Raw genomic sequence first — 57,671 nt, forward strand, 5'->3', positions numbered from 1 at the left:
GAGCGGCGGTCCCCGCAGTGACGCAGGCCATCGTCTGCGTCCGCGATCTCTGGGAAGGTCTCGGATACGGTGACGAGCGCTTCGGGCCCAAGGCCCCCGGCACATCGCCGCCGCCCATATGACCACCGGATGCCGGCACCGGCGTCCCGTGCGACATCGCCCGTCCTGAGGCCGCCCGGCCCGCGACACGACTGGGGAGTTTGATGTTCGGCAAGGTATTGGTCGCCAACCGCGGCGAGATCGCGATCCGCGCGTTCCGCGCAGCGTTCGAGCTCGGAATCTCCACAGTGGCGGTGTTCCCCTACGAGGACCGCAACTCCCTTCACCGGGCCAAGGCCGACGAGGCGTACCAGATCGGTGAGGTAGGCCACCCCGTGCGGGCCTACCTCTCCGTGGACGAGGTGATCAAGGCGGCCCGAAAGGCGGGGGCCGACGCCATCTACCCGGGCTACGGCTTCCTGTCGGAGAACCCGGACCTCGCCGCCGCGTGCGCCGAGGCCGGTATCGCCTTCGTCGGGCCGCCGGCGTCGGTACTGCACCTGACCGGGAACAAGTCCCGGGCGGTCGCGGCCGCGCGGGAGGCGGGCGTACCGGTACTGAAGTCCTCAGAACCGTCCGAGGACGTCGACGTGCTCGTCGCCGCCTCCGAGGACATCGGCTTCCCCGTGTTCGTGAAGGCCGTCGCGGGCGGCGGCGGACGCGGTATGCGCCGGGTCGCGGAGCCCGGGGAGCTGCGTGAGGCGATCGACGCGGCCATGCGAGAGGCACGCTCCGCGTTCGGTGACGCGACGGTCTTCCTGGAGCAGGCGGTGGTCAACCCCCGCCACATCGAGGTGCAGATCCTCGCCGACGCCGAGGGCAATGTCGTACACCTCTACGAGCGGGACTGCTCGGTGCAGCGCCGCCACCAGAAGGTCGTCGAGATCGCGCCCGCCCCGAACCTCGACCCGGAACTGCGGGCACGGATCTGCGCCGACGCCGTCGCCTTCGCCCGCCACATCGGCTACGTCAACGCGGGCACCGTCGAATTCCTCGTCGACGAGCGCGGCAACCACGTCTTCATCGAGATGAACCCGCGCATCCAGGTCGAGCACACCGTCACCGAACAGGTCACCGGACGCGACCTCGTCATCGGACAGCTGCGCATCGCCGCCGGCATGACACTGCCCGAACTGCGCCTCACCCAGGACGACATCGTCCTCAACGGCTCCGCGCTGCAGTGCCGCATCACCACCGAGGACCCGGCCAACGGCTTCCGGCCGGACACCGGCACCATCTCCGCCTACCGCTCCCCCGGCGGGCCCGGCGTCCGGCTCGACGGCGGCACCGTCCACACCGGCGCCGAGGTCTCCGCCCACTTCGACTCGATGCTCGTCAAGCTCACCTGCCACGGGCACGACTTCGCCAACGCGGCCCGCCGCGCGCGCCGGGCCATCGCCGAGTTCCGCATCCGGGGCGTGGCCACCAACCTGCCCTTCCTGGGCGCCGTGCTCGACCACCCCGCGTTCCGGGACGGACGCATCACCACCAGCTTCATCGACGAACACCCGGAGCTGATGCGGGCCCGTCCGTCGGCCGACCGCGGCAGCCGCATGCTCAGCTACCTCGCGGAGATCACCGTCAACCAGCCGTACGGTCCGCGCCCCGACGTCATCGACCCGGCGGACAAGCTGCCCGCCGTCCCGCTCGGAGAGCCGCCCGCCGGGTCGCGGCAGCGCCTCGCCGCCCTCGGGCCGGAGGCGTTCGCCGCCGAGCTGCGCGCCCAGTCGGCCGTCGCCGTCACCGACACGACGTTCCGCGACGCCCACCAGTCCCTGCTGGCGACCCGGGTCCGGACCCGCGACCTGCTGGCCGTCGCTCCGCACGTCGCCCACAGCGCCCCGCAGCTGCTGAGCCTCGAATGCTGGGGAGGCGCCACCTACGACGTGGCGCTGCGCTTCCTCGCCGAGGACCCGTGGGAGCGGCTGGCCAAGATCCGGGAGGCCGTGCCCAACATCTGCACCCAGATGCTGCTGCGCGGCCGCAACACCGTCGGCTACACGCCCTACCCCACCGAGGTCACCGAGGCGTTCGTCGCCGAGGCCGCGAAGACCGGGATGGACATCTTCCGGATCTTCGACGCCCTCAACGACGTGTCCCAGATGCGTCCGGCCATCGACGCGGTACGCGCCACCGGCACCTCGGTCGCCGAGGTCGCCCTCTGCTACACCGCCGACCTCTCCGATCCCCGCGAGACCCTGTACACGCTGGACTACTACCTGCGTCTCGCCGAGCAGATCGTGGAGGCGGGCGCCCATGTCCTCGCCATCAAGGACATGGCCGGGCTGCTGCGTCCGCCCGCCGCCCGCACCCTCGTCACCGCGCTGCGCGAGCGGTTCGACCTGCCCGTCCACCTGCACACCCACGACACCGCGGGCGGACAGCTCGGCACCCTGATCGCCGCCATCGACGCGGGAGTCGACGCCGTCGACGCGGCGGTCGCCTCCATGGCCGGCACCACCAGCCAGCCTCCGCTCTCCGCGCTGGTCGCGGCCACCGACCACACGGAGCGCGCGACCGGCCTGTCCCTCCAGGCCGTCGGCGACCTGGAGCCCTACTGGGAGGCGACCCGCAAGGTGTACGCCCCCTTCGAGTCCGGTCTCGCCTCGCCCACCGGACGGATCTACCACCACGAGATCCCCGGCGGGCAGCTGTCCAACCTGCGTCAGCAGGCCATCGCCCTGGGCCTCGGCGACCGCTTCGAACTCATCGAGGACTGCTACGCCGCGGCCGACCGCATGCTCGGCCGGCTGGTGAAGGTGACGCCGTCGTCGAAGGTCGTCGGCGACCTGGCGCTGCACCTGGTGGGCGCCGGGGTCTCGGCGTCGGACTTCGAGTCCGACCCGGGCAAGTTCGACGTACCGGACTCGGTGATCGGCTTCCTGCGCGGTGAGCTGGGCGACCCGCCCGGCGGCTGGCCGGAGCCGTTCCGCACCCGCGCGCTCCAGGGCCGCCCGGCGAAGGCCGAGGCGCCGCAGCTGTCGGACGAGGACCGCGAGGGCCTGGCGCAGTCGCCGCGCGCGACCTTGAACCGGCTGCTCTTCCCCGGCCCCACCAAGGAGTTCAACGCCCACCGCGAGGCGTACGGCGACACCTCCGTCCTGCCGACGCGGGACTTCCTGTACGGACTGGAGACGGAGACCGAGCACACCGTCACGCTCGAGCCGGGCGTCACGCTGCTGATCGAGCTGGAAGCCGTCTCCGACGCCGACGAGCGCGGCTACCGCAGCGTACTGGCCACGCTCAACGGCCAGTTGCGGCCGGTTTCCGTACGCGACAAGTCCGTCGCCACCGAGGTCAAGGCGGCGGAGAAGGCGGACCGCGGCAACGAGGGTCACGTCGCGGCACCGTTCGCCGGAGTGGTCACGCTCCAGGTGGAGGAGGGCGCGTCGGTGTCGGCCGGCCAGACCGTCGCCACCATCGAGGCGATGAAGATGGAGGCGTCGATCACCGCCCAGACCTCGGGCACGGTGCGCCGCCTCGCGATCGGCAGGATCCAGCAGGTCGAGGCGGGCGATCTGCTCATCGAAATCGGCTGACCCACCCGTCCGTCACAGCACGAAGGGGCCGGGCCCGGCGCTTCGGCGCCGGGCCCGGCCCCTTCCGCTCGAGGGCACCGCCGCACGTCGCCTGGCCCGCCGGGACGGCGCTCCGGCGTCAGGCGACCCCGTAGGCCCGGGCGAGTGCGCCCACCGTGGTGGCCATCGCCTCGCGGAGTTCGGCCGGCGCGACGACCTCGACGTCGGTGCCGAGACGTAGCAGCTCACCGCACGCGTGCTCGGTGCTCTCGGTCGGGACGACCGCCTCGATCCATCCGTCGTCGTCCGCGGCGGTGGCGGTGGAGTCGACCGCCTGCACCACCTCCGGCGGGACGTTGTCGGGCAGGCGCCGGCGTCCCCGCGGGGACAGACGGATGGTGGCCGTGCCGGTGTAGCGGCGGGCCTCGAAGTCGGCGAGGTAAGCGGCCCAGTACGTGCCCAGGTCGAAGCCCTCCGGCCGGTCGAACCGCTCGTCGCTCAGCGCCGCGTCGAGCACCTGGGTGACCCGGTAGGTCGCGATCCGGCTCCGCCCGGCGGCCACCAGGTACCAGACGCCGGACTTGAGCACCAAGCCGTAGGGGCGCAGGCGGCGATCCACCTCCTGCGGCGCGCGCCAGCGCCGGTAGCGCACGTCCACCGCACGCCGGGTGAGCACCGCGTCGACGAACAAGGGAAGATGCGGCGTCCGTTCAGGCTCCCGGTACCAGCCGGGAGCGTCGAGGTGGAACACCGCCGCGGTCCGCGACGCCTCCTCGCGCAGCCCCGCCGGAAGCGCGGCCAGCAGCTTCAGCCGAGCTGTCGTCATCTCTGTCGCGAGCCCCAGGTCGGCGGCGGGGCCGGGCAGTCCGGCGAAGAACAGCGCGCGTGCCTCGCCCTCGCTCATCCCGGTGAGGCGGGTGCGATAACCGTCCAGCAGTTGATAGCCGCCCCCGGGGCCCGGCTCCGCGTAGACCGGGACCCCGGCGGCCTGGAGTCGCGCCAGGTCGCGGTAGGCGGTCCGTACCGACACCCCCAGTTCGCCGGCGATCCCGCGCGCGGACATGCGCCCACGGGATTGCAGCAACAGCAGTACCGACAGCAGTCGTCCGGCAGACATGGAGGCATTCTCCTCGGAAACACTGACAGCCCCTGGCACACGGCGTGCCTACCGTCGGTCCGTGCCCGGCTCCGACCTGCCGCGACCGGGTACCCGGAGATCGAACCGAACAGGAGTTCCGCCGTGCTTGCCACTGACCCCATCGACCCCACTGATCCCACCGATCCCAGCGACACCGTCGGCCGCCTCGACGTGATCGAGCTTCGCCGGTACACACTGCGCCCCGGTCGACGCGACGAACTCATCGAGCTGTTCGACCGGGAGTTCGTCGAGACCCAGGAGGAGACCGGGATGGCCGTGCTCGGTCAGTTCCGGGATCTCGACGATCCGGATCGCTTCGTCTGGCTGCGGGGGTTCCGGGACATGGCGGCACGCCACCGCGCGCTGACGGCCTTCTACGGCGGTCCCGTCTGGGCCGAGCACGGTCCCCGGGCGAACGCCACGATGGTCGACTCGGACGATGTCCACCTGCTGCGTCCTCTGTCGGCCGGAACCGGCTTCACCGTCGCGCCGTCCCGGCGGCCCCCGGCCGGCGCTCCTGCACCGGAAGGATTCGTGACAGCCACCGTGTGGTCCTTCCCTCCGGGACGAGAGGACGGCATCGCACTCGTCCGAGACGGTCTCCTCCCCGTGCTCCACGAGACGGGACCCGCGCCGCTCGCCGTCCTGACCACGGAGACGGCGCACAACACGTTCACCGCGCTGCCCGTCCACACCGGGAAGAACGTCGCCGCGGTCTTCTCCTCGTACCCCGACGAGAGTGCTCATCGCCGGCACCTCGCCGCCGTACGGTCCCTCCCCCTGGCACGGGACGAGATCCTGCCGGGCATCGAGCGGGAACAGACCGCGGCTTGCTGGACGCTGCGGCTGACACCCACCGGCCGCTCGCTCATCTGCTGACCTGCACCGACGCGTCGGGAGTGACGACTGCGCACCGGACGGCCCCGTACGACGGCGACCCGACCCCACGGCGGAGACCGGTGATTTGCACGATGCCGGGGCGTGCGGACTCCAGTGAGACTGCCTGAGCAGTTTCCGCCCCCTTCCGTACGGAGGTGCACGATGTCCGCTCTGCTCTCGAAGTGCCTGGCGAAAAGTCGCCGGCGATTACCAGGTACGCGAAGGATCGGGTCGCTGTACGGCGCTCTCGCGCTGTCGATCGTCGCGACGGCCTTCGTGCCCGCCGACGCCACGGCGGCCGAAGGACCGACCGTCACCACCCGGTACGGGCAGGTGCAAGGAAAGGCAGGGCAGACGGCGAACTCCTACCTCGGCATCCCGTACGCCGCGCCGCCGGTCGGGTCGCAGCGGTGGAAGCCGCCGTCACCGCCCGAGCGCCGGCAGGGCGTGCGGGACGCCACCACGCCGGGCAACCCCTGTATGCAGGCGGTCCGGTCGAGCCCCTGGGGAAACCTCGCGGGACCCGGCACGCCCAGCGAGGACTGCCTGTACCTGAACGTCCACACGCCCGCGCAACGGTCGCTCCAGAAGCGGCCGGTGATGGTGTGGATCCACGGCGGAGGCTTCACGGTCGGCTCCGGGACGTTCTACGACGGCAGCAACCTGGCGGCCAAGGCCGGCGTGGTCAACGTGACCTTCAACTACCGTCTCGGCGCGTTCGGTTACCTGGCCCATCCCGGCCTGGCCGAGGAGTCGCCGCAGGGGATGTCCGGCAACTACGGTCTGCTCGACCAGCAGGCCGCCCTGCGCTGGGTGCGGGACAACATCGCGGCGTTCGGTGGCGACCCCGACAACGTGACGGTCTTCGGTGAGTCGGCGGGCGGCGGCAGCGTCTGCCAGAACCTGGTCTCGCCCCGCGCGATCGGCCTGTTCGACCGGGCCGTCGCCCAGTCCGGCTGCGGGTTCCCGCTGCCCACCCAGGAGTCGCAGCAGGACAGGGGCGCGACCTGGGCGAACGCCTTGGGGTGCGCCGACGTGGCCTGCCTGCGCACCCGGCCCGCCGACCAGGTGCTCGGCGCCTCGCTGACCCCCACCGCCCGCTGGACCCCCAACGTCGACGGCAAGGTCCTGCCGCTCCAGGTGACGGACGCACTGGAGCGCGGCCGGTTCCACCGGGTCCCCGTCCTCCAGGGCACCACCGCCGACGAGGGCCGGCTCACCGTGGCGACCACCTACGACCTGGCCGGCAGGCAACTCACCGCGGCGGGCTACCCGGTCGCGGTCCGGGAGTTCTACGGCGAGCGGGCCGACGAGATCCTGGCCCGCTACCCGCTGTCGGACCACGGCACGCCCGCGGAGGCCCTGGGTGCCGTCCTCACGGACTCCCAGTTCGCTTGCCCCCAGTCGCGGACGGCGGGCCTGATGGCCGCGCACACCCGGTCCTACCAGTACGAGTTCGCCGACCGTCACGCCATGGACCACCTGAACCTGCCGATCAGCTTCCCGATCGGCGCCCCGCACGGTTCGGAGATCAGGTACGTCTTCGGCGGCGTCTCGGGTACTCCCGCCCAGAACACCCTGTCGGACAGGATGGTCGGCTACTGGACCAACTTCGCGAAGACCGGCGTCCCGTACGCCGCCGGCGCCCCGCGATGGAACGTCTTCCCGAAGGTCCAGACCCTGGCCCCCGAGGCGATCACAGCGGGGACGACCTTCCCCCAGGACCACAAGTGTGACCTGTGGAACCGGCCCGCCTCCTGAGGGCCCGGCGCTCTTGACGGCCCGGCGCCCGGACCCGCGCTGCCGCACGGCAACCATGTCCACGGGCGCCGGGACCCGTCACCGCTGCTCGAAGAACTTCAGGCTCCGCGCGGACACCGTCCGGGCGGTCGAGTGCCCTAGCGACGCAGTTGCGCCAGTTCGTGGTTCATGGCCTCGAGGAAGCGGACCACCACGAGCAGCTCTTCCTCGCTGAACTGCCGGCGCGCGGCATCGGTGCTCCGTGCCAGAGGCATGAAGTACGCCCTGGCCACGGCCTTGGACGCGGTCGCGTAGTGCAGGTGCACGACCCGCCGGTCGTCCGGCGCCCTGACACGCTGGACGTGGCCGGACCGCTCGAGGCGGTCCAGGCACGCGGTCACCGCTCCCGAGGTGAGGTTGAGCTGGTCCCAGAGCCGCCCCGGCGTCATCGGCGCGCCGTCCTCCCCCTCACCGGCGTCCATGATCGCGATGCCAGGCAGCGTTCCTGCCGCGGAGCGCCGAGTCCACAAGGCCCTGGAAGCCCAGAAGGCGTTCAACCGGTCGGAGACCGTGCCCGCGATCGTCGTGTGGACCGTGGCCGACGGCCGGGTCACCCCGCGGCAGCAGACGGAGGCCACGCGGCAGCTGGCGGCGCTCGGGGGAACCGAAGGCGTGGCGGCCGCCCCCTCCCCCGCCCTCCCCTCACAGGACGGCGAGGCACTCCAGGCTGTCGCCCCTGGAGCCGGACCTCGGCGAGGACCTGCCCACGGTCCTGCGGGACGTACGTGAGGCCGCGGAGCGGGTGCCGGGCACTGTGGTGCACATCGCCGGTCCCGCCGCGACCCAGGCAGACCTGTCGGACGCCTTCGCGGGCATCGACGGTCTGCTGCTGGGGGTGGCCCTCGGAGCGGTGCTGCTCATCCTCCTGCTCGTGTACCGCAGCGTGCTGCTGCCCTTTGTGATCATCATCAGTGCCGTTCTCGCCCTGGGACTCGCCTGTGCCGTCGTCTACGCGCTGGCCGATCAAGGTGTCGTCCGGGTCGACGGGCAGGTCCAGGGGATCCTCTCCATCCTGGTGATCGGCGCGGCGACCGATTACGCCCTGCTGCTGGCCGCCCGCTTCCGCGAGGAGGTCGCCGCGCGTGCCGACAGGACCGAGGCGGCGAAGGCCGCGGTGCGCCGGTCCTTCGGGGCGATCACCGCGAGCGCCGCGACGGTCGCCCTCGGACTGCTGGCCCTGCTCGTCAGCGACCTCACCAACAACCGCGCCCTGGGACCGGTCGGCGCGATCGGCATCGTCTGCGCGGTGCTGAGCACGCTGACGTTCCTGCCCGCCGTCCTTGTCCTGCTCGGCAAGGCCGCGTACTGGCCCGCGAAGCCGCGCCGGGTGGACAACGGGACGGAGGGCCACGGCATCTGGACCCGTGTCGCCTCGAAGGTCGACCGCGCGCCGCGACGCATCTGGGTGACCACCACGCTCGTACTCGCCGCCCTTGCCGCCTTCTCCCCCGCGCTGTCCTCCAAAGGCGTGCCGCTGGACGAGATCTTCGTCAACGACGCGCCGTCCGTCACCGCGCAGGAGACGCTGGGCAGGCACTTCCCCGCGGGTTCCGGCAACCCGGCCGTGATCATCGCCGACGCCGACCAGGCTGCCACGGTGACAGCCGCGGCCGAGAAGACCGACGGCGTCGCGTCCGCCGGCGCCGTCTCCCGGTCGGGCAGGCCCGGCGGGTGGGCGACCCGCTCGTCGTCGATGGCCGGGTGCGCATCGACGCCACGCTCGAGGACGCCGCCGACAGCGACGCCGCCAAGCAGACCGTTCAGCGGCTGCGGGACCGGCTCCACACCGTCCCGGGCGCCGAGGCGCTGGTGGGTGGTTACACGGCACAGCAGTACGACACCCAGGAGACCGCGGCCCGCGACCGGACACTGATCGTTCCCGTGGTCATCGCCGTCATCCTGCTCATCCTGGTGATGCTGCTGCGTTCGGTGCTCCTGCCCGTCCTGCTCGTGGCGACCGTCGCACTCAACTTCCTCGCCACGCTGGGCGTGTCGGCGCTCGTCTTTCAGCATGTGTTCGGCTTCAGCGGCACGGACGCGTCGGTACCGCTGTACGGCTTCGTGTTCCTCGTCGCCCTGGGCGTGGACTACAACATCTTCCTGATGTCCCGGGTCCGCGAGGAAGCCGTCGAGCACGGCACCCGGCAGGGCGTGCTGCGGGGCCTGACGACCACGGGCGGTGTGATCACATCGGCGGGCGTCGTCCTGGCCGCCACCTTCGCCGCACTGATCGTGATCCCGCTCGCCTTCCTGGCCCAGATCGCCTTCATCGTCGCCTTCGGCGTCCTGCTGGACACCCTGGTCGTCCGCTCGCTCCTCGTGCCCGCACTGGCTCTCGACATCGGCCCGCGTGCCTGGTGGCCGAGCGCGCTGTCCCGCGCCGACGGGCCCAAGGCCTGAGCCTCCGGTGCATCCGGCAGGGGCGGCGGCCACGAAGTGGATACGTCGTCCCTGCCGGTACCGTCCGGCTCCGGCCTGCGGCTTGTGGACGGCCCTGCGGCGGCGCCCGGCAGGGCCGCGACCTCGGCCGGATCCTCCCCGCGCGGGTGTGCCCCGGGCGGTGGCCGGCCGTGGACCGGCGGGCCCCGGCCCCGGTGCCTATGGTGAGAGAAGGGCTCTCCGGGCCACGCGGCGCGAACCGCCGCTCCGGTGGCACCTTCCCCACCGAGGAGGACCACGTGAGTGGCTCAGTACGTCCTCTGCAAGGCCGCACCGCCGTCGTGACCGGCGCCGCCCGGGGACTGGGCGCGGCGATGGCCAGGGAGCTCGCCCGGCGCGGAGCCACGGTCGCCCTCCTCGGCCGGGAGGAGTCGACCCTCGCCGATGTCCGGGGAACGATCCCCGGACCTGCCCGGTGCTGGGAGGTCGACGTCACCGACGACGACGCGATGCGACGGGTCGCCGCCGACGTACGGGACCGCCTGGGCCCCGCCTCCGTCGTCGTCGCGAACGCCGGAGTGGCCGAAGGCGGCCCCTTCGCGGAGTCCGACCCCGCGCTCTGGCGGCGGGTGATCGAGGTGAACCTCGTCGGGAGTGCCGGCACCGCCCGTGTGTTCCTTGCCGATCTCCGCGCCTGCCGCGGCTACTTCCTGCAGATCGCCTCACTCGCTTCGATCGGCGCGTCCCCCCTGATGAGCGCGTACTGCGCCTCCAAGGCCGGCGTCGAGTCGTTCGCCCACTCACTGCGGGCCGAGGTGGCGCACGAGGGCATCGACGTGGGCATCGCCTACCTGAACTGGACCGACACCGACATGATCCGCGACGCGGACGATCATCCGGTGCTGCGGGAGCTGCGGGCGCACATGCCGAGGCCCGCCAGAAAGGTCCATCCCGTCGAGACAGTGGCCGCCCGTTTGGTGCGGGCCGTCGAGCGGCGTAGCGCGGCCGTGTACGCCCCGTCCTGGCTCCGGGCCACGCAGGCCGTCCGCGCCGCGATGCCTCCGGTGGTCACCTTCGTGTCGAAGCGAGAGCTTCCGCGCTTGCAGCGGAAGACCGCCTTCGAGGCGACGGGGCTGCTGGGAGCCGGCGGACGAGCGGACACCGACGGAGGCCACCGGGCGTCCGCCGGAAGACCGGACCGCTGACCGCCGGCCATCGGGGCAGCGCCGGTGAGCGGCGCACCTTCCACGACCGGCGCTGTCCTACATTGGTTCACGACGCGACAGACTTCGGAGGAGCATGCGATCCCCCCGGTCGTCCGGAGCACCGGACGACGACGGCCCCGACGTGCTGTTCGGCCTCGACGAGATCCGGACGGGGCGGGAGGTCCGCGTACCTGGGCCCGGGCCGCTGTTCCGCGACTCCCCGCAGGCCCGGCGGATGCTCTCGGTGCGGGAGATCCACGCCGAGCCCGCGGCGGCGGCGTCACCGCGGGGCAGGCAGGTGCTGGCGAACTTCCCCGACGCCGAGGTGGTTCGCACCGACTCCCACTGGCGCATCCCCGAGCTGCACGGCAACAAGGGGAACGCCGAGCGCTGGGTGCGGATCAAGAGCACGGTTCTGGTCATCGGCGAGAAGAAGACACTCACCGTACGGCCCAACGGCCGATCAGCGGACTGGATCGCCCCCGGAGCCGCCAACGGGTGCGCCATGGCATGCGCCTACTGCTACGTCCCACGGCGTAAGGGGTACGCCAATCCGATCACCGTCTTCACCAACATCGACGGCATCATCGCCCGCATCAGGCACCACGTGATCGGTCAGGGCCCCAAGAAGGAGCCCAACCAGTGCGACCCGAGCGCATGGGTGTACGACGTCGGGGAGAACAACGACTGCTCGGTCGACGCGCTGATCAGCGACAACACCGCCGACCTGGTCCACGCCTTCGCACGGTGGCCCACGGCGAAGGCGTCGTTCGCGACCAAGTTCGTCAACCCCGACCTGCTGCTGCTCGAGCCTCGGGGACGGACCCGTGTCCGGTTCTCGGTGATGCCCCCGGAGGACTCAAGACTGCTCGACGTCCGCACCAGCCCCGTCGAGGACCGCATCGCCGCCGCGGCGGACTTCCTCGACGCGGGCTACGAGGTCCACTTCAACCTGTCCCCCGTCGTCATCAGGCCCGGCTGGGAGGAGGCTTGGGCGGAGCTGCTGCGCCACATGGACGACGTCCTGCCGACCCGGGTGAAGGAGCAGGCAGCGGCCGAGGTGATCATGCTGACGCACAACAAGGACCTGCACGAGGTGAACATGGCGTGGCACCCGCGCGCGGAGCAGGCTCTGTGGCGGCCGGATCTGCAGCAGCCCAAGCGTTCGGAGAACGGCAGTTGGAACGTGCGTTACCGCAACGGCGCCAAGGCCACTGCCGTGGAGACAGTCCGCGGCCTGGTCGCGACGCACGCACCGTGGCTGACGATCCGCTACGCCTTCTGACAGCCCGCCCGCTGCGGGACGCCGTACCCGTACGTGCCCCGGCCGGTGCGGTCCAGCCCAGCACGTCGCGCACATCACCTGGGCGTGAGGGGGGACGCCGGCAGCCGGCGGTGCTGACGGTGGGCCCGGGACGGAGGGCGCCGCTCGTGCCCGGAACGCTGCGCCCGCTCGGGCTCCGTGAGGCGGTGGACACGGTCGCCTCGGTGCTCGGCCGCTGACAAGACCCCTGTTCGGAGCAGTGTCCCCCGCCCCTGACGAGGCGGCGCCCCGCCTTCGGTGGTTGCCTGGCGAGAGGCAACCACCGAGCGAGGACCAGCCGTGACGCCCAAGGCACCTGACCGCACCGTTCCGGGAACGACGTCGCAGGACAACGGAACGGAAGGCCGCCGACCAGGCTCGCGGCCGTCCCTGGGAGGACGGCGGACAACTCGGCGCATCCAGTGACGTCTTCCGAGCGGAAGTGCCGGTGTTCGAGGCAGTCGCGACGCCCGGAAGGGGGCTGCATGCGCGGTATCCACGCCACCGAGGACGACATGGGCGCACCCGGCGGCGAAGGCCTGCCCCGCAGGGGCGTCTCCTCGGCGCGGCCCGGGCCTTCCGTGGTCGACGCCGTAGAGGCCGTTCTCCAAGATCACCTGGACGAGCGTCTGGAGGAAGCCCGGAAGACCGACGGGGTCTTCGCCGAGGAAGTCGCCGGGCGTGTGCGCGACATCGCCCTGCGCGGCGGGAAGCGCCTTCGGGCCCAGTTCCTCTGGTGGGGGTGGCGGGCCTGCGGCGGCCCGGCCGAGGGCGTGGAGACGGAGAACGTGCTGCGCGTCGCCGCGACGCTGGAGCTCATCCAGACGTGCGCCGTGATCCACGACGACGTCATGGACCGCTCACCGACGCGCCGCGGCGCCCGCGCCGTCCACGAGGACTTCGCACAGCAGCACTCCGCGGCAGGCATGTCCGGGTGCCCCGCGTCCTTCGGGACCGCGGGGGCCGTCCTCGCCGGGGATCTGGCCCTCGCCTGGGCCGACGATCTGCTGACCGCCACGGCGCTGGCCTCGAGGCAGGGCGCCCGCCTGCAGCGGGAATGGCGCGCCATGCGGTCGGAGATGGTCGCGGGCCAGTACCTCGACATACGCGCGGCGGCCACCGGCTCCACGGCGCTGGACCAGGCCGTCCGTATCGCCTGCCTCAAGAGCGCGCTCTACACCGTCGAGCGTCCCCTCGCACTCGGCGCCGCCCTCGCCGAAGCCACCGACCGTACGACGGACGTCCTGCGATCGGCCGGCCGCTCCGCGGGCCTCGCCTTCCAGCTCCGGGACGACCTCCTGGGTGTGTTCGGCGATCCAGGGCGTACGGGCAAGCCTGCCGACGACGACCTGCGGGACAAGAAGCTGACCTACCTGCGCGCCGTCGCCCTGCGGCTGGCGGACGAGTCCGGGGCCGCGGCGGCCGCCGCGGCCCTGAGAGCGCCCGGTCCGACGCTGACGGACGCTCAGGTACGTGTCGCACGGGCCGCCCTGGAAAGCACCGGTGCCCGGCGGGTCGTGGAAGCGAGGATCAGTCGGCTGGTCCACCTCAGTGAACGCCGTCTGGCCGCACTGCCCGGCGAGCCCGCCGCGATCGCGGCGCTCGGCAGTCTGATCCGCACAGCGGCGGGGCCGGCCTCGCCGCACGAGGAGGACGCTCCGTGAAAACCGTTCCCGGTCGCACCGACCACGTGGTCGTCGTCGGTGCCGGGCTGTCCGGCCTCGCCGCCGCGCTGCACCTGCTGGGCAGCGGCCGCCGGGTCACCGTGGTGGAACGGTCGGACCAGGCCGGCGGCCGGGCGGGGCGCGCGCGGCTGGGCGGCTATCTCCTGGACACGGGTCCGACGGTGCTCACGATGCCGCACCTCTTCGACGAAGCGTTCGCCGCGGTGGGCGACTCGCTCGCGGACCGGGTCGAGCTCATTGCCCTGCACCCCGCCTACCGGGCACAGTTCGCCGACGGTTCAGGCCTCGACGTGCACACGGACGGGGAGGCGATGGCCGAGGAGGTCCGCGCCTTCGCGGGTCCGGCCGAGGCCGCCGGTTACCTGAGGCTCCGGCACTGGCTGCGGTCGCTCTACGAAGCACAGATGCGACGGTTCATCGACACGAACTTCGACTCGCCCTTCCAGTTGCTGCACCCCGATCTGGCGCGGCTGGCCGCCCTGCGCGGCTTCGGCCGGCTGGACGCGCAGATCGGCCGGTACGTCAAGGACCCCAGGCTGCGCAGGGTTTTCTCGTTCCAGTCGCTCTACGCGGGCGTGCCGCCCGCCCGGGCGCTCGCCGCCTACGCCGTCATCGCCTACATGGACACGGTCGCCGGCGTGTACTTCCCCAAGGGAGGCATGCACGCGCTGCCCGTGGCGATGGCGGACGCCGCCCGCGACGCCGGAGCCGAGTTCCGCTACGGCACCGAGGTCACGAGACTCGCGATGTCCGCCGGACGCGTCACCTCCGTGCGCCTCGGCGACGGGGAGCGGCTGCCGTGCGACGCGGTGGTCCTCACACCCGATCTGCCCGTCGTCTACCGCCTGTTGGGACGCACACCGCGCCGGCCGGTACGGCTGACGCACTCCCCCTCCGCGGTGATCCTGCACGCGGGCACGCGCCGCAGCTGGCCGGGCCTCGCCCACCACACCATCTCGTTCGGACACGCCTGGGAGCGGACGTTCGACGAGATCACCCGGACGGGACAGCTCATGAGCGACCCGTCGCTGCTCATCACCCGGCCCACGGCCCACGAGCCGCGGCTGGCGCCCGAGGGCCGGCATCTGCATTACGTGCTCGCGCCCTGCCCCAACACAACCGTCGGCCCGTCGGCGGACGCATGGCGTTCCCTGGCCCCTCGATACCGCGACAGCATCGTCAGCGTGCTGGAGAAGCGCGGTCTGGACGGGTTCGGCGACGCGATCGAGGAGGAGCAGTTGATCACTCCGGCCGACTGGACGGCACAGGGTCACGCTGCGGGAACTCCGTTCTCCGCGGCCCACACCTTCGCGCAGACCGGCCCGTTCCGGCCACGCAACCTGGTCACCGGCGTCGAGAACGCCGTACTGGCCGGCTGCGGAACGACTCCGGGCGTAGGCGTACCCACCGTGCTCGTCAGCGGAAAGCTGGCGGCGTCCCGCATCAGCGGACAGTGAGAGGCGTTCATGACACGACGTGAACTGGACGCGGCGCGGATCTCGGACCCGGGGCTGCGAGCGGCGTACCAGCACTGCCGGCGGCTCAACGCCCGTCACGGCAAGACCTATTTCCTCGCGACCCGACTGCTGCCGGTCCACCGGCGCCCGGCCGTCCACGCGCTGTACGGTTTCGCACGCTGGGCCGACGACATCGTGGACGATCCGGCCTGCGTCCGCACTCCTGAGGCGCGGGACCGGCAGCTCGCGCGGCTGGAGAGCGAACTCGCTTCGGGGCTGCGGACCGGCCGGAGCAGCGAACCCGTCGTGCGGGCGGTGGCCGACACGGCCAGGGCCTACGCCATCCCCCACGAGCACTTCTCGGACTTCGTGGCCTCCATGCGCAAGGACCTCACGGTCACGGACTACGCCACCTACGAGGACCTCAGGTCGTACATGCACGGATCCGCCGCCGTCATCGGCCTGCAGATGCTGCCGGTACTCGGCACCGTCGTGCCGAAGGAGGTGGCGGCACCGCACGCGGCCGCGCTGGGGGTCGCGTTCCAGCTCACCAACTTCCTGCGGGACGTCGGCGAGGATCTCGACCGCGGGCGGGTCTATCTGCCCGCCGACCTGCTCGCCGCCCACGGTGCGGATCGCGCGCTGCTGGAGTGGAGCCGCGCCACCGGCAAGCCGGACCCCAGGATCCGCGCCGCGCTCGAAGCCGCCGCTGAGCTCACCCGGAGTGTGTACCGGGAGGCCCGGCCGGGCATCGACATGCTCGAGCCGCGCGCCCGGCCCTGCATCCGGACGGCGTACACGTTGTACGGCGGGATCCTCGACGCCATCGCCGACGACGGCTACGCCGTGGTGCAGCGGCGGTCGGTGGTGCCACGCAGGCGCCGCGCCGCCGTAGCGCTGGACGGACTCGTACGGATTCTGACGACGCGCCTGCGCCCACAGCCCCGGCGGTCGCCGGAGCACGCCCTCAAGGCACCACCGGCCGCACAGGCACACAGGTCGCCCGCCACGGGCCCCGGGAGGTACGGAGCATGACGGGGCCTCGGGGACCGCGGCGGTACACCCTGCCCGTGCGGTCGCGGCGCCGGACCCGCTGGGAACAGCAGACGCCGACATGGCGCGAGGCCAGGCCGTCGCTCATCGCGGACGCGCTGAAGCGCTCGGCGGCACGGCCGTCCGGCAACTGGTACGTCATCGGCGCCTCGCGGGACGTGGGCAGCGAGGGACGCCCGTTCGGGCGGACGATCGGCGGCGTGGAGGTCGTCGCCTGGCGCACCGCCTCGGGCGAGCTGAGGGCCGGGCCGGGCGCCTGCCCGCACCTCGGCGCCCCCCTGCGGGACAGCCGGATCGTGTGCGGCACCGTGGTCTGCCACTGGCACGGACTCTCCTTGGACGGGCGCCCGTTCGCCGGCTGGGAGCCGTATCCGGCCCACGACGACGGTGTGCTCGCCTGGGTGCGTCTCGACGACCTCGGCGGGGAGCCGCCGCTCGACCGGCCGGTGGTGCCGCCGCGTCCGAGCGGCGGCACCGTCGACGCCGTGTTCACCGCCGTGGGCCGCTGCGAGCCGGAGGACGTGGTGGCCAACCGCCTGGACCCGTGGCACGGGTCCTGGTTCCACCCGTACTCCTTCGCGGATCTGACCGTCCTGCGGGTCCCGCAGAGCGATGCGGACGAGGACGCGTTCACCGTCGACGTGTCGTTCAAGCTCGCCGGGCGGCTGGTCGTTCCCGTGCGGGCCGAGTTCACCGCGCCCGAGCCGCGCACGGTCGTCATGCGCATCACCGAGGGCGAGGGCGCGACGTCCGTCGTGGAGACGCACGCCACGCCGCTGGGCCCCGGCCCCGACGGCAGTCCGCGTACTGCCGTGATCGAAGCCGTCGTCGCCGTCTCCGACCGGCGCGGGTTCGCCGTGGCACGGGCGGTGGCCCCTGCTCTTCGGCCGCTGATCCGGTGGGCGGCGGGGCGCCTGTGGCGCGACGACCTCGCCTACGCGGAACGGCGCCGGCTGCTGCGCAGCACGGGCCGTTTCCCGGGCTGATCCGGTCTGTCCGGTCGCCCGGCCGGGGGCCGGTCCGGCAACCGGCCGGCTCCCCTCGGACCAGTGGCTCAGTCGATGTCCGCGAACCGGGCGGACATACCCCGAAGCAGTCGCGAACGTCCCCTGCGAGGCACCGTCCACAGCGGGTGACCGGCCGCACCCCAGCGGGACAGCAGCGAGTTGGCGGCGAGGAACCCGGTGGTGGCGGCACGCTCCATGAGAGCGACCGGGAGGTCGGTGCGGACCAGGTCGCCGGCCATCGTCAGAGCGGGGTGGGGAGTGCTCACCGTCGGGCGGGACGGGTAGCCCTTGACGGAGAACAGCGGGCAGTCCGCACGCCATTCGTGCCGGGCGTCGACGACCCGGGCCCCAGCGGTCTCCGGATAGACCTCGTGAAGTTGCCGCAGCAGTTTCCGTTCGACGGCGTGACGGTCGGCCGACTCGTCGACCGCGTAACCGTGCAGCTCCACGACAGCGCCGCCGGTGCGCCGCGCCCAGCGGCCCGCCTCCCCCTCCCAGCGGTCCAGCACGCTCACGTTGTCCAGGCCGTCGAAGCCGCTCGTGCCGAGGAAACCGGGCCGGGACCGGCCCACGGGACGGTCGAGCCACAGCCGGGACACCAGGAAGGGCGGCGCGGTCCGCTGGGCCGCGATCCCGGCCCGCCACGCCTCGTTCCCCAGTCCCGGCGACGCCTCGATGAGTCGCTTGAGGCCCGTCACGTCCAGAGCGAGCACCACGGCGTCGTACTCGGTGGAGGTGCCGTCGGCGTCGACGCTCAGCACCGTGCCGCCCGACGGACGGACGGAGTGGACGGGCGAGCCGGTCCGGATGTCCACACCCGAGCGTTCGAGGTAACGGCCCAGCGGCTCCCAGAGCGCTTGCGGGAACGGCTCGTCGGGCACGTCGAAGAGCAGTCCCTCCGAGGAGCCGAGGAAGTAGATGTGGAACATCAGCAGCAGTTCGGCCGCGGACAGTTCCCGTGGGTCGGAGAAGAAGCTGCGGGAGAACACCTCGAACGCGAGGTGGTGCGCCGCCGGGGGGAAGCCGACCGCTTGAAGGAAGTCCTGGGCACCGACGGTGTCGAACCGCTCGTACACCTCGGGCACGCGGACGTCGAAAAGCGGGAGGGCGGCCCTCGGCCGCATGGCGGCGAGGTCCCGCCACCCGAAGGTCGGGCTGAGTGCGGCGAACCCGACCGCGCTCCAGGGTGGTGTGCGGGGTACGTGGGCGAAGCTGTCGGTGAGCCCGGAGCGGTGGCGCAAGGGGTAGTCCGGCAGCGGGCGGAGGGCGGAGAGCGAGGGGTCCGCACGGCGGAGCAGGCCGCGCAGGTTGTAGTACTGGCGGAAGAAGGCGTGAAAGCCGCGGCTCATCGTCACCCGGCTGCCGTCGGCGAGCTCGGTCCGCCAGCCTGCGAGACGGCCGCCGAGGCCGGCTCCGCGCTCGTGGAGTGTGACCCTGACGCCTCTTTCGGCCAGCGCCGTCGCGGCTGCCAAACCGGCAATACCGGCTCCGACGACCGCTGCCCGCGGCGCCGGTCCGTGGACCCGGCGCAGGCCCGGCGCCGCCGCCAGTACCTGCGCCTTCCGGTCCCGCCCCCGGCGGGGAGCCGCCCCGCCGCGGCCGCCGAAGCGGGTCACCGGGCCCCTGCCTTCCGGCGCCCCGGGCCGCTTTCGGCGCGACGGCCCAGGAACGTGTGGACGATGCCGGTCTGCCATCCGGGGACCGGCAACACGCGGACGTCCTTGAATCCGGCGGCGTCGAGCCGGGCCGCGAAGGCGGGCACGGTGTCGAACTCCAGCACGCTGCGGTGGAGGTAGCGGTACAGGTCCCTGTCTCCGGTGACAGTGCCGGCCGGGATGATGACCGCCCGGCACACGGCCGACCAGAGAGCCCGGTGTCCGGCCGACCCGCTCAGGGAGTATTCGTGCACCGCGAGTCTGCCGCCGGGGCGCAGAGCCGAGTGGACCGCGGCCAGCACGGCGTCGGGGTCGGACACGTTACGGAAGAGGTAGCCGGCGAAGACCGCGTCGAAGGGCCCCGTGACACCGGCGGCGGCCAGGCGCTCCACCGGCGAGTGCACGAAGGTCACACCGGGGGGCCAGCTTTTGGCCGCCGCCCGTTCGAGCATGCCGGCGGAGGCGTCGACGGCGGTGATCCGGGCGAGCGGGGCGGCTCGCAGGAGGGCCGCCGTCGAGGCTCCCGTACCGCAGCCGATGTCGAGGATGTGCCGGCCCGCGCCGCCGCCGGGCAGGCGAAGCCGCCGCGCCGACCGTCTGAGGTCCGCGTGGTAGCCGGCGTTGAGGCCGACGAGACGGTCGTACCCAGGGGCGGCGTGGTCGAATGCCTCTGCCAGATCCGCATCGCGCATCAGCGTCATCCGGTGCTCTCTTCGCGTGTGAGGGGGAAGGGCTTCCGCGGCAGGAAAGGCAGTTCCACCGCGGTACGGAGCATGGGGCCGACGGGTGTGGCGAAGCCGAGGAGCACGTCCTCCCACAGCGCGCTGCGGCCGTCGAGGAAGCGCAGCACCCGTTCGACGGGCATGCGCCGGAACAACCGGGTGAAGAAGTCGGGGCCGTTGACGCGTCCGGAGTCCAGGGCGCGCAGCATCACGGCGTCCATGGCCAGGGCGCGGCGCCCGTGGGGGGCCGGCAGCCGGACCTCCTTGCCGTCGCGCAGCGCGGCGGCGACGGCCTTGCTCTGCCTCTGGACGGCGGAGAACGTGTAGCCGGTCGCCGGCCTCGTGGCACCTCCCACGGCGCCGATGCGGTGCACGGCGGGGCCGACGCGGCGGGCGAACCGCGCGTCCGTCATGGGGATGACCCCCGCTTCGACGGAGCGCACCTCGAACGGCCCGAGGCGCAGGATGTCGCGGGTGTACTGCTCGAGGGCCGCCTCGTACTCCGGTCGCGACAGCGGGGTCCTGGAGAACTGGGTGTATTCGACGAGCGCGTCCCTCGGGCCGAGCGGGAGGACGTATCCGAACGCGAGCCCCCGGGCGGGCTGAGGAACCCGGAAGTCCATCAGCTCCACGACCTCGTCGTCGAAGGCCGGAGCCGCGGTGCGGACGAACCAGCCTCTGAAGTGCTGCAACAGGGTGCTGCGGGCCGGGGGCAGCGACCGGGCAGGGCGGGAGTCGAACAGGTGCCGGCCCTGGACTGTGATGCGGTCCCCTTGCGCCGTGACGCACAGGGCTTCCGCGCCGCCGGCCACGTTGCGCACCGTCTCCGCCGTCGCCTCCACCAGCCTTACGTGAGGAAGCGCGGCCAGTCGCGATCCGACCAGGGTTTCGAAGGTGTCCGAACGGAGCATCCGGTAGCGCAGTCTCCCGAGTTCGCCCTCGACGACCTCACCGTCCCGGCCACGGACGCGCAGCCGCCGCCAGCTCGCGACCAGAGCGTCGTCGAAGTCGCCGCGGCCCTCCTGCCAGTAGCACCAGGTGCGCTCCGCCGGACGCAGCGACGGCCTCGGGGTGTTCACCAGCGCCACCGGGACGGGGCGGGCGGAGCCGGGCGCCGTCAGCGCGTGGGCGAGTGACAGCCCCGCCGCCCCACCTCCGACGATCACGACGTCGGTGGCGATACGCGCGTGCCTCATGCGCCCTCCTTGCCGAGGACGTAGGTTCCGTCGGCCTTCGCGGACACCATGTGCGCCTCGCCTGCCATCGCTTCGACCACCGTGTGCGCTGCTCCGTCGAGTCTGCCCGGCGGCGGCACCGCAGGCGGTGTTCCGGACCCGCCCCGCGTGGCGAAACCTGTGTCCTTCCGTCCCTGCCGCGCCTCGCCGACGCGTTCCGGGGCGTCCGCGCCCCGGAACAGGCGTGCTCTGCCTCACCGGGGCCGGTGTGGGCCTTTGCCGCCCGCGGAGCCGGACCGCTCCGGTGGGGACGACGGCTCTCCGGCCGCGGCAGTGCCGGCGTGGTGGGGCGGTGCGTGAGCGGGGCGGTCGGAGTGGAGCAGGAAGCCGCAGCCGGTGACCTCGATGACGCGGACCAAGGACTGCGGAGGACGGTGCAGGCGCAGCTCCGTTCCGGACTCCTGGGCGAGTGCGGACACGGCGAGGAAGGCGTTCAGCCCGCTGACGTCACAGAACGTCACTGCTAAGAGGTCGACGTCGATGGTGCGGGCACCGTCGTGGAGACATCGTGCGAGCGCGGTGCGCACGATCGGGGCCGTGGCCAGATCGATCTCTCCCACGAGGGATATCAGAGCTCGCGGGCCGCCGCCGTGGCGGTGGACGCTCAGTTGCGGAGGGGGCATGGCTCCTCGTTCGAAGGGCCGCTCGGAGACGCGGCGCCCCCGACGGCGTCCGTGGCCCTCAGGCCCACTCCGGCCGGCTCGGCGTCACGGCGCGACACCTCGGGTCCGTGAAGGCACGGCCTGGACCCGGGCCGCGCGCCCCCGCCCGGAGTCCCGGACCGCTTCCGCGGTCGGGTCGGTCGCGGCGCTCGTCCGCGTCTGCGCCGCCTCCTCGATCAACCGGCTCGCGGTCGCGGTTCTCCGCGGGTCGCTCGCGGCTTCCATCAGCCACGCGGCCTGGACGGGATCCGTCTCCGGTGGCACCACCATGAGGTTCCAGCGGCCCACCTGGTACGAGAGCAGCAGCAGTTCGTGCGGATCCTGCTCGTTCCGGAACCAGCCCACCTTCACCACACGCCCTGCGGCGGGCACCTTGCGCGGCACCACCGGCCACTGGTCGGGATTCACCGTGATCCGGGTGATCCGCCCCCACAGCGGATCGAGCACCGCCACCAGAGCGGGCAGCTCGGCATCGAGATCGCGGGAGTGCGGCCACCACGCGCCGTCCAGCAGAGCCGGTGCGGAACCGGCGGGGGCGAGCGACAGGCGCGGAGAGGTGGAGGAGTGCAGGCCTTCGGAGGCCGGCGGGCGGGAAATGGGCACAGTCATGACGCGAGCCCTGCCCCGGGCCGGTCGGAACCGGCCCAGCGTATTCGATCACCGAAAACGACACAGGCACGGAAGCAAGTGCTCAAAAATATCCTCGGTGCGATGAGCGTACTCCTCGCATCGTCCGTATGGTCCGAACGGACGACGGCCGAGTGGTCCTCGCACCACTCCCGCACAGGTCCGGGAGGGGGACATGTGGGCGAGCCGAGTCACTCGATGGGGTGACCGCCGCGGCCTCCCGGTCACTCACGAGCGGTCCGGCGATCCTCTCTCCGCGCCGCCGGAGTGTTCCGTTCCGGTGTCGATGAGGATCTGCGCGGCCTGCGTGGGGTTGTGGAAGCGGACACTTTCGGCCATGGCGGCGCGTGCCGCGTCAACGGTGGCGTGCGGCGGGACCACGAGGAGGGAGAAATGATCCTGCTCTCCACGAGTGACGAGGACGGTGTCGTCGCCGACCGGGAACGAGTCGATGTGCACGACGCGATCGTCCACGATCATCCGCGTCGGCAGCCCCTCCCAGGCGTCGGCGTCCAGACCGACACGGGTGACCGGGCCCCAGTGCTGGGAGAGCGACGCGATCAGGGCTGGAAGCTCGGCGGCGATGTCGCGGGACCGCGGCCACCATGCCCCGTCGAGCACGCCCTCCCGGTCGTCCGTCGTCTCCAGCCGTACGACCACCGTGCCGGGCCTGACGGCCTCATGCACGGCGTCCGGCAGCAATCGCTGCACGGTCGAGCGGCCGGGCTCGGAACCTTCGTCGGACATCGCGCTCGCCTGCCTTTGGGGAGTGGGTTCCACGGTACTCCTCGGTCCACGTCCTGCGGAGCGCCGCATGCCGTGGACGGGAGCCCTCGGTCCACGTCCTGCGGAGCGCCGTCGGCCGTGGTCAGGAGCCGTGGGGAACCCGCCGGAGTAGAGTGATCGGCGCTTTGGTCCCGTCGCACAGCGAGGTCGCCATGGAGTCCCAGGAAGCACCCTCGACCTCACACGCCGAGGTTCACATCGTCGCCGAGTCCCCAGAGGTCGCCAGGCGGGTCGCGGAGGTTCTCCGGCGTTCCTTCGCCGCCACCGAGCAGCGCAGCTATCCCGCGGGCAGCGAGGGCGGAACCCGCCTCGAGCTCACGGTGGACACGTCCCGTGCGGCGGAGCCGGCCCGATCATGGCTGGAATCCAGCGGCTCCTTGGGGCACGACAGCCGAAAGCCGGACCAGGGCTGAGGCTGGGCGACGGTTCGGCCGAAGGCCGGGGCGTCGCGGAAACCCCGACCGGGCCACGACGCCGGAACCGTCTGTGCAGCTACGCTTCCACGGCGCAGCCGACACCGATCAGGACCGGGGGATCGTGAACCGACCACTGCTGTTCCTGGACGTCGACGGGCCGCTCAACCCCTGTGCGGCCAAGCCGGAGAAGCGCCCCGACGGTTACACCACGCTCCGAGTGCCCCGGGACAGCGGGAGCCCCGAGGATCAGGCCGGACTCTCGGCCCGGCGGCGACCGTTGCGGGTCCGGCTCTATCCCGAGCACGGGCGAGCCCTGCTCAGGCTCGGCTACGAACTCTGCTGGGCCACCACCTGGATGGACAAGGCCGACCGGTGGATCGCCCCGGTGCTCGGCCTCCCCGAACTCCCCTTCGTCGACTTCGGCGACGCCTTGTTCCAGGACCGCCCCGACGGTGTCCACTGGAAGACCGGTCCCTTGGTGGACTACGCCGACGGCCGTCCCTTCGCCTGGGTGGACGACGAACAGAGCGATCTGGACCAGGCGTACGTGACCGCCCACCACCGCGGACGTGGGCTGCTGCACCACGTCGACCCGCGGATCGGTCTGCGCGGGGACGACTTCCGCACGGTCACCGACTTCGCCCGGTCCCTGGACATTTCACGGGCCGCCGGCTGAGCCGCGCTTCGGCCGACTTGACTGCACGTCAGGAGCCACCACGCACCGGCCGGGCGGGCCAAGCGGTCACGGGCCACCCCGACGCCCCTCACCGCCGAACGCCGGCCCGGGTACCGGTCCAGCCGTTCCGGGCCTGCGCCCAAGGCGAGGGCCGCAGGTTCGCTGCGGACACTAGGCGCGCCTCAGTGCGGGCATGAGGCGGAGCGCGTTGTCGCGGTAGATACCGCGACGTTGGCGGTCGGTGAAGACAGGGTCGGTCTCGATGGCCGGCACCGTGAAGTCGGTGATGATGTCGGCGGAGGCGGCCGGCCAGTCGGTGCCGAAGAGGATCCGGTCGCCACCGGCGGTGGCCACCAGAGTGCCCGAGGGGGCCGACGGGCCGGCCGTGTCGTAGTAGAAGCGGCACAGATGGTCCTGGACACGGGCAGCATCCAGGGGTGGGTCGCAGAAGTCGCCGAAGGCCTTCATGCGGGTGGCGATCTGAGGGAGGAAGCCGCCGGCGTGCGGCAGGACGACTGACAGGTGCGGGTAGCGGTCGAGTGCCCTGGTACGGATCAGGTTCACGGCGGCACGCGTGGTATCGAGCAGGAAATCGCACATGAAGTTCGGAATTCCGGGGACGGTGGGCACTCCGGGTGGTCCGCCCGGAAGGTCGAGCGGGTGGGTGAAAAGGACCGCGGCGCGTTCGTCGAGTTCGGCGAGAAAGCGGTCGTAGGAGGGATCACCGAGGTAGATGCCGTTGTAGTTGGCTTTCACGCTGACTCCGACGGCACCGACGTCGAAGGCGCGTCGGAGAGCCCACGGCGTTACTTCGGGATGGTCCAGGACGGCAGGACCGAGGATGGCGAAACGGCCCGGGTGTGCGGCCATCAAGTCGGTCAGCGCCTCGAAGACGACGGTGAGACCTTCCCTGGCCTGCGCCGCGGAGCGGTACCGGTCCTGCATGGTCGGATTGAGGACCGCGGTTGCGATTCCCACCCGGTCCATCAGCGCCAGGGTGGAGTCCAGATCCCATCGCGCCCACCACGGCAGCTCCTGCCGCCGCACCAAGCCCTCACGGTCGGCCCAGTCCACCCATGCCGGAGCAGTGAAATGGTGGTGGACGTCGATCCGCGCCCGGCCGACGTCATCACCGCGCCCCGAGCCCCGCATCACCGCTTCCCCCCTGGCCAGAGCATGGGACCCGCCCGTGGTGGCGACGGTGGTCGCCACCACCCCACCGGCGACGAGCAGACTGCGTCGGCTCATGGCTTGGTCCGATTCCGGCATCCGCGTACCCCGTCCGTAGCGCCATCAGCTTGCCGCACCACGATGGCCCGGCGGCGGGCCCGTGATCACCACGGCGTGCCCTGTTCGAGGTCGGTTACCTCGTACGGACGCAGTCCAGAGCCTTCTCGATTCCGGAACCGGACCGTTGTGTCATCGCAGTGACTGAACGGCATAGAGCGCCCCGAAGGCCGTGGCCAGGGCGCCGAGCAGCAGGCGCAGGGCGGTCTCTGGCAGACGGGGTTGCAGGTACGCCCCGAGGTAACCGCCGATCAGCCCGCCCAAGCCGCAGGCCAGTCCGAGGGACCAGTCGGGGGCGACGTCACCGGAGCCGGTCAGGGACAGCAGCGCGAAGGCCGCGGCACCGGCCACGGACGTGACGAACGTGGAGGCGAGGGCGGCGGGGGCGACCTGGCTCACGGGCATGCCTCGGCCGACCAGGACGGGGCCGAGGATGGAGCCGCCGCCGATGCCGTAGATCCCTCCGACGATGCCGACGGCCAGAGCGAGGCCGGTGATGGTGCGAGGTGAGGGCTCCGTCGCCGGGGCGGGCCGGGCAGCACGGAGGGTGCGGGCGACCAGCCACAGGCCCAGTGGCATCAGCAATCCGGCGACGAGCAGGCGGAAGGCGGTGGGGCCGGGGACGGCGAAGACCCGCACCACTGCGCCGATGGCCACGCCGGGCAGGGTGCCGATCACCAGGCGCCGGGTCAGCGGGCTGTTCAGCAGGCCGGCACGGCGGTAGCGCAGCAGGGCGCCAGGCCCGGCCACCACGTTGAACAACAGGTTGGTCGGGGTGACAGCCGGACTGGGCACGCCGAACACGCTCAGCTGCACAGGCAGCAGGAAAACCGCGCCCGAGACCCCCACGGGTGCGGTCACCACCGCGATCATCAGGCCGACGGCCAGCCCGTACAGCTCCGCCGACCCCGCCACTTCAGCCCCCGATCGTTCGAACGTTCGCCCAGTATCGCCACTGTCCGCCGACACGCCGTCGGCAGGAAACGCAGTCGGGCTCATCACCGTCACCACCGTTCTCAGCGGGGGAAGTTCTACGTCGGGCGCTACGACGCCGCAGCTCCGCCCGCCCACTCCCGCCCACACCGCTTCAGGGGCTCAGGTCCCATCTGACCGCACTTCGCGCCCGGTTGCAGAGGGCGACCGCGCCCGAGACCCGCACGGTGGTCGGCGGTGACCCACCTGCGGTGCCGCATTCCCTACATTTCCCATCGATTTACTAGGGAAGCATTGACGGCCCGCCCAGCAGGTGCGCAGGATGATGCCCATGGCCCACACGCAGCAGCGACTCGTTCGTCGTCGGCATGTCGACTTTGGTCACGTCGTCAGCGCCGCCTGCTGTCGCCTGTAAGGCACGCGGCTCACACGTTGCGCGTGCCACTCCGCTCCTTCTCTTTCCTCCCAGGTCATCAGGCTGCCCACCCACCGCGCCTGATGCCCGACGCACCTCTGAAGGACGCCCGCCATGACCACGGCACTTCCGGACCAGGCCACTCCATCGGATTCCCCACTCCCCGACATGCGCCGTCTCCGCCTCGTGGGCACCACCGCTCAGGACGGCGACGAAGGAAACGATTCCGCGCCCCTCGTCGGCTATCTCGTGCTCGTCCCCGAGGGCACCGACCCGGCGCAGCTCTTCGCCAAGGACGTGACACGGCCGGAGATCCGGCCGATCGCCTACACGGACTCTCCTCCCGTGCACCGGACGGGAGCGGGAGGCGGTGGCGTCCGCATCGATCCCGCGCGACATGTCGCCGAGGTGGACGGACGCGAACTCGACCTCACCTACTTGGAGTTCGGGCTGCTGGCCCATCTCGTACTCCATCCCCACCATGTGCATTCCCGCGAGCAGTTGCTGGCCGGCATCTGGGGCTACCACCACATCGGCGACGGTCGCACGGTGGACGTCCACATCGCGCGCCTGCGCCGCAAGCTCGGCACGGCTCACCGGCACCGGATCGTCACCGTGCGGCGCGTGGGCTACAAGTACGTGCCCGACCAGTTGGAGGGCCCCGACACCGCGCCCTGCCACCGACCTTGAGGAGACCACGACCATGGGCGTTGCCACTGCGCCGTCCGGCCCCGCCGCGGAATCCGACCGGAACGGGCCCGACCGTGCACACTGGCTGCGCGTGGCCCGCGAGACGGCGGACGACCTGGCCACGGACGCGGTGGCCAGGGAGCAGGCAGGCAAGGTCCCGTTCGATGAAGTGTCCCGGCTGCGCGAGTCGGGACTGCTGACGCTTCTCGTACCCACGGAACTCGGGGGAGGCGGGGCGGACTGGCCCACGGCGTACGCCGTCGTCCGGGACATCGCCGCGGCCGACGGCGCGATCGGTCAACTGCTCGGCTGTCACTACTTCCTGTCGTGGAGCGCCCGGTTCTTCACCGAGCCCTCCTCTCCCGCCGCTCAGCTCCAGCAGAAGTCGGCGATGGAGCAGTGGTGCTGGGGCGGTGGCTTCGCCCGTCAGGAACTGCCTCTGACGCTGGCCAGGACGGCCGCCGGCTTCGTGCTCGACGGACGGCAGAGTTACGCCACCGGGGTCCTGGTCGCCGACCGTCTCGCCGTGCGGGCCGAACGGGCCGGCACCGGCGAGCCACTCGCCGTCGTCGTCGATCCCGCCCGCCACGGCGTGGCGATCGACAGTGACGCCAACACGTTCGGCCAGCGCCTCGCGGCCGGCGGCAGCGTGGAGTTCGACCGTGTACCGGTCGCCGCCGACGACATACTGGGCTCACTGTCCGTGGACGAGGACGTCCTGTCACCTTTGGCTGCGCTGGCATCGCCGATCGGGCGTCTCCTCTCCGTCCAGCTCCGTCTCGGCATGGCTGAGGGAGTGCTCGCCGAGGCCCGTGAGTACAGCAGGGCGGGCAACTCACCCTGGCACCCCGCCTGGCCGGTCGGCTCCCCCCAGGACCCGCAGGTGCTGACCGTCTACGGCGAACTCACTGTCCTGACCCGCTCCGCGTCCGCGCTCGCCGATCAAGCACGGGAAGCCGTGCACGGCGGACTGGCACGAGGCGAAGACCTCACCTACGACGAGTACGCGGAGATCTCGGTGCTCGTGGCCATGGCCGAAGCCGCGGCCTCCAGGGCTGTGGAGGAGTCGACCGCCCGCGCTCTCGACATCATCGGCACCCGCTCCGCGTCCTCGCGACTGGGCTTCGACCGCTTCTGGCGCAATGCCCGGACCCACACCTTGTACGAGCCCGTCGCCCACCGGCTCCGCGATGTCGGGGACTACTTCCTCAACGGTGCGCACCCGCCGTTCGTCCTGCCCGTCTGACCGTGCGACGCCGCTCGAATTCCCGGCCGGCTCGGCACGAGCGGTATTCGCCACGCGCCCGAAATCCAGGCAATTATGAAAGCCGCACTTCACCTCATGTCGAGCGGTTCAGAATATGGCCTGGACGCCGGGCGACCTCGTCCTCTTCGACAACCGCATCACCCGGCACTACGCCCCCGACGACTACGGCGACCTGCCGCGCCTGCTGCACCAGGTGACTGTCGCGGGCGACGTCCCCACCGCTGTCGACGGCACCCTCAGCCACGTCGTCGAGGGCGACGACGCCGCCCACTACACACCCGCCACGGCCTGAGCTCCGGGGCCGCCGGGCAGGAACACGTGCCCGGCGGCCCCCGGGACGGACATCGACCGAAGCCGTACGGGATAATGTGCGCATGCGGATCTCAGCCAGGGCGGACTACGCGGTACGTGCCGCGCTGCAGCTCGCCGCGTCAGGGGATGACGGGCCACTGAAGGCCGAGGCCATCGCCGACTCTCAGGACATTCCGCACAAATTCCTCGAAGGCATCCTCAACGACATGCGCCGGGGCGGCCTCGTGCTCAGCCAGCGCGGCGGCAACGGCGGCTACCGATTGGCCAAGCCCGCCGGGGCCATCAGCATTGCCGACGTCATCCGCGTGGTGGACGGACCGCTGGTGTCGGTGCGCGGGGTCCGCCCCCCGGAGCTGTCCTACACCGGCCCCGCCGAATCACTGCTCCCCCTGTGGATCGCGTTGCGATCCAACGTGCGCGAGATCCTCGAGGGCGTGACGCTCGCCGATGTCGCATCGGCCCAACTGCCCGCCGATGTCTCCGCCTTGGCCAAGGCTCCCAGCGCCTGGGTCAACCCCTGAACCACGCTGGGCCGATCGCCACAGGTCCCAAAAAGTGAGATAGCGGCGTCCATCATGCGAACCACCCCTTGGGGCGGACGCCACCTTCTGCCACGATCCCTAGCAATCAGGTAGGAAAACTAGGGATCTACCGGGGGTGGCCATGCGAACGTTCGACCGCACAGACCGGTCGCTGCCCCTCCTGACCTCGCGTCGTCACATCGACCTCGGCCGTACGTCCAGTGCCATCTGTCGGCCCCTCTGACGCCGCAGAACCTGACTCGCTCAGAACCCGTACCGCCTCCCCGCCGCCCCACTTCTGTCGGCGGATCGGACACTCCTGGCCGACTCCCCCTTCCACTTCTCGGCCCGCGACAGCATGCCTGCCGCCAACGGCCGAGCAGGGGGGTGCTGGTGGGTGCCGAGAAGGCAGTACGCCTTGCATCTTCGTATCTCCCTGCCCACCCTCTCGTGAGAGGACACCGTCGTGTCTGCCGCAAGACCGCTCACCGCCCTGCGCACCATCGCCGTCATAGCCGCGCTTCCCCTCCTGCTCACCGCGTGCGGCTACGGTTCCGAGTCCACCGACGACGGCAAGCGGACCGAGGTCGCGGCGGGTGCCGAGAAGCTGTCCGCCGACGAAGTGAAGATCGGCTACTTCCCCAACCTCACGCACGCCACCGCTCTGGTGGGCGTGCAGGAAGGGCTGCTCCAGAAGGAGCTCGGTGGCACCACGATCAAGGCGTCCACCTTCAACGCCGGCCCCTCCGAGATCGAGGCGCTGAACGCCGGCTCCATCGACATCGGCTGGATCGGCCCCTCGCCCTCCATCAACGGCTACACCAAGTCGAACGGCACGAACCTGCGCATCATCAGCGGTTCCGCCTCCGGCGGCGTGAAGCTCGTCGTGAACCCGGACAGGGTCAAGTCCCTCGACGACCTCAAGGGCAAGAAGATCGCCACGCCGCAACTCGGCAACACCCAGGACGTCGCGTTCCTCAACTGGATCGCGGAGAAGGGCTGGAAGGTCGACGCGCAGAGCGGCAAGGGCGACGTCTCCGTCGTCCGCACCGACAACAAGATCACCCCGGACGCCTACAAGTCCGGTTCCGTCGACGGCGCGTGGGTGCCGGAGCCGACCGCGTCCAAGCTGGTCACCGAGGGCGCGACGGTACTGCTCGACGAGGCCGACCTGTGGCCGGACAAGAAGTTCGTCATCACGAACATCATCGTCCGGCAGGCGTTCCTCGAAGAGCACCCTGACGTCGTCGAGGCCGTGCTGCGCGGCTCCGTGAAGACCAACGAGTGGATCAACGCCAACCCGGAGAAGGCGAAGGCTTCCGCGAACGCGGCGCTGAAGAAGGAGTCGGGCAAGGCTCTGCCCGCCGATGTCATCGACCCGGCCTGGAAGTCCATCACCTTCCTCGACGATCCACTGGCCTCCACCCTCAGCACCGAAGCAGAGCACGCGGTCAAGGCCGGTCTGCTGGAGAAGCCCGACCTGAAGGGCATCTACGACCTCGCACCGCTCAACAAGGTCCTCAAGGCAGAGGGCAAGGACGAGGTCGACGACGCCGGTCTCGGCGCCGAGTAACGACGACGCCCCGACGAGTCCGACCGGAGACACGGGATGCCGGCCCCGTCCGGCGCACCGGTGCACCCGGCGCACGGCACCGGCCCCGCTGAGGAATCGCCTACAGCGGAGCCGGTGCTGCCGTGCACGGTGCGAACGGCTCACCCGCGCGGGTCGGGGTGATCTGCCCCGGTCACCGCATCACAGGGACACCCGCCTGCTGCGGAGGCCAAAGCGCAGGCCGAGAAGGGAGCCGTTGCAGCGCCGAGCTGCGCACCGCCGGATGCAGGAACCTGCTCGGGCCTCGCACCGGCTCCGCCCACGACGTGGCGTGGTCAGTGACGGAAGCCGTCCTTCGACCTCTCCTTGACGTCCCGGGCCTTGCCACGGGCCTCCAGCGCGGCTCCCTTGGCTGCGGTGGTCTCGTTGCCCACCGCGTGGGCCACCTTCCTGACGGCCTTCCCGACAACCTGTTCGGTCTTGGCCTTGGCCTTCTCTCCGGCACTCATGTCGGTCCTTTCGTAGGCACTCACCCATCCGCCTGCCCCTGGCCCCGGAGCGGAAACGACAGGCATCGCAGCACACCGCTGATCTGGAGCACCGGGCTCATCCGTCGGCAGAAGGCATCAGCGTGAGAGCGAACCGCTCAGACGGATGGCCGTCGAAGTCAGGTGGACGGAATTCGCAGGCCAGGGCGCTGTACAGCCACTGTTTGGTCACCTGCGTGGTGCGTTGCGTGCGTCATGCGCAGACTCGTGGCACTCGCCTGGAACGCGGGTGATGCGCAAGCGGCCGGTCATCGCTTGTGCGCGCAGGGCCGCCCCATCAGTACGCCCATGACCTGACACCGAGACCGGCATGTCCAGGTCAGCTCACGCCAGTCGGCTCAGCGCCGCCGACACCAGTGTCAGGACACCGGGGACGAGCACCGACGGGTCGGGGGCGAACACGGGGCTGTGGTTCCCCGGTACATTGCCGATCTTCTCGGCCAGGTCCGTTCCGGGGGCCGCCTCCCACACCGTGGGCGGGGTCGACGTCACATACCAGTAGTCGTAGGGCACGCCCTCGGGCGCGAGGAGAGAGAAGTCCTCGCTGCCCATCGCCGGGCCGAAGTCGAACACCGTGGGTGATCCGAACAGTTCGCGGTGCACGGTAGCGATCTCGTCGTCGAGGACGACGTCGTTGACGGTGTTCGGGTATCCGGCCCGGACCGTGACCTCCGGCGGGGTCGGGCAGCCGGCGGTCCGGCACTCGCCCGCGACGATGCGGCGGACGGATCCGAGGACGCGGTCCCGCACATTCGCGTCCTGAGTGCGCAGGTTCAGGGAGAGTCGGGCCTCGGCCGGGATGATGTTGTGCTTCGTACCGGCATGGAACTGTCCCACCGTCAGGACCACCGAGTGTGCCGCCGCGACCTCGCGGGACACCACGGTCTGCAGGCGCGTGACGATGTAGGCGGCCGTCACCACCGGGTCGATCGTCGACTCGGGGCGAGAGCCGTGACCGCCGACGCCGTGAACGACGACGTCGATGTCGTCGGAGGCCGACATGGTGAGGCCCGGGGTGTGCGGGTAGAACCCGGCGAGGCCGGGCGTGACGTGCTGGCCGAGCACCACGTCAGGGAGAGGGAAGCGGGTGTGCAGCCCGTCGGCGACCATGGCCGACGCCCCGCCGCCGGACTCCTCGGCGGGCTGCCCGACGACGACGAGCGTGCCCGACCATGTGTCGCGGGCCGCGGCCAGCGTGTCGGCGGCTCCGGCGAGCCACGTGACGTGCAGGTCATGGCCGCAGGCATGCATCACGCCGTCGACGGTGGAGGCGTACTCCAGACCGGTGGCCTCCTGGACCGGCAGTGCGTCCATGTCTCCGCGCAGCCACACGGTCGGGCCGTCGCCATTGGCGAGTACACCGACCACCCCGGTGCGGCCGACAGCTTCTGTCACGACGTAGCCGGCCGCGCGCAGCCGCGAGGCGAGCTTCGCGGCGGTGCGGTGCTCCTGGAAGGCGAGCTCCGGATGGCGGTGGAGGTCCTGGTAGAAGTCCTCCAGGGCGGCGGGCTTCAAGCCGGCGGTGATCTCTTGTGCGAGGCGGGCGACGGCGGTCGGTTCGTTCATGCCGCTTCCTCCTTCTCTTCAAATGTCGGAACGCTCGCCAGGAGACGGCGCGTATAAGGGTGTTGCGGGGCTTGGTAGACGTCCCGCACCGGTCCCTGCTCCACCAGCTCGCCCTGACACAGGACGGCGACCTCGTCGCTGACATGGCGGACGACGGCCAGATCGTGGGAAATGAAGATCATCGTCAGGGACAGGGAACGCCGCAGCTCCTCGAGGAGGTTGAGCACCTCGGCCTGTACGGAGGCGTCCAGCGCCGAGGTGATCTCGTCGGCGATCAGCACTTCGGGTTCCACGGCGAGAGCGCGGGCCACCGCGATGCGCTGGCGCTGACCGCCGGAGAACTCGTGCGGGTACCTGCCGGCCGCGGAGCCGTCCATCGCGACGGTCTCCAGCCACCGCGCGACCGTCGCAGCGTGCTTCCTGGCGTCGGCCCGCACGGGGTCGACGGCCTCGGCGATGGCCTCACCGACCGTCATGCGCGGGTCGAGCGAGGCGTACGGGTCCTGGGAGACGAGCTGCACACGACGGCGCACCGCGACGAGCTCCCTCCGCTTGAGACCGGTGAGATCCGCTCCGTCGAGCAGGATGCGGCCCGCCCGGGCCGGGTGGATGCCGACGATCGCCTTGGCGATCGTCGACTTTCCGGAGCCGGACTCCCCGACCAGGCCGAGAGTCTGCCCGACCCGCACCCCCGTGGACACGCCGTGCAGCACAGTTCTCGCGCGCCTGCCGTGGCCGAAGGCGACGGTCAGCTCCTCGACGACCAGCTTGTGAGGCGATGAGGTCATTCGGCGTGTACCTCCTGGTGTACGGCATGGCAGGCCACATCGTCGATCAGACGCGGTCGTTCGGTGGCGCAGACCGCGTCGAGCACCACGGGGCACCTGCCGGCAAAGGCGCAGCCGGGCGGTCTGGCGGCGGGCGCCGGCGGACGGCCCGGGATCGTGGCGAGCGGTGCGCGTCCCCCGGTGCCGGTGTCCTGCAGCCGCGGGCTCGCGGCCAGCAGGGCCCGCGTGTACGGGTGCCGGGCGCGGCCCGCCAGCAGGTCGGCCGCGGACAGCTCCTCGACGACACGTCCCGCGTACATCACCATGACCCGGTGGCATACCGTGCCGACGACACCGATGTCGTGGGAGATGAAGAGAACACTCGTACCACTCAGGCGGTTGATGTCCTTCAGGACATCGAGGACTTCGGCCTGGACGGTCACGTCGAGGGCGGTGGTCGGTTCGTCGGCGACGATCAGCCGCGGACCGGGCAGGAGAGCGGCGGCGATCATCGCGCGCTGACGCATGCCGCCGGACAGCTCGTGCGGATACTGCTTCATGACCCGGGCGGGCTCCTTGATCCGTACCTGCTCCAGGGCCTCGACGGCCCGCCGCTGCGCCTCCGCCCGGCCCACGCCTTGGTGCACGCGGAGTGTTTCGGTGAGCTGACCGCCCATCCGCAGCGCGGGGTTGAAGGAGGACGACGGGTCCTGGAAGACGATGCCGATCTCGGTCGCCAGACGCTTGGGGTCGGCTTCGGGGACGGCCAGGTCGAGGTCGTCCAGGGTCAGTTCCGCCGCATGGGCGGACAGCCCCTCCGGCAGGAGCCGGGCCACGCTCATCGCCGTCAACGACTTGCCGGAGCCGGACTCTCCCACAAGGCCGACGATCTCGCCGGGCATGATGTGGAAGGAGACGTCGTCGACGAGACGGGTGCCGTCCGGCAGGACGACGGCCAGGCCGTCCACCGTCACCAGGGCGTCGCCGGGAGCCCGGTGCGAGGGCGTGGCCACGGCGGCGGGACGTGTCGCTGCGGCCTTCGTCCTCCCTCCGCGGGGATCGAGCGCTGCGGCGAGGCCATCGCCGACGAAGCCCGCGAGGACTCCGGTGACGGTGATGGCCACCGCCGGGCCGATCGCCTCGGCGGGGTTGGTGTAGAGGGACTCCAGGCCGGAGTTGAGCAGCGCGCCCCAGTCGTAGTCCGGTGCCTGCACGCCCACCCCCAGGAAGGAGAGACCGGACAGTGCGACAAGCACGTTCGCGAAGGCCACCGACAGCAGCACCAGCAGCGGCCCGGAGATGTTCGGCAGGAGGTGCCGGACGAGCACGCGGTACGGCGGTACGCCCATCAGACGCGCCTGCGCCACGAAGTCGCGCTGCGCCACGGAGGCCGCCATGTTCGCCGTGAGCCGGGCGAAGGCGGGGGCACCGCCCAGGCCGATCGCGAGGACGGAGGCGGTGGGCCCGGTCCCGAGGACCGTGGCGATCACCAGCGCCAGGATGAGCGCCGGGTAGGAGATCATCACGTCGATCAGGCGCAGGCCCAGCTCGCGGACGCGCCTGCCCGACACCCAGACGCCGGTGCCGAGCAGGATGCCGGTGACCGCGGCGATCGCGGTCGCGGCGAGGGTCATCACCAAGGTGAGGCGGGTGGCGACCAGGGTCCGGGCCAGCACGTCGCGGCCGAGGGCGTCGGTGCCGAGCCAGTGTTCGGCACTCACGTGCGCGCGGGCGGCACCGCTCAGCACGGTCGCCTCCTCCTCCCGGAGAAGGGGCGCGGCGATGCCGAGGAGGAAGATCAGTCCGAGGCCGGCGAGGGCTACGACCAGAGGTGTGTTCCACCGTATGCGTCGCATCAGTGGCCTCCCTTTCCGGCCAGGGTGCGGGGGTCGAGCAGCGCGAGGACGACGTCGACGAGCAGGTTGAGCAGGGCGGCGAGCAACCCCAGGATCAGGACGCAGCCCTGGATGACGGGGTAGTCGCGGACGAGGAGCGCCTCGACGACGCGTTGGCCGATGCCGGGCCAGGCGAAGACGGACTCGACGACGACCGTGCCGCCGAGCAACCCGGCGAGGATCAGCCCGCCGAGGGTCAGCGTGGCGGTCAGGAGATTGGGCAGGGCGTGACGGGCGTACAGGCGCAGGGGAGGCAGCCGGCGGCCTCGCGCGGTGCGCATGTAGTCCTGGGTGAGGACGTGTACGGCCTCGCTGCGCACGATGCGGGCCATGACGCAGGTGGCCGGCAGCACCAGGGCAGCGACCGGGAGCACCATCGAAGAGACGGTCTCGGCACCCGCCGCCGGGAGCCAGCCCAGCTTGATGGCGAAGCCGAGGACGAGGAGGGTGCCGATGATGTACTCGGGTGTGGCGCCGACCATTCCGGTGACGAAGGTGAACGAACCGTCGGTACGGCGGCTGCCGCGTGCCGCGGCGGCGAGTCCGATCGGCACGGCGAGCGCCAGCACCACCAGGACGGAGAGGAGCGCGATCTCGACGGTGAACGGCAGGCGGCCGCCGATGATCTCGGCGACGGGCTCCTTCGTCTGGAAGGAGGTGCCCATGTCACCGCGGAGCAGACCGCCCGTGTATGCGCCGAACCGTGTGAGCAGCGGCTGGTCCAGGCCGAGCTCGTGGCGGGCCCGCTCCACGTCGGCGGGCGTGGCGTCGGCGCCGGCGACCACGCGCGCCGGGTCGCCGGGGATGAGCTGCACCATCAGGAACGTGCCGGCGACGAGCGTGACCGCGACGGCGGTGAGCCCGGCAAGACGCCGGACGAGGAAGGTGCCCCAGGGGCCGAGCGGCGTCGAGCGCCCGGCCCCCGCGGTCGTCCTGCCGGCCCAGGTCGCCGCCATCAGCCGGTGATCCGGAGTGTGGAGAGGGCCAGGGCCCCGCCCGGCGTCGCGAAGGAGATGCCCTTGCGGGCGACGTAGTGCACATCGACCGTGGCCAGCGGGATCACGTCGTTGGCCTTGAGCAGCGCCTCCTGGGCCTTCTGCCAGGCGGCGCACTTGGCATGACGGTCCGTGGTGGAGGTGGCGGCGACGTAGTTCTCCGCGTACGCCGCGTTCTTCACCGCGCCGTAGTTGAGGCCGCCCTTGGCCGGTTCAGGACCCAGGAAGTAGGCGCCACCGCGCGCGAGGGCGCCGGTGATCAGCGGGAAAACGGTGGCGTCCCAGTCGCCCTGGTTGGCGGTGACGTCGGTGGCCCAGGTGGCGTTGTCGGCGTTGGTGAGCTTCACCTCGGCGCCGGCGGCGCGCAGGGCCTCGGCGACGTAGGAGTTGCCGGCGCCGCCGGCAACCGCGTTGGACCCCTCCAGCTTGATCGAGACGCCCTTCAGGGCCTGCTTCGCCGCAGCCGTGTCCGTCCTGGTCAGCAGGGAGTCGTCGGTGGAGACGCAGGCTGCCTTCTCGTCCACGTACGAGGTCAGGGTCTGTCCGGTGCCGCCGAAGACGTTGTTGAACGCGTCCACGCTGACCGCCTGCGCGATCGCCTTGCGGACCTTCGGGTCGGCGCCCGGGCGCCCGGGCCGCTGGTTGAATCCGATGTAGTTGCGGATGAACGGCGCGGACATGACCGTGAACGTGTCGTTGCCCGTGAACCGCGTGGCGTCCGTGCCGGTGATGGGAGCCAGGTCGAGGGCGCCGGTCTGCAGCTGGTTGGCGAGAGTCGACTCGTTCTTCGAGATCTGGATCCGCAGGCGGTCGGCCGGCTTTCCCTCGGGCATGGAGGCGAACCGCGGGTACGCCTCGAAGCCCTTGCGCAACCGCAGCTCGTACGAGGCTCCGCGCTGCACCGTCGCCATCTCGTAGGGGCCGGAGGCCGCGCCCTTGACGGCGCCCTGAGCGAGCGCGGCGGCGCCCGCGTCGAGGCCGGTCCTGCAGATGATCCCGGCGCCGGTGCCGGACAGGCCGGCGAGGACCTCACCCCACGGGGCAGCGGTGGTGATGGTGACGGTGCCGGTCGCGTCGTCGCCGGTGATCGTGGTCTTCTCCCCGACGTTCGCGGCGCCGAAGGTGAGCAGGGCGCCGGCCGAGGTCGCCCGGTAGCGCTTCAGGGAGGCGACGACCTGCGAGGCGGTGAGCGCCGACCCGTCGGAGCAGGTCAGACCCTTCTTCAGGGTCAGGGATGTCTTCGTCGGCGTGGACGTCCAGGTATCGGCGAGACCGGGGACGAACGTACCGCCGTCGTCCTGGCCGATCAGCGGCTGGTACAGCAGCGACGCGATGACGTAGTCGGTCGCGCCCGCACCCTTCGCCGGGTCGAACGAGGTGACGTCGGAGGTGACACCGATCTTGACGGTGCCCCCGCTCCTGTCGCCGCCCGAGGAAGGACCGCCGGCCGGGCCGGTGGTGCAGGCGGAGGCCAGGAGGGACGTGGCGGCGGCCATGACGGCGCCGGAGAGGAACCGCGAACGGGGCATGGAGGACTCTCCAGGGCTGAGGACTGAGAGCGGGGCGGTGCTGCGGTGTGTTGCGGCATACAGAACAGGCCACTTCCCGCCCCGCCCCGCAATTGCAAGAATCCGCACCGGAAGGGTGATCGCATGCATGGATCCGCAGGGCCCGTCGGTCCGAAGACGACAGCCACCGCGTCCCGGGGAACACTCGATGAACTCGATCTCGCACTCGTCAACGCATTGCAGATGGCGCCCCGCGCCCCTTGGGCGCAGCTGGCCCGTCCGCTCGGCGTGGACGCGGCAACGCTCTCCCGGCGCTGGGCCCGGCTGCGGGACTCCGGTGAGGCATGGGTCACCTGTTACGCCGCTCCCTCCCAAGTCACTTACGGCGCCCTCGCCCTGATCGAGGTGTCGTGCCTGCCGCAGGCTCGGGAAGCTCTGGCCGAGCAGCTTGCCCGGCACCCGCAGGCCATGAGTGTGGAACTGGTGGCGGGATCGTGCGACCTGCTCCTGACAGTGGCCACTGCGACCATGTCGTTGATGAGCGGGTACGTTCTCGCCCTCGGTCGTATCGAGGCGGTGACCGCGACTCGCACCCACCTGGTGCAGCACGTGCACCGGGACGGAAGCGAGTGGCGCATGGACTCCCTCTCCCGTGACCAGAGGCGCGATCTGACGGAGACCGAGGACGGCGGCGTCCGTACCGCCGCCGCGGCCTCACTCACGCCCGAGGACCGCGTCCTGCTGCTCGCCCTCGCCGAGGACGGCCGCCGCTCCGTCACCTCGATCGCCGCCGAACTGGGCCGCCCGGAGTCAACGGTGCGACGGCTGCTGCACTCGCTCGTCCACGGCGGCAGAGCGGTGCTGCGCTGCGACGCCGCCCACCTGTATGCGGGCTGGCGCAGTTCGGCGACGCTCTGGATGTCCGTGCCGCCCGCCCAGCTCATGGCTGCGGGCGACGAGTTGAGCCGCCTGCGGAGCACTCGTATGGCGGCGTCAGTGTCCGCCGAGGCGAACCTGCTGAGTGTCGTGTGGCTGCACGCCTTGGACGACCTCGCCCGCTACGAGGTCCAGGCCGCCGCCAGGATCCCCTCCGTGCGCGTGCTCAACCGGGCCGTGAACCTGCGCTGGATCAAGCGCATGGGTCGCCTGCTCGGTGACGACGGCCGCAGCACCGGCTGTGTCCCGGTCGACCCATGGCACCCGATCGCCTGAGACACTCCCCCGCCCGAATCGCTCCTTCCCGAGCACGCTGCGCTTTCCGGCACACCGCCCCCGGTCTTGGCGGATCCATGCAATCCGCAGGCCGGACGAGGCCGGTCCCCGAGGCTGACACCACCGCCGGACTGCCGACCGGCCGGCCTCAGCCTCCGAACGGGAAGGACGCCCATGTCCAGTCACACGCCTGCCGGCGATGACCTCGTCCACCTCAGCGCCACTGAGGCTCTCCAGCTCTTCGCCCGCCGTGAGCTGTCACCCGTCGAGCTCATGCGAGCCGTCGTCGAGTGGGCGGAGAAGGTCGAACCACGGATCAACGCCTTCACCGAGCGGCTCTTCGACGAGGCACTGGAGCAGGCCCGGCACGCCGAGGACCGCTACCTCGGCAGGAATGGTCCGGCCCCCCGCCCGCTGGAGGGGATCCCCGTGGCCGCCAAGGAGAAGCACGCCATGCAGGGCCGCCCCCTGACCGAAGGCTCCCTCGCCCACGAGGGCCGCATCGCCACCGAGAACGCTCCCGTGATCGACCGCATCCTCGACGCGGGCGGCATCATTCACGCCCGCACCGCAACCCCTGAGTTCTCCCTCACCACTTTCACCCACTCCCGTATGTGGGGCATCACCCGCAACCCCTGGAACCTCGACTTCACCCCCGGTGGCTCCTCCGGCGGCGCGGGCGCCTCCCTCGCCGCCGGCACGGCCCTGCTCGCCTCGGCCTCCGACATCGGCGGCTCCACCCGTATCCCGGCCGCCTTCACCGGAACCGTCGGCTTCAAGGCCCCCTACGGACGCAACCCCGGCCTCGGTGTGCTCACGGCCGACCACTACCGCGGCGACGGCCCCATGGCCCGCACCGTGGACGACGTCATCGCCTTCCAGAACGTCCTGGCCGGTCCCGACACCCGCGACCACACCTCGATCCGCCCCAAGCTGACCCTGCCCACCTCGTACGAGGACGTGGCCGGAACGCGTATCGCCCTGTGTGTGCGGCTCGGCGAGTACGACGTCCATCCGGAGGTCGAGGCCCACACCCGCGCCGCCGCCCAGACCCTCGCCGACGCCGGCGCACACGTGGAGGAGGTCACCCTCCCCTGGACCCACCTCGACCTGCTGACCGCGGTCACCGGCCACTTCTCGACCATCTTCGGCGCCCTCGTCGTCGAGGCCGCCGAATCCCATCGCGAGCTGCTCAGCCCGTATGCGGTCGCCTTCGCCGACACCATGGCCTACGCCCGCACCCGGGTGAGCTACCTCGATTCCCTCCGCGCCGAACACCGGTTGCAACGAGGGCTCGCCACTGCCATGGACGGATTCGACGCACTGATCTGCCCCACCACCGCCGTCCCCGGCTGGCACGCGGGCGACGACCTCGTCGGCGACAAGGTCGTGGTGCACGGCGAGGAAGTGGCCGACACCCTGTGGAGCGCCATGACCATGCCTTTCAACATCAACAACCGCTGCCCCGTCCTCAACGTCCCTTCCGGCATGTCGAGCTGGGGAATCCCCACCGGCCTCCAGATCGTCGGCCACCCCTACGACGACCCTGCGGTCTTCCGCGTCGGCAAGGCCCTGGAGGCGCTCCGACCCTGGTCGTACCCACAGATCGAAGACGGCCAGTCGTGACCACAGCGGGGACGCTAGGTCGACCGCACCGGCCGTTCTCGTGGTCGGGGCAGCTCGGGCGACGACATCACAGCGGCCGCCCGACCGCCGCGTTACTCCGAACCCCCTACTGACCTCCCCGGCGGCTGACGCCGAAGAACAGCCGACGACCGACGACCGCTGCCAGGCGAGCAGTTCGGACGCCCCCGCCCGCGCGGTCATGCTCGGTCAGCGACCAGCGCAACGGCCTCACACCCACCCGCCCACCGTCGAAAGGCAGCTCCTGTGAACGCCCCTCGATCCGATCTGCTCTGGCCGGCATACGACCAGCCGGGCGCCCTGACGGCGATCGAGTCCATCGCACTCGAGGACCGCGGCCTGCCCGGTTCCACGTACGACGTTCTGGCACGCGCCGCCGCGCTGTGGCCCGACCGGCCGGCTCTCACCGTGCTGCCCAGCGCGGAACAGTGGACGCGCGGCGAGTCCGTGTCCTTCGAGCAACTCCGCGACCAGGTACACCGCATCGCCAACCTCTTCCACCGACACGGCGTCCGCCGTACCACCGCCGTGGGCCTGTTGACCCCCAACGCCGGCATGCTGCCCGCCACCCTCCTGGCCGCCCAGCTCGCGGGTTGCGCGGCACCGGTCAACCCGGCACTCGCCGCCGAGCACGCTGAACGGCTGCTGAGTCTGGGCGGGGCAAGGATCCTGGTCGCGGCCGGACCTGAACTCGACGCCGACGCATGGCGGACGGCCCGCACCGTGGCCGCATCGCTCCGCTGTTCAGCACTGTTCGCCCTGCGTCCCGTCGGCGCGCCCGATCCCGCGCCCGAACTGGAGCGGGTCGAGGGGGTCCACGTCGCCTATCTGCACGTCGCGGCCGCCGCCCAGCCGGCAGAGCTCCGTCCTGGTGTGGTGCCTCCGAAAGCCGGCGACCTGGCCGCGTACTTCCACACCGGCGGTACCACCGGCGCCCCCAAGCTGGCTGCGCACACCCACGCCAACGAGGTGACCGACGCCTGGATGATCGCGGCCAACAGCGTGTTGGACTCCGATTCCGTACTCTTCGCCGGGCTGCCGCTGTTCCACGTCAACGCCCTGGTCGTCACCCTGCTGGCACCGCTGTTGCGCGGCCGGCACAGCGTGTGGACCGGCCCTCTCGGCTACCGCGAACCGGCGCTGTTCGCGGTCATCTGGAAGATCGTCGAACATTTCCGGATCGCCACCATGTCCGCGGTCCCGACCGTCTACGCCCGCCTCGCCCAGGTGCCGCTCGATGCGGACATCAGCTCGCTGCGCTTCGCGATCGTCGGCGCGTCCCCGCTGCCGCCGGCGGTACGTGCGGCGTTCGAGCACCACACCGGCGTCCCCCTCTGCCAGGGGTACGGACTCACCGAGGCCACCTGCGGCAGCGCTCGGAGCTTCCTGCACGAACACCAGCGCCCGGAGGCCGCGGGCCAGCGTATGCCCTACCAGCAGGTGAAGACGGTACGGATCGACAGCGACGGCCACTGGCACGACCTCGCGCAGGGGGAACCCGGCATTCTCGCCATCAGCGGCCCTACCGTCTTCCCCGGCTACGTCGTCGGCCATGACGACACCGGACCGCGCGTGGACACCCTCGGCAGTGTGCGCGACGGCTGGCTCAACACCGGCGACCTCGCGCGCGTGGATCCCGACGGATTCATCCACCTGCTCGGCCGCGCGAAGGACCTGATCATCCGCGGCGGCCACAACATAGACCCCGCCGTCATCGAGGACGCCCTCCTCGCCCACCCGGCCGTCACCGGCGCAAGCGCCGTCGGACGCCCCGACCCTCACTCCGGCGAGGTCCCCGTCGCCTACGTCACCCTCAGGCCCGGCACGACCGGCACCGGACCCGACGAGCTGATCGCCTTCGCCGCGCAGCACGTACCCGAGCGAGCCGCGGCCCCCAAGGACGTCATCGTTCTGTCGGCTCTGCCTCTGACAGACATCGGCAAACCTTCCAAGATCCCTCTGCGGCTCGACTCCACGCGGCGCGCGATCTCCACAGCCCTGGCCGCCCTCGGCATCGCTGTCGCCGAAGAACAGATCCGATGTGAACTCGCAGACGGCCACCCGATGGTTTTCCTGCCTCCCGTCGCCGACCCCGGCCGGCGCCGCCGGATCACCGCCCAACTCGCCCCGTACAACGTGAACTGGGCATTCACCCGTCTCGGCAGTTCGTGAGACCGGTCTGCCGTCACCGCAGCATCCCGCCGTGAACACCGCCGAAACCCAGCGGCGCCGACCTCGAGCCCTACCCCGGCGGCTTGAGCCCCATCTCCTCCGAGGCGCCGGCGGAGTACACGGACCGCGACAACGGGCACCGGAGGTGAGAGGAACCCCGGCCGCCGCACGGCCGGGGTTCCTCGAGGCGGTGAGTGTCGGTCAGCCGGTGGAATCGCCCACGCCGTGAACCGCTCGCCCACACGCCTGCGGACCGCACCGCATCACGGTCACTGTGAATCGGGCAGGTCAGCGCTGCAGGGTGAGGACACCCGGGCGCCACGGCAGTCGGTTGTAGTCGCCGCCCGCGTTGGGGTCCTTGCCCTGGTAGAGGAACTGCAGGTTGCAGGGGTCGATGGTCATGGTCTGGTCCGGGTTGTTGCGGACCAGGTCACCGTGGCTGATGTCGTTGGTCCAAGTGGCACCGCTGTTGGCCTTGCCCGCGAAGGGGTTGCTCTCGGTGGCGGCCTGCGGGGTCCACGAGCCGCTCAGGCTGGAGGCCGTGAAGGAGCGGAAGTAGCGCCCGTTCGCGCCCATCGCCTCGACGATCATGAGGTACTGGTTCTGGCCCTTGACCTTGTAGACCTGTACGCCCTCGAAGAGGTTGGCCTTCGTGTCGCTCATGATCGTCGTGTACGACGAGCCGAAGTTGCCCGGGAAGTTCCCGATCGGCATGCTCGCCCGGTAGATCTTGCCGTTGTCACCGGCGAAGAAGAGGTACATGTTCTGGCCGTCGGCGATCAGGGTCTGGTCGATCGGGCCGGTGTCGGAGCCGGAGATGCTCCCGGTGAACAGCGGCTGCGGAGCGGACCAGCCGTTGGGGTTGGTGGGGTCGCTCGACGTGCGGTAGATGAAGGGCCACGCACCCCACTGGTACGCCAGCACCCATATGTTCTTGGGCGCGAAGTAGAACAGCGTGGGCGCCACCGCGGCCTGGCTCATGCCGGTCTGGCCGGCCGACGCCATGTCCGACCAGTTCGTGAAGGGACCGAACATCATCGAGCCGTACGACGATCCCGAGAAGTTGGACGCGTAGACCAGGTGCTTGCCGTTGTGGGTCACGGTGGTGAAGTCCTTCACCGCGGCCCACCCGTTCGCCGGCTGCGCCAGCACACCCGTCGAAGTCCACCGGTACGTCGACGGAAGAGAACACGTGCCGTCCGGCGGGGTCGGAGTCCCGGACAGGCCGGTCCACTTCTGGTTGCTGCCGCCGTTGCACGTCCAGATCTGCACCGCTGTGCCGTTGGCCGTACCGGCGCCCGCGGCCTCCAGGCACAGCCCGGACTCCACGCCGACGACCGTGCCGTCGGAGTTGACCCGCCACTGCTGGTTCGCACCGCCGGAACAGGTCCAGATCTGCACCCGGGTACCGGCCGTGGTGGCGTGGCCCGGAACATCCAGGCACTTGTTGCCGTACACGGTGAGCTGGTTGCTGTCGGTCAGCGTCCACTGCTGGTTGTTCCCGCCCCAGCAGTCATGAATCTGCAGATACGTGCCGTTGGTCTGGCTGGCGCCCGGCACATCGAGACATCGCCCGGAACCAACACCGCGCAAGGCGCCGCTGGAAGCCGCCTGGGCCGGGGCGGCGACGAGCATCGCCGCCAACGCGGCCAGGGCAGCAACCACGGCGGCGAGCACCACAGACGGATGCCTGCGGCTGAAACTTCCTCTGTGCATGGGGACTTCCTCAACCTTGAGTAGGCGGTTCCGGTTGGCCTCGTCAGAGGCCGTCCGGACTGTCGGTGTGGTGCGGCCTGACGCGGACCGAACGGCCGAGCGCCGGGTTGACATGGTCGAAGAGGGTGGCAAGAGAAGAATTGGCGAGGTCATGACATACACATGCGCTACGGCTCCTCTCTCCCCGCGGCGCGATGGAGCGACTCCACATGTTCGTGATATCGAACAAGGGTCGAAGTGTCGAGCAACCTGAATGATAGGGAACCGGCGAACGGCGTCAATACCTCTCGCATGTATCGCCATCAAAGTCGAAACTTTTCGTTGCCCCTCTGCACGAAACAGCGCCACGTCACACCGTCAAATGGCCGCCCCTGCTCGCGCACACGCCTCCCTGCACTGACCGCGTCAAACGAGCATCATGACCGACGGCCCACATGTCCCCTGCCGGACGGGACGACGGCGCCGGGGGTTCACCGTCCGATTCACCGGGAGCCGAAAGTTTCGGGGGATAAACGGAAACTTTTTCTGCGGGGAGTATTGACGATCCATCATCAGCACCTCAATCATCCTTGTCTGAGACCGGCCATGGTTCGACATTTCGAACATGGTCGGGCCCTGGAGCACCTGCGCCACCCCACCCGGCTGAGCCGCGATGGAGTACCCCCATGCCTGTGTCGAAACACCGCCGCCGCCCGCCGTACGTCACCCGGCGGCCGACCGGGTGCGGCCCCGTGCCGGTTGAGATCGTCCCGGTCCCATGACCGTGGTGTCCGATGATTCCGTGCTGCCCGGGCTCCGGCCCGCCCCGTCCGTCTGCCGAGTGGGAGCGGACGACGCAATCCCCTGCGCGTCGGTCCTTCCGTGACTTCTACCTTGGAGGCACAATCATGGGCTCGTATGCCCTTCCCGGACCCGTTATCCGCCGGAAGATCCGCGGCCTGCTGTTGGCGCTGCTCGTCGGCGTCCTCGGTGCGGCCGCGGCACTGGTCGCGCCGCCGACCGCACACGCCGCCGAGAACACGCTCGGCGCCGCAGCGGCGCAGAGCGGCCGCTACTTCGGCACCGCCATCGCATCGGGCAGGCTGGGCGACTCGGCGTACACGGCGATCGCGGGCCGTGAGTTCAACTCGGTGACGGCCGAGAACGAGATGAAGATAGACGCCACCGAACCGCAGCGAGGCCAGTTCAACTTCACCGCCGGTGACCGCGTCCACAACTGGGCGGTGCAGAACGGCAAGCAGGTGCGCGGTCACACCCTGGCCTGGCACTCCCAGCAGCCCGGCTGGATGCAGAGCCTCAGCGGCAGCACACTGCGCCAGGCGATGATCGACCACATCAACGGCGTGATGGGCCACTACAAGGGCAAGATCGCCCAGTGGGACGTCGTGAACGAGGCCTTTGCCGACGGCAGCACGGGAGCCCGGCGCGACTCCAACCTGCAGCGCACCGGCAACGACTGGATCGAGGTCGCCTTCCGCACCGCGCGCGCCGCGGACCCGGCCGCCAAGCTCTGCTACAACGACTACAACGTCGAGAACTGGACCTGGGCCAAGACCCAGGCCATGTACGCCATGGTCCGAGACTTCAAGCAGCGCGGCGTGCCGATCGACTGTGTCGGCTTCCAGTCGCACTTCAACAGCGGCAGCCCCTACAACAGCAACTTCCGCACCACCCTGCAGAACTTCGCCGCCCTCGGCGTCGACGTGGCCATCACCGAACTCGACATCCAGGGCGCCCCGGCCACGACCTACGCCAACGTGATCAACGACTGCCTGGCCGTCCCGCGCTGCCTCGGCATCACCGTCTGGGGTGTGCGCGACACCGACTCCTGGCGACCGGAGCACACGCCGCTGCTGTTCAACGGCGACGGCAGCAAGAAGCCCGCCTACACCGCCGTCCTCACCGCACTCAACGGCGGCTCCTCCACGCCCCCTTCGGATTCCGGACCGATCAAGGGCGTCGGTTCAGGCCGCTGCCTGGACGTGCCCGGCGCCAGCACCACCGACAGCACCCAGCTCCACCTGTGGGACTGCCACAACGGCACCCACCAGCAGTGGACGTACACCGCCACCGGCGAGCTCAGGGTCTACGGCAACAAGTGCCTGGACGCCGCCGGCACCGGCAACGGCACCAGAGTCCAGATCTACAGCTGCTGGGGCGGCGACAACCAGAAATGGCGCCTCAACTCCGACGGATCCATCGTCGGAGTCCAGTCCGGGCTCTGCCTCGACGCCGTCGCAGGCGGCACCGCCAACGGCACCCTTATCCAGCTCTACTCCTGCTCGAACGGCAGCAACCAACGCTGGACCCGCACCTGATGGGACCTGCCACCAACGTGTCCCAGATCGAAGGGGGAAGAGACCTTTCGGGAGAGCTTCCACGCCTTCTGACTGGTCACGGCTGGCCAACAGGCCGTGGGAGAAGTGGCGTTCGGCGAACACGCCCTCGCGGAGGGAGGTCTCGCCCGCCCGGTTCACGGCCTCGCAGGCCGCCACGGCCGCGGGTTTGCTGAACGAGGGCGACGGTGGCAGTGATCTCGGCGGCCTCCTTCAGGGGATGGTCGGCCTTGCCACCGGGGGCCGCGCTCATCGACTCCGCCAGGAGCTTCGCAATGATCCGCGGAGGCCGCGCGAGATTAATCGACCTCGCCCTCAGAGCAGCAGGTCAGGAGCTCTTTTGCGCAGGCTCCAAAATCGCCACGCACTCCACGTGATGCGTCATCGGGAACAGGTCGAACGCCCGCAGCGTCCGCGGCTTGTAGCCCGCCTCGGCGAAGTACGCCAGGTCGCGCGCCAGCGCCGCCGGGTCGCAGGCCACGTAGGCGATGCGGCGGGCGCCGAGCCCGGCGAGGTGGCGGACCGTCTGCTTGCCGGCGCCCGCGCGGGGCGGGTCGAGGACAATGAGGTCGACGCTGTCGATGCCCGTGCGCGGGAGGACGGCCTCGACCTTGCCGTGCTCGACGCGCACACGGTCGAAGTGCTGGAGGTTGTGGCGGGCGTCCTCCACCGCGCGCTTGCTGGTCTCGATGCCGAGCACCGCGCCCTTGTCGCCCACCCGGTCGGCGAGCGCGCCCGCGAATAGGCCGACGCCGCAGTAGAGGTCGAGGGCCATGTCGCCCTTGCGGGGCAGCAGTCCCTGCATCACGGCGCGCATCAGGGTGTCGGCGGCCTGTGGGTGAACCTGCCAGAAGCCGCCGTTGCCCACCCGATGGGTGCGCTCGTCGGCGCGCTCGCGCACGAAGGCGCGGCCGTGGACCCGGTGCACGCCGCCGTCCCTCTCATCGACGCGCAGCACGGACACGGGCTTGTCGAGTTCGACGAGCGGCAGCCGGGCGCCGGGGCGCGGGGTGAGGATGACCTGGCGGTCGCCGGAGCCGGAGGCGGCGATGGCCTCGACGGTCGCCATGCCCTCCCAGAGGCGCTCCTCGATGCCGAGCTCGCTCACGCCCTGTGCGGCGATCATGCAGTGCTCGATCGGCTCGACCTCGTGCGAGCGGTGGCGGCGCAGGCCGACGTGGCCCGCGTCGTCGATGGCGTACTGGACACGGGTGCGCCACTGAGGGACCTGGCCGGGCGGCAGCTTGTCGCCCTCGGCGGGCATGACGGTGCCGTCCCAGCCGGCCTCTTCCGGGGTCAGGCCCGCGAGGCGCTGGAGCTGCTCGGCGATCACCTCGCCCTTGAAGCGGCGCTGGGCTCCCGGCTTGGCGTGCTGCCAGTCGCAGCCGCCGCACTTGCCCGGGCCGGCGTACGGGCAGGGCGCCTCGACCCGGTCCTTGGAGGGCTCGAGCACGCGCACCGCGTCGGCGCGCAGGAAACGGGAGCTCTCCTCGCCCTCGGTGACGCGGGCGACGACCTTCTCGCCGGGGAGTGTGTGCCGTACGAAGAGCACACGCCCTCCCTCCGTGCGGGCGATGCAGTGGCCGCCGTGTGCGACCGGGCCGACCTCGACCTCGTACTCCTGCCCGACCAGCGACGTCTCGGGTGCGTTCTGCATGGTGGGGTGACTCCAGAGATCAAAGGGGTGCGGCACTGTGCGGCGAAAAGGACAACGACCGACCAGTCTACGTCCGCCGCACGGTGCCTCACGCCTTGCCGCTCGGCTCCTTCGGCCGGCGGTCGACCGGACCGCGCCGCACGGAGCCCGGGGCGTTCCAGTCCTGGCGCTTCCTGGCCCGCTGCTTCGCCGCCTCGGACGACGCCAGCTGGTACGGCACCGACGTCACCATCACGCCGGGCGTGAACAGCAGCCGGCCCTTGAGCCGCAGCGCGCTCTGGTTGTGCAGCACGTGCTCGTACCAGTGGCCGACCACGTACTCAGGGATGACCACGCTGACCACGTCGCGCGGGCTCTCGCGGCGCAGGCCCTTCACGTACTCGATGATGGGCCGGGTGATCTCGCGGTAGGGCGAGTCGAGGATCTTCAGCGGCACGTTGATCCCGCGCCGCTCCCACTCGGCCTGAAGCGCCTTGGTCTCCGAGGGGTCGACGCTGATGCTGACCGCCTCGAGCCGGTCGAAGCGCATGGCCTTGGCGTAGGCGATGGCGCGCAGGGTGGGCCGGTGCACCTTGGAGACGAGCACGATCGCGTGGACACGGGACGGGCGCACACTGTCGTCGCCCGGCTCCTCCGGTGCGGCGATCTCCTCGGCGACCCGGTCGTAGTGCTTACGGATCGCGGTCATCGTGCCGTAGAAGATCACCATGCCGAGCAGGGCCACCCAGGCGCCGTGGGTGAACTTGGTGGCGAGCACGACGACGAGCACGAGACCCGTGAAGAAGGCGCCGAAGGTGTTGATCGCCCGGGAGCGGATCATGTGGCGGCGCTTGGCCTTGTCCCGTTCCGTCTTCAGGTGCCGGTTCCAGTGCCGGACCATGCCGGTCTGGCTGAGGGTGAAGGAGACGAACACGCCGACGATGTACAGCTGGATCAGCTTGGTCGAGTCGGCTCCGTACACCCAGACCAGCAGGATCGCGGCGCCCGCCAGCAGCACGATGCCGTTGGAGAAGGCGAGGCGGTCACCACGGGTGTGCAGCTGCCGCGGCAGGTAGCGGTCCTGCGCGAGGATCGAGCCGAGCAGCGGGAAACCGTTGTACGCGGTGTTCGCGGCCAGGAAGAGGACCAGCGCGGTGGCGGCGGCCAGCAGGACGAAGAAGAAGGTGCCGTCGCCGAAGACGGCGGCCGCGACCTGGGAGATCACCGGGTGCTGGACGTAGTCGGGGCCGACCGGGACGCCGTTCGCGATCAGGTCCTTCGCCGGGAACTCCGCCATCTTGACGTCGGTGGCCATGGCCAGGCCGATGATGCCGCAGAACATGGTGACGGCCAGGGCGCCCATCATCAGCAGCGTCGTCGCGGCGTTCCTGCTCTTCGGCTTGCGGAAGGCGGGGACGCCGTTGCTGATGGCCTCGACGCCGGTCAGGGCGGCACAGCCGGAGGAGAACGCGCGCAGCAGCAGGAAGAGCAGCGCGAAACCGGCGAGGCCCTCGTGCTCCGGCTTGATCTCGTAGTCGGCGGTCGGTGCGCGCATGGATTCGTCGAGGACGATCCCCTTGAAGGCACCCCAGGCGATCATGATGAACACGCCGGTGACGAAAACGTATGTGGGAATGGCGAAGAGCTTGCCCGATTCCTTCACACCGCGCAGGTTCATCAGTGTGAGCAGAACGATTATCCCGATGGCGCAGAACACCTTGTGCTCGACGACGAACGGGATCGCGGAGCCCAGGTTCTCCACTCCGGAGGAGATGGATACGGCAACGGTCAGGACGTAGTCGACGAGCAGGGCGCTGGCGACGGTGAGGCCGGCCTTCGGGCCCAGGTTGGTGTTGGCGACCTCGTAGTCCCCGCCGCCGCTGGGATACGCGTGCACGTTCTGCCGGTACGAGGCGACGACCGTGAACATCAGCACCACGACGGCGACCGCGATCCACGGGCTGAAGTGGTACGCCGACACACCGGCGACGGAAAGGACCAGCAGTACTTCGCCCGGCGCGTATGCCACGGAGGACAGCGGGTCGGAGGCGAAGACGGGGAGGGCGATGCGTTTCGGGAGAAGCGTCTCCCCCAGCTTTTCACTGCGCAGCGCCCGGCCGATCAGGATCCGTTTGGGAACGTCGGTCAGTTTGGACACGCTGAGGATCGTAAGCGCTCGATATGAGCCAAGCCCAACCGGAGCGGCCCAACCTGCGGGATCTTAACGCTTCCCATTCGTCCGGCCCTCTCGGCGGACCGTGCGTACCCGGTCCGGGCCGTGGTCTGAGACCCTGTATTGCCTTGTAAGGCTTGTACCGCAACTGATTGAGCCGGAAGGACGGTCGTGCACATCGTCATCATGGGATGCGGGCGAGTGGGAGCCGCTCTCGCGCAGACCCTGGAGCAGCAGGGACACACGGTCGCAGTCGTCGACCGGGACCCCACCGCCTTCCGCCGTCTGGGATCCGGGTTCGGCGGCCGCCGCGTCACCGGGGTCGGCTTCGACCAGGACACCCTGCGTGAGGCGGGCATCGAGGACGCCGGTGCGTTCGCCGCCGTCAGCAGCGGCGACAACTCCAACATCATCGCCGCGCGGGTGGCACGCGAGATGTTCGGCATCGAGAACGTCGCCGCCCGTATCTACGACCCCCGGCGTGCCGAGGTCTACCAGCGTCTCGGTATCCCGACGGTCGCCACCGTCCGCTGGACCGCCGACCAGATGCTGCGCCGGCTGCTGCCGTCCGGCGCGGAGCCGCTGTGGCGCGATCCGAGCGGCGGCGTCCAGCTGGCCGAGGTCTACACGTCACCGTCGTGGATCGGCCACAAGGTCAGCAGGCTCCAGGAGGAGACGGGGGTACGGGTCGCGTTCCTGACCCGGCTGGGAGAGGCGATCCTGCCGACCTCGCAGACCGTGCTCCAGGAGGGTGATCTTGTCCATGTGATGATGCGCACGGACGAGATCGCGAAGGTCGAGGAGGCCTTCACGGAAGGTCCTGAGGAGGGCGGTCACTGATGCGTGTCGCAATCGCGGGCGCCGGTGCGGTGGGCCGTTCCATCGCGGGCGAACTTCTGGAGAACGGGCACGAGGTCCTCCTCATCGACAAGGCGCCGACCGCGATCTCGGTGGAGCGCGTGCCGCAGGCCGAGTGGCTGCTGGCCGACGCCTGCGAGATCACGTCGCTGGACGAGGCGGCGCTTCAGCGCTGCAACGTGGTGATCGCGGCGACCGGCGACGACAAGGTCAACCTCGTCGTGTCGCTGCTCGCCAAGACCGAGTACGCGGTGCCGCGCGTGGTGGCGCGGGTCAACAACCCGAAGAACGAGTGGCTCTTCAACGAGTCCTGGGGCGTCGATGTCGCCGTCTCCACGCCGCGCCTGATGTCGGCGCTCGTGGAGGAGGCGGTGAGCGTCGGCGACCTGGTGCGTCTGCTGCGCTTCAGCCACGGCGACGCGAACCTTGTCGAGCTGACGCTGCCGCCGGAGTCGGCGCTGGCGGGGACTCAGGTGGGCGACGTGGCGTGGCCCGAGGACACCTCGCTCGTCACGATCATCCGTGGTTCGCGGGTGCTGACGCCGAGCCCCGAGGAGACGCTCGAGGCGGGCGACGAGCTGCTGTTCGTGGCGGCGCAGGCCAGGGAGGAACAGCTCGAGGACCTGCTGTCGGTCCGCCGCGAGGTCCCGCCGGCCTGACCGCGCTTCCCGTGTGACGCGCCCCGGGGGCGTGTCCGCCCTGGTGAGGGTGGACACGCCCCCGGGGCGCGTTCGCGACGTGGCCGCGCGGGCGGCCGGCGGTCTACGCCTCGCGCTCCGCGGCCTGCTTGCGGGCCTCCTCGGCCCGTTCCTCCGCCTCCATCTCCGCGAAGACGTCGATCGGCGGCGGGGCCTTCGCCAGGAAGACCCAGGTGAGGTAGACCGCCAGCAGGAACGGCGGGATCTTCAGCGCGACCAGGACCCAGCCGAGCTGTGTCGTGTCGGCCCACCAGTACAGCGGGAAGAGGATCGCGCACTTGGCGAGGAGGATCAGACCCCACGCCCAACTGGCCTTGGCGTACGCCTTCTTACGGCCGGGGTTGCGGGTGCGCCAGGAGAGGTTCTCCTTGAAGACCGGCCCGAGCATCAGGCCGATCAGCGGGACGCCGGCCAGCGTGGTCACGATGTAGGCCAGTGCCAGGCCCAGCGTGTAGAGCATGCCCGGCAGGTAGAAGTCCTTCGCGTTGCCGGTCATCATCGCGAACACGACACCGAAGGCCACGCCGAAGACGCCGCTGAAGGCGTGCTTGACGGTGTCCTTGCGGATCAGCCGGACGGCGACGAGCACCAGGGCGACGGCGAGGGCCGCGATCGCCGAGAGGTGCAGGTCCTTGTTGACCGTGTAGATCGAGACGAAGAGCAGGCCCGGCAGGACCGTCTCCACCATGCCGCGCACGCCGCCGAAGGCCTCGAACAGCGCGGCCTCCGTCACGGTCTTCACATCCGCGTCGGTGTCCTGCTGGTCGTTGGTCGTAGGGGTCGGCTTGTCGACAGACGCCACCGGCTACTCCTGTCCGAGTGGTCGGAGTTCGTATTTGGGATTGAACAGCACCCGGCGGCCGTGACTCATCGAGACCCGGCCGGAGGCGATCAGTCTGCGGCCCGGCTCTATGCCCACGATGGAACGGCGGCCGAGCCAGACCACGTCCAGCGGGGCCGTGCCGTCGAAGAGCTCCGCCTCCAGCGCGGGCACACCGGCCCGCGGACGCAGGGTGACCGTGCGCAAGGTACCAGCGACCCTGACGATCTGGCGGTCACCGCATTCGGAGATGCGGGTACACCCCGATGCCTGTGCGTCCTCCTGGAGCTCCTCGGACTCGAGGTCCTGCTGTGAGCTGGAGAGCCGGCCGAGCATGCGCCGGAAGCGGCCGGCCGGTCTGGCCGCCGTCTCCTCCTTCGCCGCCTTGGCGGAACGGGGTACAGCACTCATGCAGAAAGCCTACCGGCCCGCACCAGGGCCGGATCAACGTTCGAAGCGGTATCCCATACCGGGCTCGGTGACGAAGTGCCTGGGATGCGACGGATCAGCCTCCAGCTTGCGGCGCAGCTGGGCCATGTAGACGCGCAGGTAGTTCGTCTCGGTGCCGTACGAGGGGCCCCAGACCTCCTGGAGCAGCTGCTTCTGGCTCACGAGGCGCCCGGTGTTGCGCACCAGGACCTCCAGGAGATGCCACTCGGTGGGCGTGAGGCGTACGTCACGGCCGTCCCTGTGCACCTTCTTCGCCGCGAGGTCGACGGTGAAGCCCTCGGTCTCGACGGTGGTCACGTCGTCCTCGCCGCCGACGGGCTCCGCCCGTCGGACCGCGGCGCGCAGCCGGGCGAGGAGTTCGTCCATGCCGAAGGGCTTGGTGACGTAGTCGTCGGCCCCGGCGTCGAGCGCCTCGACCTTCTCGTCGGACGAGTGACGCGCGGACAGGACGAGGATCGGGACGCGCGTCCAGCCGCGCAGCCCCTTGATCACTTCGACCCCGTCCATGTCGGGCAGCCCGAGGTCGAGGACGACGACGTCGGGGTGGCGTGCCGCGGCCGTCTCGAGGGCGCCGGCGCCGTCGGAGGCCGCGTCCACCTCGTACTTGCGTGCCTTCAGGTTGATCACGAGCGCGCGTACTATCTGCGGCTCGTCGTCGACCACGAGCACCCTGGTCATGTGTTGCCCGCCTTTCCGCCCCTGTGGGCTGCTGTCACTGCCGGTCGCCGAGTACGGGCCCGCGGTCATGACGTCACCTCGGCCGCGAGGCCTGCCGCGCTCGTGCCGTGGCCGGACACGGCCGTGAGGGTGAGGACCATGGTCATGCCGCCGCCGGGCGTGTCCTCCGCGGTCAGCGTGCCGCCCATCGCCTCCATGAACCCGCGGGCGACGGCGAGTCCGAGGCCGACGCCCGCACCGCGCGGGGCGTCACCGTAGCGCTGGAACGGTTCGAAGATCCGCTCCTTCGCATCGTCGGGCACGCCGGAGCCGCGGTCGGCGACCCGCAGTTCGACCCGCCGCCCCAGGGAGCTGGCGGCGACCGTGACGGGGACGGTGTCGGGGCTGTACTTGACGGCGTTCTCGACGATGTTGGCCACGGCCCGCTCGAGCAGCCCGCGGTCCACGGCCACCATGGGCAGCGACTCGGGGATGTCCAGCTCGACGCTCTCCGCCGGGACGCCGACGAGCGCGAGGGGGATCACCTCGTCGAGCGACGTCTCGCGGATGAGAGGGGTGACGGTCCCTGTCTGGAGCCGGGACATGTCGAGCAGGTTGCCCACCAGGTGGTCGAGGCGGTCGGCGCCCTCCTCGATCCCGGCCAGCAGCTCGGCCTCGTCCTCCTCGGACCATGCGACGTCGTCGGACCTCAGCGAGGTGACCGCCGCCTTGATGCCGGCCAGCGGGGTACGCAGGTCGTGGCTGACGGCGGCGAGCAGCGCCGTGCGTATCCGGTTGCCCTCGGCGAGCTCCCTCGCCTGTTCCGCCTCCCCCACCAGCCGCTGCCGGTCCACGACGACGGCCGCCTGCGTGGCGAAGGCCGCCAGCACACGCCGGTCCTCCGCGGGCAGCACCCGGCCGGAGAGAGCCATGGCCATACGGTCACCGACCGGCATGTCCACGTCCGCGTCGTCGGGGCGGGTCGCGGGCCGGGGGCCGACGCTCGCCGTGCAGGTCCACGGGTCGACGTCGCTCTCTCGCTCGAGCAGGGCGACGGACTCCATGGCGAACGTCTCCCGTACCCGTTCCAGCAGGGCGTCCAGCGCGGTGTCGCCGCGCAGGACGCTGCCGGCGAGGAACGAGAGGATCTCGGACTCGGCCTTCAGCCTGGCCGCCTGGTGGGTGCGGCGTGCGGCGAGATCCACCACGGAGGCCACCGCCACGCCCACAGCGAAGAAGATCACGATGGCGACGAGGTTCCGCGGCTCTGCGATGTCGAGGGTGTGGGTCGGCGAGGTGAAGAAGTAGTTCAGCACCAGCGACCCCACGGCGGCGGAGGCCAGCGCCGGGAGCAGCCCGCCGAGCAGGGCCGCGATCACGGTCAGGAAGAGGAACAGCAGGACGTTGTTGGCGAGACCCGGCCCGTTCTCGAGGCTGGTGAGCAGCAAGGTGAGCAGGGCCGGGCCGGCCACACCGACCAGCCAGCCGCCGGCGATCCGGGAGCGGCCGAGCCGGGTCCCCCGGGCGCCCGGCAGCCCCCTGCCCTTGCCCGCCTCGCCGTGGGTGACGATGTGGACGTCGAGGTCGGGGCCCGAGTCGCGGGCGACGGTGGCGCCGACACCCGGCCCGAACAGGTACTGCCAGGCCTTGCGGCGGCTGGAGCCGAGCACGATCTGGGTGGCGTTGACGCCGCGCGCGAACTCGAGCAGCGCGGAGGGCACGTCGTCACCGATGACATGGTGGAACGTGCCGCCGACGTCTTCGACGAGGGTGCGCTGGACGGCGAGTTCCTTCGGCGAGGCGGACGTCAGTCCGTCGCTGCGGGCGATGTAGACGGCGAGGACCTCGCCACCCGCGCCCTTCTCCGCGAGCCGGGCCGCGCGCCGGATGAGGGTGCCGCCCTCGGGTCCGCCGGTGAGACCGACGACGATGCGCTCGCGGGCCTGCCAGGTGGAGCGGATGTTGTGCTCGCCGCGGTACTGCTGGAGGTACTCGTCCACCCGGTCGGCGAGCCACAGGAGGGCCAGCTCCCGCAGCGCCGTGAGGTTGCCGGGGCGGAAGTAGTTCGACAGCGCCGCGTCGACCTTGTCCGGCTGGTAGATGTTGCCGTGGGCCATCCTTCGGCGCAGGGCCTGGGGCGCCATGTCGACGAGTTCGATCTGGTCCGCCCTGCGGACCACCTCGTCGGGGACGGTCTCCCGCTGCCGCACACCGGTGATCGTCTCGACGACGTCACCGAGCGACTCCAGATGCTGGATGTTGACGGTCGATATGACGTCCGTCCCGGCCGCGAGGAGCTCCTCCACGTCCTGCCAGCGCTTGCTGTTGCGTGAGCCGGGGACGTTGGTGTGGGCGAGTTCGTCGACGAGGGCGACCGCGGGGCGACGTTCGAGTACGGCGTCGATGTCCATCTCGGTGAAGACGGCGCCCCGGTGGGCGATCTCCCGGCGCTCGATCTGCGTGAGGCCGTCCAGCAGGCGCGCGGTGCGGGGGCGGTCGTGCGTCTCGACGAGCGCCACCACGCAGTCGGTACCGCGTTCGGCACGGCGGTGCGCCTCGGACAGCATCGCGTACGTCTTGCCGACGCCCGGTGCCGCGCCGAGGTAGATCCGTAGCTTGCCGCGTCCCATGGGCCTCATTGTCTTTCGAACACTGCGTTGCGCAGCGTCGACCTTACGTCGAAGGAAACGGGCGAACCGGACGGTCCGGGACCACGGGGTGCGTATTGACGCGATTCTGATACGGCGGCGCCACCGCTCCCGGCGCCCTTCTCAGGGCTGGTCGGGCGCAGACATGCCTGG

General features: G+C 70.8%; 44 protein-coding genes and 3 pseudogenes. 24 read left to right on the forward strand and 23 right to left on the reverse strand.

Annotation, left to right across the window (positions count from 1 at the left end):
- Positions 1 to 203: 203 nt before the first annotated feature.
- A complete protein-coding gene (locus ACIPJI_RS25670; protein WP_402249074.1) occupies positions 204 to 3,578 on the forward strand; it encodes a pyruvate carboxylase in 3,375 nt (1,124 codons plus the stop codon).
- Positions 3,579 to 3,696: 118 nt separating this feature from the next.
- Here the strand turns inward: ACIPJI_RS25670 and ACIPJI_RS25675 are convergent, their stop codons facing one another.
- Positions 3,697 to 4,674, reverse strand: coding sequence for a helix-turn-helix transcriptional regulator (locus ACIPJI_RS25675; protein ID WP_402249076.1), 978 nt, complete (start codon positions 4,672 to 4,674; stop codon positions 3,697 to 3,699).
- Between the two features lie 123 nt (positions 4,675 to 4,797).
- On the opposite strand from ACIPJI_RS25675, the gene ACIPJI_RS25680 reads away from it, so the two are divergent.
- Together ACIPJI_RS25680 and ACIPJI_RS25685 are read left to right on the forward strand one after the other, a co-directional pair.
- Entirely contained in the window at positions 4,798 to 5,574 is a 777-nt protein-coding gene (locus ACIPJI_RS25680) for an NIPSNAP family protein (RefSeq protein ID WP_402249078.1), read from the forward strand.
- Between the two features lie 162 nt (positions 5,575 to 5,736).
- Positions 5,737 to 7,335 carry a carboxylesterase/lipase family protein gene (locus tag ACIPJI_RS25685; protein WP_402249079.1) on the forward strand — a complete coding sequence of 533 codons (1,599 nt, stop codon included), beginning with the start codon at positions 5,737 to 5,739 and terminating at the stop codon, positions 7,333 to 7,335.
- Positions 7,336 to 7,472: 137 nt separating this feature from the next.
- Here ACIPJI_RS25685 and ACIPJI_RS25690 read toward each other — a convergent pair.
- Positions 7,473 to 7,805, reverse strand: a pseudogene (locus ACIPJI_RS25690) (MarR family winged helix-turn-helix transcriptional regulator); the annotation flags it as partial.
- A 14-nt stretch (positions 7,806 to 7,819) separates the two neighbouring features.
- Between ACIPJI_RS25690 and ACIPJI_RS25695 the strand changes: the two are divergent.
- From ACIPJI_RS25695 to ACIPJI_RS25725, 7 genes and pseudogenes are all read left to right on the forward strand, one after another.
- Positions 7,820 to 9,774 (forward strand): annotated as a pseudogene (locus ACIPJI_RS25695) (MMPL family transporter).
- Between the two features lie 278 nt (positions 9,775 to 10,052).
- On the forward strand, positions 10,053 to 10,958 hold the full coding sequence (locus ACIPJI_RS25700; RefSeq protein ID WP_402249081.1) for an SDR family oxidoreductase: 906 nt from the start codon (positions 10,053 to 10,055) through the stop codon (positions 10,956 to 10,958).
- A 94-nt stretch (positions 10,959 to 11,052) separates the two neighbouring features.
- Positions 11,053 to 12,243 (forward strand): spore photoproduct lyase family protein, encoded by a 1,191-nt coding sequence (locus tag ACIPJI_RS25705; protein WP_402249083.1) that lies wholly within the window; start codon positions 11,053 to 11,055, stop codon positions 12,241 to 12,243.
- Positions 12,244 to 12,746: 503 nt separating this feature from the next.
- Entirely contained in the window at positions 12,747 to 13,925 is a 1,179-nt protein-coding gene (locus ACIPJI_RS25710; protein ID WP_402249084.1) for a polyprenyl synthetase family protein, read from the forward strand.
- Positions 13,922 to 15,403, forward strand: a complete 1,482-nt coding sequence (locus ACIPJI_RS25715) for a phytoene desaturase (RefSeq protein WP_402249086.1) — start codon at positions 13,922 to 13,924, stop codon at positions 15,401 to 15,403. Before ACIPJI_RS25710 ends, ACIPJI_RS25715 begins: the two co-directional genes overlap by 4 nt.
- Before the next feature lie 9 nt (positions 15,404 to 15,412).
- Positions 15,413 to 16,438 (forward strand): phytoene/squalene synthase family protein, encoded by a 1,026-nt coding sequence (locus ACIPJI_RS25720; protein WP_402249089.1) that lies wholly within the window; start codon positions 15,413 to 15,415, stop codon positions 16,436 to 16,438.
- Complete coding sequence (locus tag ACIPJI_RS25725; protein ID WP_402249090.1) at positions 16,435 to 17,442, forward strand: DUF5914 domain-containing protein; 1,008 nt, start codon at positions 16,435 to 16,437, stop codon at positions 17,440 to 17,442. Before ACIPJI_RS25720 ends, ACIPJI_RS25725 begins: the two co-directional genes overlap by 4 nt.
- Before the next feature lie 68 nt (positions 17,443 to 17,510).
- Here the strand turns inward: ACIPJI_RS25725 and ACIPJI_RS25730 are convergent, their stop codons facing one another.
- The 6 genes from ACIPJI_RS25730 to ACIPJI_RS25755 all read right to left on the reverse strand — a co-directional run bounded on the left by ACIPJI_RS25730 (position 17,511) and on the right by ACIPJI_RS25755 (position 23,111).
- A complete protein-coding gene (locus ACIPJI_RS25730) occupies positions 17,511 to 19,079 on the reverse strand; it encodes an FAD-dependent oxidoreductase (protein ID WP_402249092.1) in 1,569 nt (522 codons plus the stop codon).
- A complete protein-coding gene (locus tag ACIPJI_RS25735; RefSeq protein ID WP_402249094.1) occupies positions 19,076 to 19,819 on the reverse strand; it encodes a class I SAM-dependent methyltransferase in 744 nt (247 codons plus the stop codon). Before ACIPJI_RS25735 ends, ACIPJI_RS25730 begins: the two co-directional genes overlap by 4 nt.
- The gene (locus ACIPJI_RS25740; protein WP_402249095.1) at positions 19,816 to 21,036 is read right to left on the reverse strand and encodes a lycopene cyclase family protein; all 1,221 of its coding nucleotides are present in this window, start codon (positions 21,034 to 21,036) and stop codon (positions 19,816 to 19,818) included. Before ACIPJI_RS25740 ends, ACIPJI_RS25735 begins: the two co-directional genes overlap by 4 nt.
- Positions 21,037 to 21,269: 233 nt before the next feature.
- Complete coding sequence (locus ACIPJI_RS25745) at positions 21,270 to 21,698, reverse strand: STAS domain-containing protein (protein ID WP_402249097.1); 429 nt, start codon at positions 21,696 to 21,698, stop codon at positions 21,270 to 21,272.
- An 84-nt stretch (positions 21,699 to 21,782) separates the two neighbouring features.
- Positions 21,783 to 22,346, reverse strand: a complete 564-nt coding sequence (locus ACIPJI_RS25750) for a DUF5994 family protein (protein ID WP_402249099.1) — start codon at positions 22,344 to 22,346, stop codon at positions 21,783 to 21,785.
- Between the two features lie 246 nt (positions 22,347 to 22,592).
- A complete protein-coding gene (locus ACIPJI_RS25755) occupies positions 22,593 to 23,111 on the reverse strand; it encodes a DUF5994 family protein (RefSeq protein ID WP_356621919.1) in 519 nt (172 codons plus the stop codon).
- 191 nt (positions 23,112 to 23,302) lie between these two features.
- On the opposite strand from ACIPJI_RS25755, the gene ACIPJI_RS25760 reads away from it, so the two are divergent.
- The gene (locus ACIPJI_RS25760) at positions 23,303 to 23,563 is read left to right on the forward strand and encodes a hypothetical protein (protein ID WP_356621951.1); all 261 of its coding nucleotides are present in this window, start codon (positions 23,303 to 23,305) and stop codon (positions 23,561 to 23,563) included.
- 124 nt (positions 23,564 to 23,687) lie between these two features.
- Positions 23,688 to 24,242, forward strand: a complete 555-nt coding sequence (locus ACIPJI_RS25765; RefSeq protein ID WP_402249100.1) for a hypothetical protein — start codon at positions 23,688 to 23,690, stop codon at positions 24,240 to 24,242.
- Between the two features lie 171 nt (positions 24,243 to 24,413).
- On the opposite strand, the gene ACIPJI_RS25770 is transcribed toward ACIPJI_RS25765, so the two are convergent.
- Positions 24,414 to 25,490 (reverse strand): amidohydrolase family protein, encoded by a 1,077-nt coding sequence (locus ACIPJI_RS25770; RefSeq protein WP_356621917.1) that lies wholly within the window; start codon positions 25,488 to 25,490, stop codon positions 24,414 to 24,416.
- Positions 25,491 to 25,661: 171 nt separating this feature from the next.
- Positions 25,662 to 26,444 carry a TSUP family transporter gene (locus ACIPJI_RS25775; RefSeq protein WP_402249102.1) on the reverse strand — a complete coding sequence of 261 codons (783 nt, stop codon included), beginning with the start codon at positions 26,442 to 26,444 and terminating at the stop codon, positions 25,662 to 25,664.
- Between the two features lie 547 nt (positions 26,445 to 26,991).
- Here ACIPJI_RS25775 and ACIPJI_RS25780 point away from each other — a divergent pair.
- From ACIPJI_RS25780 to ACIPJI_RS25805, 6 genes and pseudogenes are all read left to right on the forward strand, one after another.
- Positions 26,992 to 27,567 carry a winged helix-turn-helix domain-containing protein gene (locus ACIPJI_RS25780; protein ID WP_402249104.1) on the forward strand — a complete coding sequence of 192 codons (576 nt, stop codon included), beginning with the start codon at positions 26,992 to 26,994 and terminating at the stop codon, positions 27,565 to 27,567.
- 13 nt (positions 27,568 to 27,580) lie between these two features.
- Positions 27,581 to 28,813, forward strand: a complete 1,233-nt coding sequence (locus tag ACIPJI_RS25785; protein ID WP_402249105.1) for an acyl-CoA dehydrogenase family protein — start codon at positions 27,581 to 27,583, stop codon at positions 28,811 to 28,813.
- 118 nt (positions 28,814 to 28,931) lie between these two features.
- Positions 28,932 to 29,126: pseudogene (locus ACIPJI_RS25790) on the forward strand (TauD/TfdA family dioxygenase); the annotation flags it as partial.
- 82 nt (positions 29,127 to 29,208) lie between these two features.
- On the forward strand, positions 29,209 to 29,667 hold the full coding sequence (locus ACIPJI_RS25795; RefSeq protein ID WP_402249107.1) for an RrF2 family transcriptional regulator: 459 nt from the start codon (positions 29,209 to 29,211) through the stop codon (positions 29,665 to 29,667).
- Positions 29,668 to 29,809: 142 nt separating this feature from the next.
- A complete protein-coding gene (locus ACIPJI_RS25800) occupies positions 29,810 to 29,911 on the forward strand; it encodes a putative leader peptide (RefSeq protein ID WP_356621950.1) in 102 nt (33 codons plus the stop codon).
- Positions 29,912 to 30,133: 222 nt separating this feature from the next.
- Positions 30,134 to 31,240: an aliphatic sulfonate ABC transporter substrate-binding protein gene (locus ACIPJI_RS25805; RefSeq protein ID WP_402249109.1), complete on the forward strand. Its 1,107-nt coding sequence runs from the start codon at positions 30,134 to 30,136 to the stop codon at positions 31,238 to 31,240.
- 314 nt (positions 31,241 to 31,554) lie between these two features.
- Here ACIPJI_RS25805 and ACIPJI_RS25810 read toward each other — a convergent pair whose 3' ends face one another.
- The 6 genes from ACIPJI_RS25810 to ACIPJI_RS25835 form a co-directional block, all read right to left on the reverse strand.
- On the reverse strand, positions 31,555 to 31,728 hold the full coding sequence (locus ACIPJI_RS25810; protein WP_402249111.1) for a hypothetical protein: 174 nt from the start codon (positions 31,726 to 31,728) through the stop codon (positions 31,555 to 31,557).
- Positions 31,729 to 32,091: 363 nt separating this feature from the next.
- Positions 32,092 to 33,333 carry an amidohydrolase gene (locus ACIPJI_RS25815; RefSeq protein WP_402249112.1) on the reverse strand — a complete coding sequence of 414 codons (1,242 nt, stop codon included), beginning with the start codon at positions 33,331 to 33,333 and terminating at the stop codon, positions 32,092 to 32,094.
- Complete coding sequence (locus ACIPJI_RS25820) at positions 33,330 to 34,121, reverse strand: ATP-binding cassette domain-containing protein (protein WP_356621909.1); 792 nt, start codon at positions 34,119 to 34,121, stop codon at positions 33,330 to 33,332. Before ACIPJI_RS25820 ends, ACIPJI_RS25815 begins: the two co-directional genes overlap by 4 nt.
- Complete coding sequence (locus tag ACIPJI_RS25825; RefSeq protein ID WP_402249114.1) at positions 34,118 to 35,956, reverse strand: dipeptide/oligopeptide/nickel ABC transporter permease/ATP-binding protein; 1,839 nt, start codon at positions 35,954 to 35,956, stop codon at positions 34,118 to 34,120. The genes ACIPJI_RS25820 and ACIPJI_RS25825 overlap by 4 nt, the downstream gene beginning before the upstream one ends.
- On the reverse strand, positions 35,956 to 36,951 hold the full coding sequence (locus ACIPJI_RS25830; RefSeq protein ID WP_402249116.1) for an ABC transporter permease: 996 nt from the start codon (positions 36,949 to 36,951) through the stop codon (positions 35,956 to 35,958). The genes ACIPJI_RS25825 and ACIPJI_RS25830 overlap by 1 nt, the downstream gene beginning before the upstream one ends.
- Positions 36,951 to 38,519 carry an ABC transporter substrate-binding protein gene (locus ACIPJI_RS25835; RefSeq protein WP_307708701.1) on the reverse strand — a complete coding sequence of 523 codons (1,569 nt, stop codon included), beginning with the start codon at positions 38,517 to 38,519 and terminating at the stop codon, positions 36,951 to 36,953. Before ACIPJI_RS25835 ends, ACIPJI_RS25830 begins: the two co-directional genes overlap by 1 nt.
- Positions 38,520 to 38,642: 123 nt before the next feature.
- Between ACIPJI_RS25835 and ACIPJI_RS25840 the strand changes: the two genes are divergently transcribed.
- From ACIPJI_RS25840 to ACIPJI_RS25850, 3 genes are all read left to right on the forward strand, one after another.
- Positions 38,643 to 39,710: an Lrp/AsnC family transcriptional regulator gene (locus ACIPJI_RS25840; protein WP_402249118.1), complete on the forward strand. Its 1,068-nt coding sequence runs from the start codon at positions 38,643 to 38,645 to the stop codon at positions 39,708 to 39,710.
- Between the two features lie 174 nt (positions 39,711 to 39,884).
- A complete protein-coding gene (locus ACIPJI_RS25845; protein WP_402249119.1) occupies positions 39,885 to 41,336 on the forward strand; it encodes an amidase in 1,452 nt (483 codons plus the stop codon).
- A gap of 264 nt (positions 41,337 to 41,600) precedes the next feature.
- Positions 41,601 to 43,526, forward strand: coding sequence for an acyl-CoA synthetase (locus ACIPJI_RS25850; RefSeq protein WP_402249121.1), 1,926 nt, complete (start codon positions 41,601 to 41,603; stop codon positions 43,524 to 43,526).
- 288 nt (positions 43,527 to 43,814) lie between these two features.
- Here ACIPJI_RS25850 and ACIPJI_RS25855 read toward each other — a convergent pair whose 3' ends face one another.
- A complete protein-coding gene (locus ACIPJI_RS25855) occupies positions 43,815 to 45,242 on the reverse strand; it encodes a non-reducing end alpha-L-arabinofuranosidase family hydrolase (protein ID WP_402249123.1) in 1,428 nt (475 codons plus the stop codon).
- 887 nt (positions 45,243 to 46,129) lie between these two features.
- On the opposite strand from ACIPJI_RS25855, the gene ACIPJI_RS25860 reads away from it, so the two are divergent.
- Positions 46,130 to 47,560 carry an endo-1,4-beta-xylanase gene (locus ACIPJI_RS25860; protein WP_402249125.1) on the forward strand — a complete coding sequence of 477 codons (1,431 nt, stop codon included), beginning with the start codon at positions 46,130 to 46,132 and terminating at the stop codon, positions 47,558 to 47,560.
- Between the two features lie 346 nt (positions 47,561 to 47,906).
- On the opposite strand, the gene ACIPJI_RS25865 is transcribed toward ACIPJI_RS25860, so the two are convergent.
- Complete coding sequence (locus ACIPJI_RS25865; protein ID WP_402249127.1) at positions 47,907 to 49,235, reverse strand: class I SAM-dependent RNA methyltransferase; 1,329 nt, start codon at positions 49,233 to 49,235, stop codon at positions 47,907 to 47,909.
- A gap of 88 nt (positions 49,236 to 49,323) precedes the next feature.
- Positions 49,324 to 51,372, reverse strand: coding sequence for an APC family permease (locus ACIPJI_RS25870; protein WP_356621893.1), 2,049 nt, complete (start codon positions 51,370 to 51,372; stop codon positions 49,324 to 49,326).
- A 186-nt stretch (positions 51,373 to 51,558) separates the two neighbouring features.
- On the opposite strand from ACIPJI_RS25870, the gene ACIPJI_RS25875 reads away from it, so the two are divergent.
- Positions 51,559 to 52,227, forward strand: coding sequence for a TrkA family potassium uptake protein (locus ACIPJI_RS25875; protein ID WP_307708692.1), 669 nt, complete (start codon positions 51,559 to 51,561; stop codon positions 52,225 to 52,227).
- The gene (locus ACIPJI_RS25880; protein WP_307708691.1) at positions 52,227 to 52,904 is read left to right on the forward strand and encodes a TrkA family potassium uptake protein; all 678 of its coding nucleotides are present in this window, start codon (positions 52,227 to 52,229) and stop codon (positions 52,902 to 52,904) included. The genes ACIPJI_RS25875 and ACIPJI_RS25880 overlap by 1 nt, the downstream gene beginning before the upstream one ends.
- A gap of 103 nt (positions 52,905 to 53,007) precedes the next feature.
- Here ACIPJI_RS25880 and ACIPJI_RS25885 read toward each other — a convergent pair whose 3' ends face one another.
- The 4 genes from ACIPJI_RS25885 to ACIPJI_RS25900 form a co-directional block, all read right to left on the reverse strand.
- Positions 53,008 to 53,745 (reverse strand): DUF3159 domain-containing protein, encoded by a 738-nt coding sequence (locus tag ACIPJI_RS25885; RefSeq protein ID WP_159686014.1) that lies wholly within the window; start codon positions 53,743 to 53,745, stop codon positions 53,008 to 53,010.
- Between the two features lie 3 nt (positions 53,746 to 53,748).
- A complete protein-coding gene (locus tag ACIPJI_RS25890) occupies positions 53,749 to 54,174 on the reverse strand; it encodes an OB-fold nucleic acid binding domain-containing protein (RefSeq protein WP_307708690.1) in 426 nt (141 codons plus the stop codon).
- Between the two features lie 33 nt (positions 54,175 to 54,207).
- Entirely contained in the window at positions 54,208 to 54,891 is a 684-nt protein-coding gene (locus ACIPJI_RS25895; protein WP_307708689.1) for a response regulator, read from the reverse strand.
- A 65-nt stretch (positions 54,892 to 54,956) separates the two neighbouring features.
- A complete protein-coding gene (locus tag ACIPJI_RS25900) occupies positions 54,957 to 57,500 on the reverse strand; it encodes a sensor histidine kinase KdpD (RefSeq protein WP_356621891.1) in 2,544 nt (847 codons plus the stop codon).
- Positions 57,501 to 57,671 lie beyond the last annotated feature (171 nt).

Origin of the sequence: Streptomyces sp. NPDC086835 (genome assembly GCF_044745705.1) — a bacterium.
Taxonomy (GTDB): domain Bacteria; phylum Actinomycetota; class Actinomycetes; order Streptomycetales; family Streptomycetaceae; genus Streptomyces.

Coding starts and splice junctions, on each gene's coding strand:
- ACIPJI_RS25735 (WP_402249094.1), bottom strand. CDS start 19,819: ATGACGCTGATGCGCGATGCGGATCTGGCAGAGGCATTCGACCACGCC.
- ACIPJI_RS25760 (WP_356621951.1), top strand. CDS start 23,303: ATGGAGTCCCAGGAAGCACCCTCGACCTCACACGCCGAGGTTCACATC.
- ACIPJI_RS25860 (WP_402249125.1), top strand. CDS start 46,130: ATGGGCTCGTATGCCCTTCCCGGACCCGTTATCCGCCGGAAGATCCGC.
- ACIPJI_RS25825 (WP_402249114.1), bottom strand. CDS start 35,956: ATGCGACGCATACGGTGGAACACACCTCTGGTCGTAGCCCTCGCCGGC.
- ACIPJI_RS25900 (WP_356621891.1), bottom strand. CDS start 57,500: ATGGGACGCGGCAAGCTACGGATCTACCTCGGCGCGGCACCGGGCGTC.
- ACIPJI_RS25880 (WP_307708691.1), top strand. CDS start 52,227: ATGCGTGTCGCAATCGCGGGCGCCGGTGCGGTGGGCCGTTCCATCGCG.
- ACIPJI_RS25675 (WP_402249076.1), bottom strand. CDS start 4,674: ATGTCTGCCGGACGACTGCTGTCGGTACTGCTGTTGCTGCAATCCCGT.
- ACIPJI_RS25755 (WP_356621919.1), bottom strand. CDS start 23,111: ATGTCCGACGAAGGTTCCGAGCCCGGCCGCTCGACCGTGCAGCGATTG.
- ACIPJI_RS25835 (WP_307708701.1), bottom strand. CDS start 38,519: ATGCCCCGTTCGCGGTTCCTCTCCGGCGCCGTCATGGCCGCCGCCACG.
- ACIPJI_RS25895 (WP_307708689.1), bottom strand. CDS start 54,891: ATGACCAGGGTGCTCGTGGTCGACGACGAGCCGCAGATAGTACGCGCG.
- ACIPJI_RS25670 (WP_402249074.1), top strand. CDS start 204: ATGTTCGGCAAGGTATTGGTCGCCAACCGCGGCGAGATCGCGATCCGC.
- ACIPJI_RS25740 (WP_402249095.1), bottom strand. CDS start 21,036: ATGAGGCACGCGCGTATCGCCACCGACGTCGTGATCGTCGGAGGTGGG.
- ACIPJI_RS25745 (WP_402249097.1), bottom strand. CDS start 21,698: ATGCCCCCTCCGCAACTGAGCGTCCACCGCCACGGCGGCGGCCCGCGA.
- ACIPJI_RS25685 (WP_402249079.1), top strand. CDS start 5,737: ATGTCCGCTCTGCTCTCGAAGTGCCTGGCGAAAAGTCGCCGGCGATTA.
- ACIPJI_RS25820 (WP_356621909.1), bottom strand. CDS start 34,121: ATGACCTCATCGCCTCACAAGCTGGTCGTCGAGGAGCTGACCGTCGCC.
- ACIPJI_RS25845 (WP_402249119.1), top strand. CDS start 39,885: ATGTCCAGTCACACGCCTGCCGGCGATGACCTCGTCCACCTCAGCGCC.
- ACIPJI_RS25725 (WP_402249090.1), top strand. CDS start 16,435: ATGACGGGGCCTCGGGGACCGCGGCGGTACACCCTGCCCGTGCGGTCG.
- ACIPJI_RS25770 (WP_356621917.1), bottom strand. CDS start 25,490: ATGAGCCGACGCAGTCTGCTCGTCGCCGGTGGGGTGGTGGCGACCACC.
- ACIPJI_RS25890 (WP_307708690.1), bottom strand. CDS start 54,174: ATGAGTGCTGTACCCCGTTCCGCCAAGGCGGCGAAGGAGGAGACGGCG.
- ACIPJI_RS25710 (WP_402249084.1), top strand. CDS start 12,747: ATGCGCGGTATCCACGCCACCGAGGACGACATGGGCGCACCCGGCGGC.
- ACIPJI_RS25785 (WP_402249105.1), top strand. CDS start 27,581: ATGGGCGTTGCCACTGCGCCGTCCGGCCCCGCCGCGGAATCCGACCGG.
- ACIPJI_RS25795 (WP_402249107.1), top strand. CDS start 29,209: ATGCGGATCTCAGCCAGGGCGGACTACGCGGTACGTGCCGCGCTGCAG.
- ACIPJI_RS25810 (WP_402249111.1), bottom strand. CDS start 31,728: ATGAGTGCCGGAGAGAAGGCCAAGGCCAAGACCGAACAGGTTGTCGGG.
- ACIPJI_RS25800 (WP_356621950.1), top strand. CDS start 29,810: ATGCGAACGTTCGACCGCACAGACCGGTCGCTGCCCCTCCTGACCTCG.
- ACIPJI_RS25815 (WP_402249112.1), bottom strand. CDS start 33,333: ATGAACGAACCGACCGCCGTCGCCCGCCTCGCACAAGAGATCACCGCC.
- ACIPJI_RS25855 (WP_402249123.1), bottom strand. CDS start 45,242: ATGCACAGAGGAAGTTTCAGCCGCAGGCATCCGTCTGTGGTGCTCGCC.
- ACIPJI_RS25720 (WP_402249089.1), top strand. CDS start 15,413: ATGACACGACGTGAACTGGACGCGGCGCGGATCTCGGACCCGGGGCTG.
- ACIPJI_RS25865 (WP_402249127.1), bottom strand. CDS start 49,235: ATGCAGAACGCACCCGAGACGTCGCTGGTCGGGCAGGAGTACGAGGTC.
- ACIPJI_RS25780 (WP_402249104.1), top strand. CDS start 26,992: ATGACCACGGCACTTCCGGACCAGGCCACTCCATCGGATTCCCCACTC.
- ACIPJI_RS25830 (WP_402249116.1), bottom strand. CDS start 36,951: ATGGCGGCGACCTGGGCCGGCAGGACGACCGCGGGGGCCGGGCGCTCG.
- ACIPJI_RS25840 (WP_402249118.1), top strand. CDS start 38,643: ATGCATGGATCCGCAGGGCCCGTCGGTCCGAAGACGACAGCCACCGCG.
- ACIPJI_RS25705 (WP_402249083.1), top strand. CDS start 11,053: ATGCGATCCCCCCGGTCGTCCGGAGCACCGGACGACGACGGCCCCGAC.
- ACIPJI_RS25750 (WP_402249099.1), bottom strand. CDS start 22,346: ATGACTGTGCCCATTTCCCGCCCGCCGGCCTCCGAAGGCCTGCACTCC.